A 57,671-nucleotide genomic window follows, 5' to 3' on the forward strand; every position below is an offset into this window, starting at 1 on the left:
CTGGTATAGAGCATTTGCTACCTCAAGCCACACAATCAAATTTAACTGACACAAAGAGCGACGCTCATCGCTTAGCCCTTTATATTGATGATGATAAAGACCGTGCATCTCTTAGTGCTAAAATAACGGATGAATATGTTTTTGAAGAAGGCAATCGATTGGAAGTATATCCGGTTGGATCTAAATGGGCTGGGATTATACCTATCTTAAAGCAGTTAGAAATATCTACAGAAGAAGTAATCGCAATTGGTAATGGTATAAATGATATAGAAATGCTAGAAGCAGCCGGATTAGGGATAGCGATGGGAAATGCACCTGATTACGTTAAAAAGAGAGCAAATTTTATTACTGAAGATAATGATCATCATGGTGTTGTATTGGCATTAGAGAAAATATTTAATTTATAAGCCGTTTATTATAAAAGAAAGTAGTGTACTAAAAGTATACAGCCTCTAATTTAGGAGTGTTAAGATGAAACTTGTAAAAGTTAGAAATTCAGAAGAAATGAGCATTTTTGCAGCAAGCCGAATCATTGAAAAAGTACGGTCTTCCTCTTCATGTTCACTTGGTCTTGCTACTGGAGGTACACCAGTCGGTACTTATGAATATTTAATTGATGACTTTAAGAAAAAACAAACTACCTACAAGCATGTTTATACGTATAATCTGGATGAGTATGTAGGATTAGAATCCGGCGATCCAAACAGCTATCATTATTTCATGTATAATCATTTATTTAATTATATTGATATACCAACCGGAAATGTAAACATACCTAACGGAATGGCATGCAATCTGAAAGAAGAAGCTATAAGTTATGAAGAAAAAATAGAACAAATCCGTGGTGTGGACTTACAACTGTTAGGAATCGGTGAAAACGGACATATTGGTTTCAATGAACCAGGAACAGCGTTTAATAGGCCAACACACGTGTTAGCTCTCACAGAATCCACCCGGCAAGTGAATGCACGTTATTTTTCTAACTACGAAGAAGTACCAACTCATGCAATCACAATGGGGATTTCAACCATTTTAAAAAGTAAAGAAATATTGCTTCTCGCGTCCGGAGAGAGTAAGGCAGAAGCAGTATATCGAATGTTTTCAGAACCTATAAGTAGTGACTATCCAGCTACTGCCCTAAGAACTCATTCAAATGTAGTTGTAGTTGCAGATGAGAAGGCCGTCTCCAAATTAGAAGAATTTAATACCAATTATTCATAAACATAATGTTGATGAAAGTTATTTACTAGATTCTTGTATTTTTTCTTGTAGCCCCCAAAAATAACGACATATTGCCATAATGTCAGTAATAATTGCAAGTTTATTTATTCCAAAGGAGTCAATGAACAATAACAAACAACTATAAATTACCACGATCCAATCAAAAGGACTTTCAATTATGAAGGTCTTTATTTTTTATACAATCCTTTTTAAAAAATAAGGGCTTTCTTTAATAGATGACCCTCAATGACATATTTGAACAAATTCCTACATGACTATTATGGTACAGTCAACTTGAGTGATAGGCATTGATACAAGAAGATGAAATGGAGAAGAGAACCATGGATCGAAAAGCTTTTATCATATTGTCATTTATCATGTTTTTAACGATGACGGGTTATGGAATTGTCCTCCCCAGCTTGCCATATGTAGCCGAACGGTTAGGTCTGTCTTCTTTTCAAATGGGTAGCTTGATCACCGGCTGGGCCCTTGCGCAATTTATATCAACACCAGTATGGGGCAGATTAATCGATCGCTTTGGCCGAAAACCGATCCTGTTTATCGGTCTATTTGGCTTCGGAATTGCCTTCATTCTGATTATCTTTGCGCAAACCTACGGACAATTGTTAGTCGCGCGAATCATTGGCGCCACCCTGTCTGCAGGATCGCTTCCAGCTGCCCTCACCATTGTTGCAGATTCTTCGGATGACGAAAACCGGGGAAACGCAATGGCAAAGATAGGGGCTGTCAACGGCCTGGGTTTTCTATGCGGTCCTGCTTTAGGCGGCGTTTTTGCTCCTTTGGGTGTGAATGCACCATTTATTGCTGCAGGCTCATTGGCGTTTCTCGCTTTACCATTTGTATGGCTATCGATAAAAGAACCGCCCAAGCAGGTGTTAAAGATGGCTGAGCCTTCTTTCATAAGATCGCTTGTACTCGTTACAAAATCCGGTTACCGTGAGCTCTACATACTAACCCTCGGAATATCACTTGCTGCATCCAGTTTATTCGGAATGCTTGGCTACTTCATGATTGACGGTTTTTCAGCAACCCCCGGGGAAGTCAGCATGGCCTTCAGCATATTTGCCGGCGGCTCCGCGTTCGTCCAATTCTTTCTATTAAAATACCTTTATCAAATAAGAACGGAAAACTGGATTGCCAAATTTGGCTTTGTCATCTGTGCGATTGGTTATCTATTAATTGCTGCTTCCATTAATGTCTGGATGGCGGTTCTCGGATGCGGTTTAGTCGGGGTGGGGTCCGCCTGCACTCGCCCGACAATCATTTCGCTGCTTTCCAAACAAGAAAGGATGGGAAGAGGGATCACGATGGGACTGGACCAGGCCATCGACAGCTTCGGAAGAATCCTGGGACCATTAATCGGTGGAGTGTTTTTTGCGCTTCACAGCACTGTCCCTTTCCTCGGGTCTTCCCTGATTTGCGGACTATTATTTTTGGTGGTGTTGATAAATGGCCGGGATTCATTTGGGGTTTGGAGGATGGAGAAAGAAATAAAGGAAAGTAAATCTCAATAAAATAGCCTTTTTAAAAAAATAGCGTGGAATCTGATGAGCATCCTTTAACAGGTTTGGTCATATGTTGTGCTACTATGGTAGGGAATAATGAAGGAAAAGAAAGAGGTGCCGTTATGAAAATCGAGGTATGGTCGGATTTTGTCTGTCCGTTTTGTTATATTGGGAAACGCCGGTTAGAAGAAGCCCTTGGCCAATTCGCTCATAAAGACCAAGTGGAAGTTGAATATAAAAGCTTTGAGCTTGACCCGGATGCGCAGAAGGACACGGATAAGAGTATCCACGAACTACTCGCATCCAAGTATGGGATGAGTGTTGAACAGGCCAAACAATCAAACGAAGGGGTCGGGCAGCAGGCAGCCGCTATGGGACTGACTTACAACTTTGATACGATGAAGTCAACCAATACCTTTGATGCCCATCGCCTTGCAAAGTTTGCTAAGTCGCATGGAAAAGAAGCAGAAATCACGGAAAAATTGCTTTACGCTTATTTTACTGAATCAAAGCATATCGGGGATCATGAAACACTGGCAGAAATCGCGGAAACAGTCGGATTGGACCGTCAAGAAGCATTGAACGTTCTAACTGATGAGGCAGCTTATGAGGCTGATGTGCGTAATGACCAAGCTGTCGCCAGACAATATGGCATCAGTGGGGTCCCGTATTTTGTCATTAACCAAAAATACGCCATCTCAGGTGCTCAGCCGACAGAATCATTCGTGGGCGCGCTCGAGCAAATATGGCAGGAAGAATCTGCTGCACCCAAATTGCAGGATCTTTCCGCAGACGGAGCAGACGACGCAAGCTGTGCGGATGGCAGCTGTGCGGTGCCGAATAAGCAGTAGTAAATGATTGCAATATGAACTTATTTATAAAAGTCTTCTGGTTCGTTGAATTCACATACGAACTAGGAGGCTTTTTCAAAGGGATTCAATCTATAGATAGTTATACCAACGAGGAAAGTAGCAAAAGCAGCTTATCCTTTATAAAATTCCAGAATAATTACAAAAAAGTAAAGAGGAAATGCACACAGCATGATCCTCTTTTTCATTCTGTACCAACGATCCCGTAAGTACTTACTTCATAATCATTATTAGTTTCAACAGTGACAAAAATCTCTTCCTCTTTATTGCCTTTATAATAACCATAAACAATCAGGGAATCTACTCCGCCAACAGAGGGTAAAACTTCTGTACTTTTAGGAATGAATTCCTTTCCTTCTTCAAGCAAGAGAAATTCTGAAGCGACCTTTTTAGATAACGCAGTGGTTTCATCTTCTTTCATTTCATCTCCTCCTTGGCATCCAGACAGGATAAGACATACAGCTGTTATAAAAATCAAACAAAATCGTTGCATCTGTATCGCCTCTTTTTGGAATATTTTATATAATTACAGTATAACGTGAGCGGGGAGGTGTATCAATCATGGAAAACAGGATTGGGGACAAAGAATTTTTGAAATTAAGTCAGCATGCGTATGCTAAAAAGCCTTTAGAGGAGATAAATATTGTCTTAAAGAATGGAACTCAAAAGTGGACATTGGAAAAAATCAAAGGAGTAAAAACACACGATAAACAGACAGGGTTCGATGCGGTGGTATATAAGAAAGGCAATAATGTAGTCATAGCATTCCGCGGCACCCAAGGGGATGATCTGCTCGGAGAAGGATTTGCAGATCTTAAAACGGATATTAAATATATTGCCAATCAAAATGCGGATGTAAAACAGGTAGTTCCAAAAAAATTGAGGTATTATTTTAGTGATTCTGAAATCACGAAAGGAGGATATATAAAAAACCAGTTTACACAAGCGGACGCTCTCGTGAAAAAGGTGAAGGAAAAATACCCGAATGCGCATATTGCCAGCACAGGGCACTCCCTGGGCGGGGGTCAAGCATCCTATGCAGGTGCCATCCATTCGGTAGAAGCAGTCACATTCAGCTCCCCTACCGTTTTACACCTACTTCCGGAAAAGCTGCAGAAGAAAGTCAATAAAGGACATTATGATCAAACCATCGTAAATTTTATACACCCAAGAGATTCGATAGGGGCCGGCGGTATTGCTCCCTATAAACGTCATATTGGTTCCAGTTACTATATTGGGTTAGATTATGAACTTGAAAACAGTGAATGGTTAGACAAACCACTTAAACGGTTATATTTTTCGTTAGCAAAAGATAACTACCATAACATGAAACATTTTGAATTTGATAAATTCGGAAACATAAATAATCCCAATCTAACAAATGCCTTAACAGGGGATGCACTATGGAAATCGCCCAGGCACTTCTCAACTGGAGGGACCTCAGTTGATGTCACACCTTTGGATCTTTTGGATGTCGCAGCAGATTTCAAACAACTTGAATCACGAGTCGATAGCGCATTTGATGAAGCCAAGAGCTATATTAACAGATTGAATGATATTCAGAAAAACGGTCATCTTCAGGATGAAGTATTACGCTCGATAAAAGATTTTCAATCTTGGTTTACGGAAACCACTCACGAGTTGTATAAGAACTTAGAAACAGCTTCAGATTCTTATGTAAGGGCGGATGAGTTGCCATGAATAAATTAGATAAGCTACTGGTCGAATCAGAAGATCTAGAGTTCATGGATAAAAAATTCACAATCCTTATTGATCAGTTGGAAGCGGATTGTGCGTTGATAAAGCAGACCATGGAAAAAGCAGCATCATGGAAGTCTGGACAAGGGAAAGAATCGTTCCTGGATGCTATGGAAAAATACTTCCATACATATTCTCTTAAACTTTCAAAAATGAGAGACCTCAGCAATGATATTAATCGCGCTAGGAAAAATATTAAAGCGGATATACACGATGAATTGATTCTGCCGAAGTGGTAATAATATGTTTACGGAGAACATTTAGAAGCCAAGAGCAAGGATTATTTTCCGTCTTTAATTATAAAGTATGGATGGTAGTTGCGCTCATCTAATATTACAGTTGAAATTGGAAGCGTTTTCATTTATTATAATAATTAACTAATTACATTTTAATTGGTGCATGAATTATTTATTAGATTCAATGATTAAAAGGATAATAGCTTGGGTATTAATTATAAAAAGGGAGGGGAAACCATGAGAGAAAATAAATTAACTGATTTCGCGCAGGAAGATCGCTTTGAATTACATTCATACCTTACATACTTGTTTGAACAACTTGTAGCTAGTGTTCCTAAACAGGAGCAAACGGAGATCAATGAGTGAGGGAAAATAGAATTCCGAAACCAAATTTTAATAAGCAATTAATCTAAACGGTCTTGTTTATTCTGGAGAGAATAGCAAGATCGTTTATTTATGTATATATTTATTGATTAGTCTAGCATGAGATACAAAAACTAAAATGCTTGTTGTGAATCAAATTATTAAGAGTTTTGCGAATCCATAAAGAATCCACCAGCAAATCCCCTGATTGAAGCCTCTATAAAAGGGTATTTAGTAAGTAAGTCATGAAAGGAGCCAATCATCATGGAAAAACGAGTCATAGGTGTTTATGAAAATGAAGAACAGGCACATGCGGCCGTGGAGGATTTAAAAGAGAAAGGTTACAGCATGGACGAAATTTCTCTTGTCGCAAAAAATACCGAAAAATTGGGACCAGAAGCTGAGCAAGTGGAATCGAAGGATATGGATGGATTGATAGCCGGGGCAACAACAGGTGGAGCGATTGGCTTAGCCGGTCTTTTTGTCGGGTTGAGCGCCATTGCCATTCCGGGAATTGGCCCGATTTTAGCAGCAGGGCCGATATTTACCACACTAGGTGGAGCCGCCGCAGGCCTGGCTACCAAATCCGGCAGTTTAACGGAGGCTTTAAAGGATACGGGGCTGACGGAGGAAGAGGCTCGACAATACGAAGACGAAGTGAAACAAGGGAAAATTCTTGTAATGGTAACGGAGTAATTCCGTAATATAGTAACCTTTGCAATCCTTTTTTTGAGCAATAAAATAATAACAACTACTTAAGCAATTAAATGGTCTATTGTTCCATTCGAGTGGAATAATAGGCCATTTTTGAGTACTAGGTGTAGAAAAGGTCCCCAGCAATAACCCGAAAAACGGGGTCGCTTCAATCTTTATTTTCTATATTAATATCAAGACAATGCGGGTTCATAGTGATTAAGTCCCTACTTCCCTGGATATAAACAGTGATACCCTCGAAAAGCCGAACTCCTTTTATTCGCGTATAAGGATATTCATTTAAAAAAACCTATACACCCAAGAAAATTATAAATAATGGTGTTTTTTTGTAAATACTTTTTTCCTATTTCTTTGTAGTGTTAAGGTAATAAACCAAAGGGGGAACATTGTATGCAAAGAGCAAAAAAGGCATCCATGTTTATGCTTGCTTTATTGATGGCCATGCTTATGCTTGCGGGTTGTAATCAAGAATCCAGCAGCGGCAAGACTGAAGAATCCGGCGGAGGAAAAAAGGACGGGAACGGGAAGATCGTAGTCGGATTTTCACAGATTGGAGCAGAGAGCGGCTGGAGAACGGCCGAAACAAAGTCCATTAAAGAAACACTTGGGAATAGTCCGGATTTTGAATTGAAGTTTTCAGATGCACAGCAGAAACAAGAAAATCAAATTAAAGCGATCAGAAACTTTATTGCCCAGAAAGTGGATGTTATTGCCTTGGCTCCTGTTGTAGAAACGGGATGGGAGAGCGTCTTGAAGAAAGCGAAGGATGCCGATATTCCGGTTATCCTGCTCGACAGAGGCATTAAGGTTAATGATGAATCCTTGTATACAAGCTTCATAGGTTCTGATTTCATACTCGAGGGTGAAAACGCTGCTAAAGAACTGATTAAGTTAATCGGCGAAGATAAAGAGGCAAATATTGTTGAACTTCAAGGGACGGTTGGAGCAAGCGCGGCCAATGATCGTAAAAAAGGTTTTGAAAATGGATTAAAGGCTAATCCGAATTTCAAGATAACCAAATCACAGACAGGGGATTTCACAAGGGCAAAAGGCAAGGAAGTAATGGAAGCATTCTTGAAGTCTGACGGTAAAAATATTGATGCCGTTTATGCCCATAATGATGACATGGCGATGGGAGCGATCCAGGCGATAGAAGAGTATGGTTTAAAGCCGGGTGAAGATATTAAGGTCGTTTCCATTGATGGAATTAAAGATGCTTTTGAAGCTGCTGCACAGGGGAAAACGAATATTATCGTAGAATGTAACCCATTGCTCGGGCCGCAACTCGCGCAGGCTGTTAAAGATTTAAAGGCAGGCAAAGAAATAGAAAGGTGGATCAAGACTGACGAATCGGTGTTTGTTGGAAAAGAAGCCGCTGAAGAAGCTTTGCCTACTAGAAAATATTAACGGAAAATAAAAGTTAATAACCAAATGTATACGGGCTGTCTGATAAGTCACTAAAATGACGCAAGTTGAGAAAACGAGCAGTTTTTCTCCACTTGCTTTTTATTTTTCGATTTTTCTCTGAAAGTAGCTGAGGATACCTGCTACTTACAGAAGGAGGTTCCTAGGTAACCTCAAATAATGGCTTTATGTATAGAGAAATTTTCAAAAAAATACTTTTTTATTTAAGATATTGCACAGGTATAATTTATAATAGTTTTGAAGCTTCGAAAATAAGAAAGGATGTGAGCTATGCCTTACAAATGTCGTACTGAATCTGCTGAATTACTCATTCTGGAATTCTTAAATACTCGAATGAGTTTGTCTGATAAAGACAAGCAGCGCTATTTCAATTTAAAAAAAGGTTACGAAGGCGAGAAAAAATTTGATTCATTGTTAGAAAAGCTTCAGTGCGAATGCATGATATTAAATGATTTGCTGCTCAAACTAAATAGCACCTTGTTCCAAATCGACTCACTGATTATTACTTCCGAAACCATTTACTTTTTCGAAGTGAAGAACTATGAAGGGGATTATTATTATGAATCGGATAGATTATACATGGTCTCCGAAACTGAAATTAATAATCCACTAAACCAATTGAAGAGAAGCGAATCTTTATTGCGCCAGCTGCTCCAAAAACATGGATTAAACATGCCCATTCATGGTTCAGTCGTTTTTATCAACCCCGAATTTACTTTATACCAAACCCCTCGCAACAAATCATTTATTTTCCCAACTCAGGTTAATAGATACTTAAAGAACCTGGATAAAATATCTACAAAATTAAATAAAAATCATAAGATGTTAGCTGATAAATTGACTTCACTTCATATTAAAGACTCTCCTTTTAAGTTAATACCGTCATATAATTTTGACCAACTGCGAAAAGGAATTTCTTGTTTCAAGTGCACCTCTTTTTCAATTTCGGTCGAGGAAAGGAAATGTGTTTGTAAAGAATGCGGGCATGAAGAAGTAGTTGCAACTGCGGTAATGCGGAATGTGAATGAGTTTAAGCTTCTTTTTCCAGATCGAAGGATTAATACAAATGTTATTCATCAGTGGTGTAAAGTGGTGACATCTAAAAAGAGGATAAGAAGGATTCTTGAAAAAAATTTAAAAGTAGAAGGGGTTCATCGATGGGCCTTCTACGAATAAAACTTCATAGATCAATCACTGTTTATTTCTTAACTCTATAAAGAGCAGAATTGTCCTTCAACACCTGTCATGAAGGACAATTCCCTGGCCCGCAAGCCCCGTTTTGTCCTTGATGACCTGTATGAAGGACAATTCTCTGACCCGCAAGCCGTCTTTTGTCCTTGATGACCTGTATGAAGGACAATTCCTGCCTCACAAGCCCAGTTTTGTCCTTGATGACCTGTATGAAAGACAATTCCCTGGCCCGCAAGCCCGGTTTTGTCCTTGATGACCTGTATGAAGGACAATTCCCCGGCCCGCAAGCCCCGTTTTGTCCTTGCTGACCTGTATGAAGGACAATTCCCTGGCCCGCAAGCCCCGTTTTGTCCTTGATGACCTGTATGAAGGACAATTCCCTGGCCCGCAAGCCCAGTTTTGTCCTTGATGACCTGTATGAAGGACAATTCCCTGACCCGCAAGCCCGGTTTTGTCCTTGATGACCTTTATGAAGGACAATTCCCTGGCCCGCAAGCCCCGTTTTGTCCTTCAACACCCTAATAAGGGTCTTATCTCTAGCCCACTATTAATATATTATTTCATTTGCTTACGGTGCGGTTCTCCCCGCATATCCCGATAGCGTTTGTGCTTATAAAAAAGAGATGAAAAAAATGTTTACCCAAAAGCCTCTTGATTTATTTGAATTTTCGAAAAATAATTAAGCTATACAACCTAATCTGGAGAAAAAAGACATGAGTGTATTGTCATATTTTAATAATAAAAGTATTGGGTTTAAGCTCTTATTTTATTTTTTTGTCATTATCATTCTCTGCATTTCAACACTGACTTTATTAGGTAGCAGCATTTATAAGAAATCTCTTCAAGAGGAAGCCAATTCATATACTGTGCAAATGATGGAACAGGTCTGGAGTAATATTAAGTCGCTTCTTGATGAAAATGATAATATAATTCACTATCTCTCCATGGAAGAAAACATCCAACAATTTTGGAATGAGGAAAAACCTTCGGCAGAATTGATGGGAAAGATCAATCGGCAGATCGATGTCTATAAAAGCCGTCATACTGAAATGGCAGGAGTCTTACTGGTAAATGAGCACAATCAATTTGCCAGTAATGATATGTTTCCGGTCTCGAGGGATTCCCTTACTAAAGAGTATTGGTATCAGCAGGCTGCCCAGTCCCCGGAAAAGATCCAATTAATAAGTAATCCTGTTGGTAGAAATATCAGGGGAAAGTCGAATTATCAGGTAAACAACCTCTTGTCCGTTGTAAAAGCCATCAAGGACCCTGAAACAGATAAGGTAATTGGTGTTATCCTAATCGATCTAAAGCTGGACTTTATTAAAGAAATCATCGAATCGATAAAGTTAGGGGAAACCGGTTTTATATTTATCCTTAATAAAGCCGGGAATGTTGTTTACTCCCCTGTGAATCCTGTTGTATATAGAATCAACCCTGAATGGTTCTTGAAAAGCAATAATGGCACTATCCATCAAGTGATTGACGAAAATAAGTATCATATTATTTACAATACATACCCATCGATTAATTGGAAAGTGGTCGGCGTCTTTTCTTTAGATGAAACCACGGCTGTTGTGTCCCGCGTACAGCTTTATACCGTTTTCATTGCCGTACTGACTTTGCTTCTAGCTGCTATCGTCTCCTGGTTCTTTACCAGGTCCATCATAAAACCCGTTAATAAACTTAGAAAGCTGATGAAAAATGTGGAAGAGGGCAGATTTGACCTTCAGTTTCATTCTAAGTATGACGACGAAATCGGCCAGCTTGGCAGAAGTTACAACAGGATGATCGAGGAAATTGGCAGACTCATTCAGCTCGTTTACACGGAACAAAAGAATAAGCGTGAAGCCGAATTGAAAATATTGCAGGCACAAATCAAACCGCATTTTCTCTATAACACACTCGATACCATCCAATGGATGGCTTATGAATACAAAGCCAATCGAATAGTGGATATGGTTAAAGCGCTTACAACTCTATTTAGGATTGGTTTGAATAAAGGTAATGAAATCATTTCGGTGCATGAAGAAATACAACATGTCGAAAGTTATTTGATTATCCAAATGACAAGGTATGAATCCAAACTGGAATACGAGATTAACGTGGATGAACACGTAAAAAGCTATAAAGTTCTGAAACTTCTTTTGCAGCCGCTTGTAGAGAACGCGATATATCATGGAATCCGAAATAAGCGCGGGAAAGGAAAAATCTATATTAGTGTGAAACAAGAAGGAGAATCTTTGTTTCTAAGAGTTAAAGATACAGGGATTGGTATTCCAGAAGAACGAGTGCAAGAGCTGAACGCTTTTTTGGATGTTAACCATTTAACCAAGGATCAGCACAATGGATATGGACTTTTCAATGTAAATGAACGGATTCAGCTCGTGTATGGTTCCTATTACGGCCTCTCCATTGAAAGTTTGTATCAAGAATGGACCGTTGTTAGCATACATATTCCTGTTCAGTCATGATCAGGTTCAATTCATTTAATCGGAGGTATCATATGTGGAATTTATTAATTGCAGATGATGAAACCATTATACGAAGAGGATTAAAAGGAGCTGTTGACTGGGAGAAGTTTTCAATCGACATTGTCGGGGAAGCGGAGGATGGCGAGCTTGCCCTGGACATGGCCAAACAATTAAAGCCCGATTTGCTTTTAATTGATATTTGTATGCCTTTTCTAAATGGAATTGATTTAATAAAACAATTGGAAAACAACCTTCCCGACTCTCTTTTCATAATCATCACAGGACACGATGAATTTACGTATGCCAAGCAGGCCGTCAGAATGAAAGTCTTTGATTACTTGCTAAAACCTGTAAATGTTACCGAACTCGAGAGCGTTGTGGAAAGAGCCGTTTCTACTTTGCAAATCAATAGCCAGAACATCAACCGTAATAAGCAACTTGAGAGCAATAAAGATCTGTTGAAAAGTGATTTTCTGCAAAAATGGGTGACAGGATTTATTCCAATTGAAGAGGATGCAGAAGAGTTTCATATATTCGATATTAAATTCGTTGGAGCAGTCGGGGTTTCAGTCATTAAAATCAGGGATGTCGTCGATATTCATGCCGTTGATAAGTTCTGGAGTGATGAATTGCTGCTGTTTTCCTTGAAAAATATCATAAAAGATATTTTGACAGACATACCTTATGCTCAGTTTTTCGATGACCAGCGCGGAAATGTCGTCATTATTGTGCCTGAGGAACAAGCAACAAAGCTTGCGGAAATCAATCTTGCCATTAAGGAAAAAACGGAAACGTTTATAGGCAAGGTGATCATTTACTGTGAAAAGGTTACAGATCACGCAGCGCACATTCCTCTTGTTTATAAAGAACTATACCAGCAACTAAATACTGTTCATCAGATGTCACCGATTGTGATTCTAGCAAAAAATTATATCGATCAACATTATGCGGATACGAGTTTATCGCTGAACGAATTGGCGAATTATGCCCAGGTCAGCCCTACCTATTTGAGCAAGCAATTTAAGACGGAATTAGGCGCATCCTTTATCCAGTACCTAACGAAGGTAAGGATAGACAAAGCACTCTTACTGATGAAAGATCCCTACTTGAAGGTTTATGAAATTTCAGAGAGGGTGGGTTACAGCACACAGCATTATTTCTGCAATGCGTTTAAGAAAGTTGTAGGTAAGTCTCCGAGCTCCTACAGGAGAGGATATATGCAGTGAGAACGAATAAGGTATTCGCCACACTTACAATTCTCTTCTTGGGGTCAGCGCTAGTGGTTGCAGCAGTATTACAAAATGATGCTAAAAATGAAGGTGTCCATTCAAATGGACAGATTAAATACTTGATCGGCGTGTCTCACCCGAATTTGAACGGTTCCTGGCAAATCCAAATGAACAAGGAGATCAAAAAAGAAATTGCACAACATGGGGACGCGAGGGTCATTTTTACAGATGCGGCACAGAATGCCGATCAGCAGGTGGAAGATATCGAGACGATGATTAAATACGGAATCGATCTATTAATCGTGTCGGTTGATGATTCATCCGCATTAACTCCGGTGATAACAGAAGTTTATACAAAAATCCCGGTCATTGTTTTGGGGAGAGGTGTTAAAGGTTATGATTATACGCTATATATCGGATCTGACAACCACTTTAATGGGAAAATGGCGGCAAAGGAGGCAATCAAACTATTAGGGAATAAGCAGGGAGAAATCGTTGAAGTGCGAGGTATGAAGGGTTCCCTTCAAGCCGAGGAACGAAGTAAAGGTTTTAACGAAATGATCGGCAAGGAAACAAATTATACGATAACCGAGACGATATATGCTGACTGGTTAAAGGATAAAGCTGAAGACCAAATGAAAGGGCTGTTAATTTCAGGAATAAAACCAGATTTGATTTATGCTCATAATGATGCCATGGCTTATGGAGCATACAAAGCCCTTAAGGAAGAAAAGCTTAATGGGGTCCGGATCATAGGCAGTGATGGCATAAATGAAGAAAATGGCGGCCTTCAATTGGTCAAAGAAGGGATCATTGACACTACTTTTGTCACACCGACCGGCGGAAGTAAGGCAGCACAGTATGCCATCGACATCTTACATAACGTTCCAGGTTTGCCCAAAAAAATTATTGTCAGAGACCATGAAGTCACCGCAGACAACGTGGACCATTACTTAAATGAAGGTAACGATCAGACTGATCAACTGGTCCTGGAAAAGAAACGAAACATAAAGCTGGGCTTCGCGCAATTGGGCACTGAAAGCGAGTGGCGCCTCGCAAATACCCAATCAGTGATCTCAGCAGCAAAAGAAGCCGGTATCGAGCTTAAGGTAAAAAATGCGGAAAATGATCAAAGCAAACAGATTGATATCATTCGTGAGTTTATAAAACAAGAGGTAGATATAATCGTATTTTCACCAAAAGTGGAGCAAGGATGGGACGCGGTTCTGACTGAAGCAAAGAAGGCGGGGATTCCGGTTATCCTGATGGACCGTGAAATAAATGTCGATGACCAGTCCCTTTGGACATCGTTTATCGGCTCGGATTTTGAGGAGGAAGGAAAACGGGCGGCCAAATGGCTGGTATCAGATTCTAAATCGGCGAAATCCCCGGTACATATTATCGAACTTGAAGGCACCAAAGGTTCAGCGCCAGCAAAAGACCGAAAGAAGGGATTTCAAGAAACAATAAAAGGCAATTTGAAATTTCAGCTTTTAAAGGCATATTCTGGTGACTTTACGATGCTAAAAGGAAGAAAAATGATGGAAAAGGCCTTGAAAGCATATGGGAAAAAGATTGACGTGGTATACGCCCATAATGACGACATGGCTTTGGGTGCGATTCAAGCAATAGAAGAATATAGGCTAAAACCGGGGGAAGATATCAAAATCATTTCTATAGATGCTACCGATAAAGCTTTCCGCGCATTAAGCGTAGGCAAGATGAATTTTACGGTAGAATGTAATCCGTTGCTTGGACCTCAGCTTATGAAGGCGATCAAAGACCTGGCAAGCGGCATTGAAATCCCTAAAAAAATCATCACTTCAGAAGAAACATTTACCCAGAATCAGGCAAAAAAAGAATTGTACCGCAGAGATTATTAATCGTCTTTAATACCATAAAGATAATATTGTTCATCATGACCTTCGCACTGTGCCGAGGGTTATTTTTTAGCAGGAAGGAAAGTATATTTTCCTTCCTGCATAAGTGCAACTACGTCTAATCTCTGCCTTACGGCTCGTCAATCGACGAGTTTTCTTTATAAATTTAATTGAAAATCACAAAAAATGCTATTTTTTTTTAAATACTTCTCCCGACTTATTTCCTATACTTTTACATAACCTCAGCTCTTAAGAGACCAATACGGTACGTTAAATAAACAAAGTAGGTGCTTTTTATGGAGTCTAATATTCTACTGGAGGCTGAAAATATCTCCAAGACCTTTCCTGGGGTCAAAGCTTTAACGCATGTCAATTTCACTCTGCGAAAGGGGGAAATTCATTCGTTAATGGGAGAAAATGGGGCGGGTAAGTCCACCCTGATCAAAGTGCTGACAGGGGTGCATGAAAAGGATGAGGGGCAAATTTTTCTGGCGGGCCAGCCGATAAATCCCGGTTCTACAGAAGAGGCACAGGCACTCGGGATTAGCACGGTATATCAGGAAGTTAATCTTTGTGAAAATTTATCGGTCGCGGAAAATATTTATATTGGCAGAGAGCCGAAGCGATGTGGAAGAATTGACTGGAATGAAATGTACCGGAGAGCTGAAAAACTGCTGGAAGAGAAATTACAGTTAAACATTGATGTCAGGAGAACGTTACTTTCTTATTCAACTGCAATTCAGCAGATGGTTGCCATCGCGAGGGCAGTCGATATTTCAAGCGGGGTTTTAATTTTGGATGAACCTACCTCAAGTTTAGATACAAATGAAGTCGAACAGCTATTTGCGGTTATGAGGAATTTGAAAAGTGAGGGCATGGGGATTGTCTTTGTCAGCCATTTTCTTGACCAGGTTTTTGAAATTACCGACCGGGTAACGGTGCTCCGGAACGGCCAGTGGATTGGGGAATACGAAACGAAACAGCTCACGAAAACGGAGCTTGTCTCGAAAATGATCGGCAAAGAATGGGGGGAAACAGTAGTCAATGAAAAGGTAAGGGCACCGAAAACGGGAGCAGACGAATTCATTCACACCTATGATCTCGAAAAGAAAGGAAGCATCAATCCGATGACGCTTTCATTAAGAAAGGGAGAGGTTTTAGGTCTTGCAGGACTGTTGGGATCGGGACGGACGGAGCTTGCTAAACTGTTATTTGGCATCGACAAATCCGATGATGGCGTTCTTGAGATCGAGAACCAGGAAATTAAATCGATGAATCCAAAGCTTGCGATTGCAAAGGGGATGGGCTTTTGTCCGGAAGATCGCAAGGTTGAAGGAGTCATCGGTGAGTTGACGATTCGCGAGAATATCATCCTCGGACTGCAAGCAAAGCGTGGAGTTTTTCGGTATATTCCCCAAAAAGAACAAAGAGAAATAGCCACTAAATATATCAATCTCCTGCAAATCAAAACGCCGAGCATGGAACAAAGAATCGATAACTTAAGTGGGGGAAACCAGCAAAAAGTAATCCTGGCAAGATGGCTAGCCACGAACCCGAGATTATTGATTTTGGATGAGCCCACAAGGGGGATTGATGTAGGTACGAAGGCGGCAATCCGAAACTTAATTTTGGAGCTTGCAGCGGAAGGAATGACGATTTTGTTCATCTCTGCGGAGCTTGAAGAAATGGTCGGCTGCTGTGATCGGATCCTTGTGTTAAGGGACCGTTATTTAATTGGAGAATTAGAGGGTGCGAGTATGACTGTCTCAAACATTATGGAGATGATTGCGGAAGGAGCTGATTTAGTTGAAGCAAGCCATGGATAGCTTTTTACGGGCAAAGATTTTTTGGCCGCTGGCAGCTCTTGTTCTCCTGCTTTTAATCAATGCAATCATGATTCCTGGCTTCTTCACGATCGAAGTGAAAGATGGCCATTTATTTGGAAGCACCATCGATATTCTCAACCGTGTCACACCGCTGCTTGTCATCGCAATTGGCATGACCCTTGTCATCGCTAAAGAAGGGATCGATATATCTGTCGGCTCGGTCTTGGCGATAGCAGCTGCTGCGTCCGCTGATTTGTTAAACAATAACGCTTCTGTTTCAACGGCAATTATCGCGGCCCTATTGATTGGGGTGGTTTGCGGATTATGGAATGGTGTGTTGGTGGCTTATTTCGAAATCCAGCCGATGATCGCGACACTGATATTAATGACAGTCGGCAGGGGAATCGCACAGTTAATCACAGATGGGCAGATTCTCACCGTTCATAACGAAGCCTTCCAGTATATCGGCAAGGGATTCTTGTTAGGTCTGCCGTTTTCGATCTTTATCGGGTTGACCGTTTTATTTATCATCCTATTTTTGAAGAAGAAAACAGCCTTAGGTTTATTTCTTGAATCCATCGGTGCCAATATGACCGGAAGCATTTATACAGGCATCCAGCCAAAACGGATTATTCTCATCGTCTACATGATTTCCGGAGTTTGCGCGGCCATTGCCGGGCTGATCGTCTGTGCGAATGTCAGTAGTGCCGATGCCAATAATGCCGGGCTTTGGATTGAACTGGATGCAATACTCGCGGTTGTCATCGGTGGGACATCAATGCGTGGAGGAAGATATTATCTGGGTGGAACGCTCGTTGGCGCTTTATTTATCCAGACGCTATCGACGACGATTTATTCGATGGGAATCCGGCCAGAAATCACGATGGTTGTTAAGGCAATAGTGGTTATCATTGTTTGTCTATTGCAATCGCCGGAATTCAGGCAGATGTTCAAACAACCAACAATGAAGAAGAAGGTGAATGCGGCATGAAGCGGCTTGGTCTCCGAATCAATGAAAAAAATATCATCGTGTTTGCAACTCTCTTGCTGATTGCCTTGCTCTATGCCTATGGGACGTTTTCTTTCACTGGGTTCTTTAGCATGCAGGTATTCCTTAATTTGTTCATTGATAACGCATATCTGATCATCGTCGCGACAGGGATGGCTTTTGTTATCATAACCGGCGGCATTGATCTATCTGTTGCATCCCTTGTCGCGTTTATTAGCATGGTTACGGCTTACCTTTTGCAGCAAGGCGTCAACGCATTTTTGGTTATCGGCCTTATATTGTTGATCGGGCTCATCTTTGGAGCGGCCCAGGGATACCTCATCTACAGATTTAATCTCCACCCCTGGATTGTTACGCTTGCGGGAATGTTTTTTGCCAGGGGACTAAGCTATCTGATCGATACAGAAAGCATAGAGATCACGGATCCAATCTTTACAACGCTTTCGGATTTTAAGGTGTATGTATATGGCGAGAATTATCTTTCCCTGGGTGCCTGCATTTCGCTTCTAGTCGTGATTTTCGCGATGTATGCATCGAAATATACAAGGTTTGCCCGCAATGTTTATGCGATTGGCGGAAACGCCGGTTCAGCGACTCTTATGGGGCTTCCGGTCAAGAGGACGACGGTGATCGTTTATACGGTTTCAGGACTTTGCTCCGCACTTGGAGGTTTGGTATTCACGATTTACATGCAATCCGGCTACGCCCTGCATGTAATGGGCATGGAAATGGACGCGATTGCTGCGTGTGTAATCGGAGGTATCCTATTAACTGGCGGCGTAGGGTATTTAATCGGACCTACTTTGGGAGTCATCAGCATGGGGATCATCCAAACGATCATTATGTTCCAGGGCACCTTAAGCTCATGGTGGACGAAAATTGCTGTCGGATTTCTGCTGTTTTTATTTATTATTTTGCAAAGAGTCATCGTCATCCGCAGGGCAAAGAAAAAAGTTATTTCCGCAACCGAACACAGCATCAAGAAGGAAGCCTCACAGCAGCACGCGATATGAATCAATGCAACAGCAAGGAATTAACAGGGAAGTATATCTATCAAAATACAAGAATAGCCAAAAAATTATAAAATGTTGCCGCATATTGTAAATCTTTTTTACGGTCATCTTGTTAAAGTTGGTATTGAATCGAAAAGGATTATACGGAGGTGAGCAGTAAAACTAGTTTTAAAGATTGGGTTTATATTTGCATAGCAGAATAGTAGCTTTGTGTCGAATTGGCAGGACCATTCTATTAGGGGAGGCAAGACAGAACTATGAAAAAATCACTCGTGATCTGTTTTTTAACCTTAACCGTTGCATTCGTACTGGCAATCGGACTTAATGCTGGACCACACACCCTAGCAAAAGCGGAAAATGACGTGCGGCCTCATGGGCTTAAAGGAGAATATTATAAATCAAGCGGACCGGGAAAATTTGATTTTCATGAATTAAAAACAACCATTGTGGATTATGATCTTAATTTTACTGATTTAAATCCAGTGTTTGATCTGTTTACTGGTCAAAATGACAATACGGCTGCTAGATGGACGGGAAAGATCGTTCCTGAACATTCAGAGGATTATACTTTTTACATGATTGGAGACAACGGCTTTAGAGTATGGATCGACGGAAAACTGGCGATAGATTTTTGGCAGGATAAATGGGACATCGAGCAAAAAAGCGCACCGATCTCATTAGAAGCAGGGAAAGAATACGATATCAAAGTTGAGTATTTTGAACACTTTGGAGGCGCTAACCTGAAATTGTTCTGGTCAAGCGATAGTGTGAAGAAACAAATCGTCCCTAGTAGCGCCTTTTACTTACCTGACGGTTATGGAGCGAACGAAACCGTAAAAACCGCACAAGTGTTGAAAGATGGGAAACATGTAGAATTGAAATTCAATCATCCTTTGGCGAAATTGCCTGCTAATCTAAAGGAACACTTAACGATCAATCTCAATGGGAACAGTTGGGAAATCAAAAGCTTCTCGCTAAAGAAAAATGACCCTTCCACTCTCATAATTGAAACGGCTCATCCTATATACGAACGAACAGGCAACCAGGTACTCGTAAAGTATGACGGAAAAGGGGGGATTTTCACTGAGGAAGGTAGCGAAATACCGAATTTCCTTAACCGCGTACAGAATTTTTCCCAGTTTAATATAAAGTCCCCTTGGGCAGATAAAGTGAAAGAAAACAATGTCCTCCCTGAATATCCACGACCACAGATGAAAAGGGACAAATGGCTTAACCTGAATGGAAAATGGGAGTTCCAAGCTGCAACAGAAGGAGAATCAGTCCCGAACGGCAAAAAGTTAAACGAATCGATTCTTGTTCCATTTGCGGTAGAAACCGCCTTGTCCGGGGTGGAAAGATCGGAAAGCCATATGTGGTATAAACGGAATTTTACGATTCCAAAGGACTGGAAAAAAGAAAGAATCAAATTGAACTTCGGAGCCGTCGATTGGAAAACGAATGTATATGTGAACGGGAAAAAAGTAGGGGAGCACATCGGCGGATATGATACATTCAGCTTTGATATTACCGACCATCTGGTTAAGGGCAATAACGAATTGATCGTAGAAGTCTATGACCCGACCAGCGGAGGCCAGGCTAGAGGTAAGCAAACCACGAACCCGGAAGGAATCTGGTATACGCCAACTTCAGGAATCTGGCAAACGGTTTGGCTGGAGCCGGTTTCAGAAGCAAGTATTGAATCCGTTAAAACGGTAACGGATATTCACGAAAACAAAGTGAACCTGACTGTTAAAGGAATAAATGCCGATGGAAAGACAGTTGAGGCTATCGTTTATCAAAAGGGTAAAAAAGTGGGCACACAAACTGGGAAGGCAGGAGAAACATTCGTCGTGTCTGTGCCGAAGCCGCGTCTGTGGACAACGGAGGATCCCTTCTTATATGATGTGAAAATTAATTTGAAGGATGGCAATAACGTAGTTGATACGGTGGAGAGTTACTTTGGTATGAGGGAAATATCGCTCGGAAAAGTAGGTGACAAGCTGCGCCCATTATTGAACGGAGAATTCGTCTTCCAGATCGGACCGCTCGACCAAGGCTACTGGCCGGATGGCGGCTTAACGGCGCCGACGGACGAAGCTCTGAAATTCGATATTGAAAAAACAAAGGATCTAGGGTTCAACATGATCCGCAAGCATATCAAAGTCGAGCCTGAGCGCTGGTATTATTGGGCCGACAAAATGGGGATGATCGTCTGGCAGGATATGCCGAGCATGGAAGGCTCTGGTGCCGGCGCAAGAAAAACTCCAGAGGACCTGAAACAGTTTGAACACGAATTCAAAGAGATGATTCAGGAAAGATACAATCATCCTTCCATTGTGTTATGGACCGTCTTTAATGAAGGTTGGGGCCAGTATGACACAGTCAGAATGACAAACTGGGTCAAGAGTCTGGATCCGACACGCCTCGTTTCAAATGCGAGTGGCTGGACCGATGAAAGAGTAGGGGACGTCCTCGACTGGCACACGTATCCTAACCCAAGATCACCAAGGGTGGAAGAGAACCGGATTGCCGTCATCGGCGAGTACGGCGGCCTAGGTTTGTCGACCCCGGGCCATGAATGGGGCACAAGCGGCTGGAGCTATGCAAACAAGACCAGCAAAGAAGAAGTCACAGATACGTATATCGATTACACGAAATCATTGAAAAGCTTCATCCATAACGAAGGATTGAGCGCAGCGGTCTATACCCAAACGACAGATGTAGAAGGTGAGCTAAATGGATTGCTCACATATGATAGAAAAGTTACTAAAGTATTGACAGATAGAATCAGGGAAGCCAATCAATCGTTAATTAAATCAGCTTCATCCCGTTATGTGTTACTTGAAAAAATACAGGATGCCTCGACTATCGCAAAAAAAGCTAAAGAAGGTACGGATCCAGGAGAATATCCTGAGGCTGCGATTAAGTCCTTTAAGAGAACAATTGGAGAAGCATACTCCGTTTACTCCAATAAGGAATCAACTATAGAGCAGCATTTCAATACCATCGATAAGCTAAATAAAGCGATTGCGGATTTAAAGTACGAAATGAATCCGCCAATTGAAAAAGGTGCGAGCATCGATCATTTTGAGCAAAAGGAATTAGGCAACGGCTGGTCCATTTTCCATGACAATCCTGATAAGTGGAATTTGACGGAAAACCCTGACAGCTTAACCATTACGGCGCAACAAGGGGACTCTCATGAAGGAAACAATTCCATTAAAAATGTATTTTTGCAGGATGCTCCTGCCGGCGACTTTGAAATTACCACGAAGCTGAATGCTTCTGTCGGTGCTAACCATGAACAGACCGGTTTGTATGTGTGGCAGGACGAGGATAATTATATCCGTTTTGGCCATGTATGGGACAATGGTCTAAAACTTGAAACAGCAAAGGAAGAGGGAACTAGGTACAGTAAGGCTCAGAATATAGTCGCTCATCCAGGCGGGGACACTGTCTATCTAAAAATCAAGAAAACTGGTAATGTCTATTCCACTTTCTTCTGGAATGACGGAAATTGGCATAAAGCGAGTGACCCGATCACCTCAGACATATCAAGCAGCAAAATCGGGCTTTATGCCGCCAGCCCGGGCAGTGGAAAAGAGTTTAAAGCAAAATTTGATTATTTTACTTGGCAGGAATAAAACTAATACAATAGTCTATAAGCGACGTCAAATACAGAAAGATATAAGGATATAGACCATATCCTTATATCTTTTATGAATAGGGTAAATAAGTGGCTTATGCTTTTCTACTACCATTCTATAAACATTTATAATTAAATCTTTTAGAGGTTCTTTTCTATGAATAGCAATCCAGAGATGTGGAGTATTATTCACTACTTGTAAGAGAAGATAAATTTATAATGCAACTGTGAGTAAAGAGGCTGTAACATCAAAAGGTCGTTGATCCAAAACTAGTTCGTTTCGGCCTCCTCTTTTTATGCTATTTAGGTGAATCTCCAGTTAAGTTAGAAACTATTCGCATTTTCACTTTAGTTTTGCTTTTTAAAAAAACAAAGTACGTGTAAAACAAAGAGGCTGTCCAAAAAGTAATACTTTTTGGGTCAGCCTCTTTAATATTGTAAATGTGTAGAAGGGAGAGTAATAGTCTTCCATACTCAGCTATTAAAGCAGGGTGTACCAAAAGTAGGTAATCATACTTTTGGTACACCCCTTTTGACATACTTGTCCTTATTTTACATTGAGTATTTAAAAATTACTTATGAGAGAGAAAACATAAATTGAACAGCAATGGGCTATTACTTGGAATTTATATTGATACCCAAGAGTAAAGGTACCTGTTATTATAAGCAATGAAAAGGGATAGTTAGTGAAGGAACTTCCGGAACTGTATTTGCCTCACTTGAATGTGTACCAGAAGTGGACGGGGGCAATTTAAGCATTTTGCATGTGTTCTGTCATCGCCTTTCTAATGAGTGGCATGCAATGGGAGTTACGCGTTCAGCCTAGATGTCGCTTCGCTGGTGTAAGGACACTTTCTCAAATCTTCATACGAAGAGTTTCTTTCCAATGCTCAGACAATGGGAAGTACATTTGAACACCGAAATAAAAAATTAAAGGCGGGTTACAAATTTGGCTACTTTCTTTTTAGTAATCATCTATCTGGCTTTCATCAGCTTAGGTTTACCTGATTCATTGTTGGGAGTGGCATGGCCTGTGATGCAATTGGAATATGGAGCATCCCTTGACACTGCCGGCTTGCTTTTTATGACGATAGCCGGCGGTACAATTATTTCCAGTTTAGCAAGCGGGACTGTACTTAAACGGTTCGGAACAGGCAATGTCACATTTGTCAGTTGCTTAATGACTGCTGGAGCTCTGCTAGGTTTTACTTTTGCCCCATCACTTGTTTGGTTAATTATATGTGCCATACCACTTGGATTAGGTGCAGGATCTATTGATGCAGGATTAAACAGTTATGTTGCAACACATTACAAAGCACATCACATGAGTTGGTTGCATTGTTTCTGGGGAGTTGGGGCTACACTTGGTCCCATCATTATGGCTCCATTTATTTCAGAGCAAAATGCTTGGAGACAGGGTTATCTTGCTATTGCTGGCATTCAGTTTGCATTAGTTGTAATCCTCTTCTTCACGCTTCCTTTATGGAATAGGGTCGCAAGAAACACCCATGTCAATATAAGTGAAGTGCGGGAAGATTCAAAAAGTGCATTTGATGATGAAGATACTGAAAATGTAAAGCCTTTGCGGATGAGCGGAGTTAAGCTAGCTCTGACATCTTTCTTTTTTTATTGTGGTGTTGAAGCAACAATGGGCCTATGGGGGAGTAGCTTTCTGGTAAATGTTAAGGAGTTACCAGTAGCGGTTGCTGCACAATGGGTTTCCCTATATTACGCAGGAATAACAATCGGCAGGTTTATCACAGGCTTTATTACTTTTAAGGTCAGTAACCGTACGCTCATTCGGGTAGGGCAAATAACTGCATTGGCTGGTGCGGCACTTCTATTCTTACCATTGCCGTCCATTTTCTCACTTGCAGGCTTTATCATGATTGGCTTAGGATTAGCACCGATATTTCCATGCATGTTGCAGGAAACACCAGCACGTTTTGGGAAGAAGCATTCCCAGACAATTATGGGCTATCAAATCGCTGTTGCCTATACAGGTATTACGCTTATGCCGCCTCTTCTTGGTTTTATTGCATCTCATTCAACAATAGCAATTTTCCCGTTTTTTATTGTTATTTTTGCTGCAGCAATGCTCATGGGTTCTGAAAGATTAAATGTATTATTGAAAAGGAAGAATCATTCAAAGGGGAAAAATACAAATTCTACAGTACTTTAATCAAATAGAGTTTGAATTGATAACTAAGCTGCTAATTTTTACAATAACGAAAATAAATATAGGAGTTATTTCTGCAGCGACAGTCCGGCAAAAAAGTGGTGGAGGAAGTCTATATACTGACACCTGGAAAAGCTGAGATGAGCTCGGAAAAGAATTTTAACAGCAGTGATTTTCAAAGCACTTATAAAATGGGCGCGTTTTGTTTCGAGCCGGGTGAGAGTTTATCTGACTTTAAGGATTGGCTGAGAAGGATATTTAGTAAGAGTATCAGGTAACTTTCATAGTACTGGGGTTCCTGGTACTTTTTCCTTTTTCTTAAACATCATGTGGGACCTTCGAAGCTCATGCATGATCAGGTCTTCTTCAGCATTATCTTAACTTATAGTATCTAATATTATCTGGTATTCTGGCATTACAGATAATTTTTTAATAGAGCCGAATTACAAGGCGTTATGTATAATCCAGTTATGACTTGTTTGAAAAATTTATCCAGCGGAAAGGAACTTCAATGAGATTAGATACGATAATAACGTTTATTGTAGTTTTTTTGTTTGTATCTATTGGCAGTTCATGGATAAAAGATACAGCAATAGCGACTTATTACCAGCTATAATTGTTGGGATTATAGCTGGTGGATTATTTTATTTCATAGATAAAATTAAAATTTTGAAAGAAATTAAATTCTTCGTGTTTGGCTAACGGGCGCGAGTGTTGAAGAACATTTCATTTTAAACGACTTTCTTGTTATTTTTTTGAGAGAAATGAATTTTAAGATGAAGAAATATAGTAACCATAGCAGTATAAACCAGTAAAATGGTAGATGCTGCTATTTTTTGTGAATAAAAGGTGCCTACAGGCTCTCCAATTCGCATACAAGTTTGACTCTTAATTAAATAACTTTTTCTACACCGCAAAAAAAGGAGAAGCATTGCTAAAAAGCGTATAAAACATTAGATAATATAAAATCCAATAGGGCTAATTTCGCAGATGATATAATTGTCTCGAATTTCTTCGTAATTTTTCAATATATTAATTCCGCATCATATACATAGAGAAAAAGACTTCCAGATTAGTAGTTCCACAGTTAACGGGAAATGGGGATTATTTATGCTGAATACGCGCTTAAAGGCGATTCTCCGGGAACTGATGGCAGCAAAGTCTTACATAACCGGTGAGGATCTGGCAAAGATCATTGATGTGACTTCAAGGACGGTCAGAAACGATATGAAGGAGCTTGAAGAAGTCGTCTCCCGCCATGGGGGAACTATTAAATCGGTCAGGGGCACAGGCTATCAGCTACACATCGGGGACGATCAGCTTTTCCGGCAGTTCCTTCAGGAATTCGTTCAAAAAGGTTCTTCTCAAAACAGTGCGATTCCAGACCTACCGGAAGAACGGGTCCAATATTTGATCACAAGGCTCCTTCTTTCCGATAGGTATCTGAAGCTGGACGATTTAGCGGATGAGTTGTATATCAGCAAATCTACCACACAAAATGATCTGCGGGATGTTCGGAAGATTTTCGGTTTATATGGTATCACGATGGAGAAAAGGCCGAATTATGGCATAAAGTTAAAAGGCGATGAGGTCAAGCTTCGTTACTGCATGTCAGAGTATATCTTTAACCGGAACGAAACACATCCGGATATTCTTAATTTTGGTGTATCGGTTCTTTCAAAGGATGAAATGGATACGATCCGGGCTATCATTGTTGCCCAGATAAAAAGGCATGATATTTGTTTGTCTGATATCGGGTTAAACAATCTAGTCAACCACATTGCTATTTCGTTTAAAAGGATTCAGAACGGCAATTTTGTCACGCTTGGCTCCAAAGAACTGCAGGATTTAATGAAGGAAAAAGAGTATGGGGTTGCCAGTATCATCGTCAGCAAAATAGCGGAACAGTTAGGTGTGATATTTCCGGAGGAAGAAATCGCCTATATATCGATTCATCTTTTAGGGACAAGAATGAAGGCAAATCTTCAACAAACAGGCTCGGATGTTCTTGATATCGAACCAGACATGCATCAGCTGACGCTCAAAATATTGGAGTCGATTGAGAATAAGCTTCTCCTGGGGATTCAAAACGACCAGGATTTGATTGTGGCGCTGGGTTTCCATTTAAAGCCTGCGATCAACCGCTTTAAGTACAACATGAACCTGCGGAATCCGATGCTTTCTGAAATTAAATCCAATTACCCGATTGCTTTTGAGGCAGGAATCATTGCCGGTGTGGTAATTAAGCAGGAAGAAGACATCGAGATTAATGAGCATGAAATGGGTTATCTTGCCCTGCATATCGGCGCAGCCATAGAGCGTCGGAAAATGTCCAATATGCCTAAGAAATGCTTAATTGTCTGCGCCTCCGGAATGGGAAGTGCCAGTTTGTTATCTTATAAGCTTCAATCATACTTTGGGTCCCGAATCGAGATTGTCGGCACCACTGAATATTATAATCTTGTCGACCTACCTATGCAGTCCCTTGACTTTATCATCAGCACGATCCCGATTGCCCGGTCAATGCCTGTTCCAGTAATTGTAGTGAACACCTTTCTCGGCAATCATGATTTTCAAGAAATAAATCAGGTGCTCAACATCAATAAAGGACGGACGCTTGAATACACCAATGAGAATCTGGTATTTTTGCAGCGGAAGTTTGAAACAAGGGAAGAGGTGCTGCAATTTTTTGGAGACGCACTTCTCAGGCAGGGGTATGTGGGAGAGTCTTTCCTCGCTTCGGTATATGATCGGGAAGCATTATCGCCTACCTCGTTTGGCAATCTTGTCGCGATTCCCCATCCGGCAGTTCCGCAGACTGAAACGACATTCTGGGCCGTTTGCACGCTGCAAAAGCCAATCAAATGGGGAGACAAACGGGTTCAGTTGATATGGCAGACTTTTCACTGCTGGACTTCTATGGCGACACAGTAACTCCGGAATATTTTACGAATCTTGACAAACGGATTGAGGATGGCAAGACCGTGGAGATCATGTGCCACCCTGCTTATTTAGATACCCCGGTGTTAACGGGTTCATCATACACCCAGACTCGGTTAACTGAGCTTGATATCTTGACGACATTTCAATTGCCTGCAAACATGACTCTTTTGTAAATATTAGCATTGCAGCGGATCATGTTATCTATCTCTTTTGCAGAGATGTACCATGGCATGTATTTTGGTATGCAGCCTAAAAAAGTGACAGTAGCCTAACCGACTGGAAACACTGTCATGAGTCTGGACAACGCACGAATTCACCATGCAAAAATGCTTGAACCCTTCCTCAAAGAGTTGGGAGGCAGATTGAAAATGATCTTCCTGCCTCCTTACAGCCCTGAGCTCAAGGTGGGAGAGGGGCTTTGCAAATGGTTGAAATCCGAGATCATCAATAACGTTTTCTACCATACCGCAGCTGAAATTCGCAAGAACGTCCAGACTTTTATGAAGAATATAAATCATATGACAGTCATTGACTGGCTGTGTATAAGGATGGAATCAAGTGCAATTCAGGAAAATCTTCACTTCAACTTATATAGATTAAAGGCTGCCCTGAGGTAATGTCTATTATTACCCGAATAATCGAGGTTGAAAAAAGTCCTTTATGCGAGTGTTTTATTGTCCATATCCCGGAATCTGTTTTTATAATCGTTTCAGAAGTTACATTAAAAACGATTCCTTTTGTCAAAACCTCTCGTAGACTCGGGAGGTTTTTACTATGAAAAAATTCAATTTAACACCTGTAAGAAAATTTAAAAAGGAATTTAGATAACATTAGAAGAAATATTTAAAAGATAAAAAGCAAAAATTTAAAACCTGTTAGAAGATGTATCAAATAGTATTAGAATAATTAGAAAATTAAAAAAATGAGAAGAATTTAAAATGAGCATAACAAGATAATGAAACTGCTTCGACATTATTTTTATTAAGATTCAGATAGGAGGAGAATATTTGGCTGAGTTGCTTATTGTCGATAACGATCAACTGGCAAGAAAAGAGATATGTACGATAGTGAACGAAAGTAAATACAATTTTCTATCTGTTTATGAATCTAGTACTGTTCAAAGAGGATTGTTACTTCTTAAGCAAAGTCAGCCAAGCGCACTGATAATCGATTTATCATTGCCAGATATGGATGGTTTTCAGTTCGGCAGGACGGCCCTGCAATTATATCCAACTTTGCCCATTATCATTGTCACCCAGTTGAAGATGTTTGAATTAGTACAAAAAGCTATGAATGCCGGTTTTGCTTCCTTTTTATTGAAACCGCTTTCAAAAAATGAACTGTTGGAAACGTTCGACAGGGTGCTCGCTCCTGAAATCAGCTCCCAGGTTCATTATGGAATCAATAATGTGTCGGGGGAGTTTATTACAGACTTAAAAAACCCGATTGAAAGTGCCATCCAATATATTCAACTAAACTATGGGGAAGCTTTGACTTTGAAGAGTATATCAAACAAGGTTTATCTCAGTCCATCTTATTTCAGCCGTTTATTTAAGGAAGAGACAGGGATGACTTTTGTTGAATATGTAACGTTTGTGAGAGTTCAAAAAGCGAAAGGCATGCTTCGCTTATCGTCCTTGCCGATTGAAGTGATTGCGAATAATACAGGTTTTGCAAATTCAAGCTATTTTGCAACCGCATTCAAAAAATTAGTCGGAAAAACGCCTACAGAGTACCGGGAACAATTTCATTGGGACTCTGGAATAACCGTCACAATCTAACCGGGAGGTGAACGGATGTACGTAATTTTCAAGGAATTGCAAAGATGTCGAGATAATGGTTTAAAAGGCGTGCTTGGAACGATTATCTCTACGGAAGGATCAACCTATCAAAAAACCGGGGCCAAATGCTTTATTACTGAAGATGGAATCTTAACCGGACTGTTAAGCGGCGGATGTGTCGAAGGCGATTTAAAGGAATATGTCCAAGAGATTTTAGCTACTGGTCTTTCAAGGATCGTCCATTATGATTTTCAAGACGATGGTGATATCGTCTGGGGGCTAGGTTTGGGTTGTAACGGCAAGATGAATGTTTATTTGGAGCCATATCTTCCTGGTGATCGCAACAGAAACGCAGCAATCATCGATACCTTTTTTTCAGCAGCTCAGTCGAAACCCATCCACAGAATCACTATCGTAGCTACAAAAGATGAATCGTTACTGGGAACAACCTGGCTGGTCGAGCCTTCATCAAGAGAAACTCCCAATATTCCGTTTCAAGAAATCTTACAAGATTATAACAGAAAAAATGATTTACAAAAGAATGGCCTTTCCTCTATCGGGGGACAATCCGACCTTCTAGTCTTCTATGAATTTACTGAACCACCCCCTGAACTCATCATTTTTGGTGCCGGACCTGACGCCATTCCATTAGTACAAATCGCGAAAATGTTAAATTGGCATACTACCGTATTGGATTATCGAACTGCTTTTGTTACTCAGGAAAATTTTCCAAACGCTGACCAGTTAATTGTCTATCCCGCCGGAACGGTTCCGGATATAGCCATTCATCACAATTCATATGTGATTTTAATGACACACAACTTTATCCAAGACCAAATCATTCTCGAGAACGTTCTAAAAATGTCACCATCCTACTTAGGTGTACTGGGGCCAAGAAAAAGAACGGATCAATTAATAGGAACAAGTGAAGTTCTTTGTGCTAACCCAATGCTACATCATATCCATAGCCCAATCGGATTAGATCTCGGTTCGAAAACTCCTGAAGAAATCGCGTTGAGTATCGTGGCCGAGATCATGCTTGCTTATCGTGGTGGAACTGGCTCCAGATTAAGCGAGGGAGAAGGGAAACCAACTATAAGAATAGAGAAGGAGCGTGAGGTTGTATTGAAACCATGAACAACAAGGTCTGGGGAATTATTCTGGCTGCAGGCTTTTCAAGAAGAATGGGAACTGCCAAGTTATTGTTGCCCTTTAAAGGAAAATCGATATTGCACCATGTGATCGAACAGAGCTTACGCTCCAATTTATCAGGGATTACCGTAGTGGTTAATCCTGAAGTTCCAGACCTTTTCACGCAGGCTTCTGTACCGGGAATAGATAAATTGATCTTAAATGAAAAGGCCGCTCAAGGCATGTCTACTTCCATTAAGTCAGGGTTAGTTTCTGTGCCAGCAGATACATCGGCGGCGGTGTTTTTGCTCGGCGATATGCCGTTAATAACCCATCGGGAAATCAATAGAGTAATCCAGGATTACCTTACACAGGACGAATCACCGTTGATTGTTCAATCAAACTATAAAAATCAAAATGGGCATCCTGTTTTATTTGATCGACGCTTGTTTTCTGAATTGTACCAAGTATGCGGCGATGAAGGCGGCAGGTCGGTCATTAAAAAGTATAAACACCATATTTATCATTCAAGTATGGGAACAAATATGGCTTTTGATATAGATACAAAAAAGGATTACCAAAAATTACTTCGGGAGGAGGTCTGTTAGATGACTGATGTTATTGGCAGCTCGTTGACACGCGTTGAAGATGCTAGATTGCTGACCGGACAAGGGAAGTATATCGATGATATCGGCATCCCCCCAAATACAGCCCATGCGGCGATTGTCCGAAGCTCCTATCCACATGCCATCATAAAGTCAATCGATGTTACAGAGGCGTTATTAGTGCCGGGTGTAAAAGGTATTATTACAGGTAAAGAAGTAGCGGCTTATTTAAATCCTTTTAGTGTCGGGGTGAGTGCACCTGTCCATTATTATCCGATTGCTATAGATAAAGTAAGGTATGTCGGGGAGCCTGTCGCAGTCGTGATTGCAAAAAACAGGTATGTCGCTGAAGATGCCGCTGAACTCGTAAAGGTAAAATACGAAAGTCTGAAAGCAATCGTCGATATTGAAAAGTCCATGGTAGCAGATGCCCCATTGCTTCACGAAAATGTAGGGTCAAACATAGCAAACCATCGAACGTTTCATTATGGAGATGTGGACGAGGCGTTCAATGAGGCAGACCGCATCATTAAGCATAAGTTCCATTTTCCAAAGTATTCAGCTACGCCTGTCGAAACCTATGGAATCATTGCACAATACGAAAACAGCTCAGACCAATATACGATTCATGCTAACTTTCACGGGCCATTCATCATTCAAGCGGTCATGGCAGGAGCGTTAAAAATTCCGAGTAACAGACTTAGAATCATCGTTCCAAAAGATATCGGCGGAAGCTATGGAATCAAGGCGGGCACTTTTCCGTACATGGTGCTTCTCGCCGTCGCGAGTCGGATCGTTGGCTGCCCGGTGAAGTGGATCGAAGACAGGCAGGAACATCTGTCCGCAAGCTCCAGTGGAACGGATAGGGTAACCTATATCGAAGCTGCCGTGAAAGAAGATGGAAAGGTACTTGGCCTGAAAATGAAAATGATGGATAATGTCGGCGCCTATATCCGTGCACCAGAACCAGCTTGTCTCTACCGTACCCATGCTAATACCACGGGGGCATATGATGTCCCAAACCTGCAGATTGATGGGTATGTTGTGATGACAAACAAATTACCAACAGGGTTAATAAGGGGATACGGCGGCCAGGAACTTTATTTTCCCTTGGAACGGGTCATGCAAATGATTGCCTTCAAACTGGATTTAGATCCTGCAGAGGTCATCCAAAGGAATTTAATTAAATCCGATCAATTTCCTTACCAGACTGCATCCGGGGGAATCTATGACAGCGGGGATTACGAAAGGGCGTTTCAACTTGCGTTAGATACCGGACAGTACAAGGAGTTCAGGCAGAAGCAGTCTGAAGCCAGAAGAAAGGGGAAGGTTTTTGGTGTTGGACTCGCTTGTATCGTAGAACCTTCAGGATCGAATATGGGGTACATCACCATTGCCCTGACCCCTGAAGAAAGAGCCGCTTCCTTACCAAAATCCGGGTGTACAGAAGCAGCGACCGTTTCAATGGATCCAATGGGCTTTGTAAATGTCAGAATCAGTACTGCACCGACAGGCCAGGGCCATGAGACGGTTTCCGCTCAAATAGTGGCGGATGTGCTCCAGATCCCGGTAAATCAAATTAACGTGGTGGCGGAACTGGATACTGCAACGAGCCCATGGTCAATAGCTTCCGGAAGTTATTCCAGCCGGTTTGCATCTTTAGGTTCAAGTGCCGTGTATCTTGCCGCCCAGAAAGTAAAGAAAAAATTATTGCAGATCGGCGCCAACCATCTCCAGGTGCCTGAAGAAGATCTGATAATAGAGAACTCCACCATTCTATCCAAAAATGATTCCTCTGTAAGATGGTCAGTAAAGCGGGCAGCGGGATCGGCGCATTGGAACCCATTGTCACTTCCGGAAGGCATGGAGCCTGGAATCTATGAAACTTATTTTTATACAGCTAAAATCGCTGAACCACCGGATGAAAATGATTTAATCAATTCCTCGATCACATATGGATTTGTAGCGGATCTGGTTACAGTTGAAATCGATCCGGAGACCGGTGAAGTTAACATTCTCGACTATATTACGATACATGATGCCGGTAAACTGTTAAATCCGTTGATCGTCGATGGGCAGATATACGGGGGGCTGGTCCATGGACTGGGCGGGGCGTTATATGAGGAACTTGCCTATGATGATAAAGGCCAATTCCTGACAGGTTCCTTCATGGATTATCTCTGTCCGACTGCACCGGAAGTACCAAATATAACGATTAAGCATATTGAAACTCCATCACCGGTCACTCCGCTTGGAGCGAAAGGGCTCGGAGAAGGAAATACAATGAGTGCCCCGGTAGCGATTGCGAATGCGGTAAGCGACGCATTGAAACCATTTGGGGTCGCAATTGATTCTCTACCTTTAAGTCCAAATAAAATTTGGAAATTATTTTCTGAACAAAAGGTTACCAACAAGTAAAAGAGGTGGCAGGAAATGAATGGACAAGGAACTTTAAAATTGGAAGCGGGCATCGATCAGTCATGGGAAGTGCTATTGGATCCTAATGTCTTGGAAAAATGCATCATGGGCTGCGAAAAACTGGAACAGGAAGCTGAAAATAAATACAATGCCGAACTTTCGGTCGGGATTGCAGCGGTGAAAGGAAAATATGAATCTACCATCGAGATTGCTGATATAGAAAGGCCGACACATTACAAGATTATTGTCAAAGGTGAAGGCGGTCCGGGCAATGTCGAAGCTACTGGAATCATCGATCTAAGCCCAATTGATGAGAACACCACTGAACTCGCCTATAAATATGAGGCGGAAGTGGGAGGAAAGGTGGCGATGATTGGCCAACGGATGTTGGGTGGAGTGGCCAAATTGATCATCCAGGATTTTTTCAAAAAGCTTGCCAAAGAACTAAAGAGAATTGAGTCGAATGCGTAGGTATGAAGGGAGGTTAAAAGCTTGAAACCGGCAAAGTTTGACTATTATTGTCCCAAATCAGTGGAAACTACTCTCACATTGCTTGATGAATCCGGGTATGATGGAAAAATCATCGCTGGAGGGCAAAGCCTGGTCCCAATCATGAATATGAGGTTATCTGCCCCCGAATGTCTGATTGATATCAATCATTTAACTGACCTCGATTTTATCGAATTTGATGATGATAGAGTCAAGATAGGTACATTAACGCGGCAAAGTAGGGTGGAATCCTCTTCAATGATAAAGGAAAAAAGCGGCTTGTTGAGTGAGGCAGTTCCGTTTATTGGCCATGTTCAAACAAGGAATAGAGGCACCTTTGGTGGCAGCCTGGTCCATGCCGATCCGAGTGCAGAAATTCCGCTTTCCCTAATGGCTTCTGGAGGTTCCGTGTTTATCGCTTCCAGCGAGGGGACAAGGGAAGTGGAAGTAGAGGATTTTTTCGTTACCTACTTAACGACAGATCTTTCGCCCACTGAACTTTTAACGGAGGTCCACATACCGATTTGGGAAGGCAGGATCGGTTATTCCTTTCATGAAATATCGCGCAGGCATGGTGATTTTGCTTTGGTAGCTTCAGCTTGCCAGTTGACCTTGGATGACCAGGATAGAATATCAAAAGTCAGGCTTGCCCTTGGCGGGGTCGAAGCTGTACCGCTATTAGTGGAAGACATCAATCAAATTATGATAGGGGAGAAGCTCTCTGAATCGTTGTTGGGCAAGGTTGCGGACATTGTTGCAACATCGGTCGATCCTGAGTCGGATCTGCATGCTTCAGCGGATTACCGGAGACATCTGGCGACAGTGCTCGCCAAACGAACCCTGCAATCAGCATACACGAGGGCTAGGAGGTGAACAGATTGGGACTACATCAAGTAAGGCTTACGATCAATGGAAAAACGGTCGTGGAAGAAGTTGAACCAAGAATGCTATTAAGTGATTTCATTCGTGAAAATTGTGGACTTACAGGAACACATGTAGGGTGTGAACATGGCGTATGCGGTTCATGTACTGTCATCGTGAATGGGTCAGCCGTCCGAAGCTGTTTAATGTTTGCCGTACAGGCAAAAGGTCTCGAGATTCAAACGGTAGAAGGACTTAGCCAAAATGGAGAGCTGAACAGTTTGCAACAAAATTTCAAAGAATGCCATGGACTTCAATGTGGTTTTTGTACGCCGGGCATCTTAATGTCAACCAGCGACTACTTATCGAAAAATCCGAAGCCTTCCACCAAAGAAATTAAAGAAATGCTTTCTGGACATCTTTGCAGGTGCACGGGTTATGACGGAATTCTGAAGGCTATTCAAAAAACAGTTGAAGAAAACAAAGAGACAGTCTCGTAGAAGGGAGTTGAACCTATGGATCTATCAATCATGTTTGAATTTGCGGTGGAACGATTTCCAAGCCGGTTGGCTCTGGTAGAAGGCGAAAAAAGATACACATATAACCACTTAAATAAGGAAATTACCAAGGTGGCCGCATCCCTACAACGAATGGGAATCAAACAGCATGACCGTGTTGTCATTGTCTTGAAAAATAGACTTGAAAACATCGTAATCTACTGGGCGATTCAAAAGCTTGGCGCTGTGTACACCCCAATAAATCATAGGCTGTCCGCTAAAGAAGTCGAGTATTGTGTAAATGATGCAGAATCAAAAGCAGTCGTCTATGAAGGATCGAGCCAGGATGCAGTGCTTAAAGCAACCTTTGAAGGAAATCCGATCCTAATCGGGCTTGGCGATGTCGAAGGTGCGGATATTTATTACGAAGAACTTGTTGATAGAAGTCCAGAAAGCTTTAATAAACCTGTGATCCATGAAGATGATATTGCATTGATGCTGTACACATCTGGAACAACAGGCCTCCCAAAAGGAGTGCCAAGGAGCCATAAAAATGAGTACTCAGCAGCTATTGCCCATATCATCCAAAATCAATATACAGACGGGGAAAGTACATTGGGTACCATGCCTTTATACCATACGATGGGGATGCGTTCCTTGCTATCCATTGCTTTCCTGAACGGAAAGTATGTGGTTCTTCCGGATTTTGATGCAAAGGATGCTCTTGAATTATTAAGCAGCGAAGAAATCACATCCCTCTATTTAGTTCCCACACTTTACCACGATATTTTAAGCTATGAGACTTTTGGTAGCTACCGTTTAGATAAACTGGAAAAAATCGGGTATGCAGGAGCATCGATGACAACAGCTCTTACGGAAAAGTGTGTGGATTTATTAAAGCCTAAAGTCTTTGTGAATCATTATGGAAGCACTGAAATATACACCTTTACAATATGTCCCAATGTCCAGCAAAAACCAGGGTGTGCCGGTAAACCTGGTCTCCATCAAAATGTCCGCCTTGTTAAGGCCGATGCCGAAGGAAATTCACTGCCACACGACTTAATCGGAAAAGGAGAAGTTGGCGAAATCATCATTAATCTTAATTCGAATGAGGCATTTAAGGGCTATTGGAATAAACCGGCGGCAACCCAAAAGGCAATACGGGAAGGCTGGTACTTTACAGGTGATCTAGGGATTATCGATGATGATAGTGATTTATTTGTGGTCGGAAGGGTTGATGACATGATCATCTCAGGAGGAGAGAATATCCATCCGCTTGAGGTGGAAGATGTTATTTCCAAACATCCAAAGGTTTCAGAGGTTGCCGTAGTTGGTGAAGATGATGATCGATGGGGGCAAATCGTATCTGCATTTATCGTCCCGTTGAACTCAACCATCACTGTGCAGGAACTTGATGAATTTTGTAAAAGCGATCCAAAGCTATCCAATTTTAAACGGCCGCGTAATTATGTGTTCTTAAAACAGATTCCGAAAAGCCCGGTAGGCAAAATTCTTCGTCGTAAGATAAGGGATGGAGAAGTCGAGTTATATTTTGATGACAATAAAGTAGTAGGGTAAACGAAAGGGGAAATTTAAATGGAAACGACAACAAAATATGATCATATTAGAGTTGAAAAAAACAATGAAAAGCAAATCGCTACTATTATTTTTGACCGTCCGGAAAAAATGAACTATATCAGTATGACTGCGCGCGGACAATTCTCAGAGATTTTCGATCAGTTAAATAAGGATGAAAATGTAAGGGTTATCATAATCAAAGGGGAAGGGGATAAAGCTTTCAGCGCAGGTGGAAGTATCCCGCAATTCATGGAAACTCATCCGGAGGAGCTTTCACGCTTAAGAATCAATGTTGCCGCACCGGAACGTTCACCTAAACCTGTGATTGCACAGCTTCAGGGTTTTACCTTTGGAGTTGGTTTTGAGATCGCCATGGCCTGTGATTTCCGAATCGCTGCGGACGATACACTTCTGGGCCTCCCGGAAATGAATCTGGGAATGATACCTGGAAGCGGCGGTACCCAACGTGTAGTGAAAGCAGTCGGTCTGACAAGGGCTAAAGATATGATCATGAGGGCAAGAAGAATTCCCGCAGAGGAAGGATATCAATGGGGACTGCTGACAAAAGTCGTTGCCAAGGATGAATTGGAAACAGAAGTTCTCCAATTAGCCGAAGAATTGACAAGATTTTCACCGCTAGCCCAACGTGTATGTAAAGAGGTATTAAACGCAGCGGAAGAAGGCCCCCTCAGCACTGGTTTGGAAATCGAGGGCCGGGCTTATGGAATGCTGAGATGCACCGATGATTTTAAAGAGGGTGTAGATGCCTTTGTAGAAAAGCGGAAACCTAATTTTACAGGGAAATAAAAAACTTAATTCATGTGATCCTCACAGAAAGACTGTGGGGATTATCTCCTCAAATTAACGCTAATGTCGCATTTTTAAAAAACAGAAAATTATGAAAATAATAGATTAATTTTAGTTTAAGTCAGGTTAGATATAAAAAAATAATTAATAGGGGGGCATATTTTATGTCAAATTCAACACAAAAGGTTGTTTCAAACCCGCCTGAAAAGCAGGGCAATAATCGTCAATTAGTCTCGGCGACTATGGCATCACTTTTAGGATGGTCTTTCGATCTTTATGATCTGTTTATTCTTCTGTATGTGACACCTACAATTGGAGCATTATTTTTTCCAAGCAGCAACCCGACCCTATCCCTGGCTGCCGTTTACGCTTCATTTGCTGTAACATTGCTTATGCGTCCGCTCGGATCAGCCATCTTTGGATCCTATGCCGATAAAAACGGCAGAAAGAAAGCGATGACGGTTGCTATAGTTGGAGTTGGATTGAGTACAGCTGTCTTTGGGCTTTTGCCGACGGTACCGCAAATAGGTATATTTGCCACAGTAATCTTCTTGCTGCTGCGCCTAGTACAAGGGATATTTGTTGGTGGTGTTGTGGCCTCCACACATACGATCGGAACTGAATCTGCGCCACCTAAATTAAGAGGGTTAATGTCCGGCCTTATTGGCGGAGGTGGAGCAGGTCTAGGAGCTCTATTTGCTTCAATCGCATTCACAATTGTATCCGCTTTATTTCCAGGTGAAGCATTCAGTGAATGGGGATGGAGAGTCATGTTTTTCACGGGTCTTATCGGATCCGTCGCTGGTCTCTTTGTTTTCCGGACCCTTGATGAGTCACCATTATGGAAAGAGCTTCAAAAAGAGAAAAAAGAAAAGAAGCAGCCCCAAACGATTGAGCAAAAGCCGGTTAAGACCGTATTTACCACCTATTTACGAGTATTGCTGGTCAATCTCATGATCGTTATTGGCGGTGGTTCCGGTTATTATCTCACTGCAGGCTTTATCCCTACCTTCTTGGATATCATTAACGGCGTATCACCGGCGACTAAATCAGGAATTCTCATCGCTTCAAGTTTCGTAACGATTATTTCGGCACTCATTGTGGGCCATTTAAGTGAAATAATCGGAAGAAAAAAGACTTTCCTTGGTGTCGGCTTGATAAATATCATCGGCCTTCCATTCTTCTACCTTTCATTAGCTGATGCAACAACCACTTCTTCGATTTATTTCTATACCATCTGCGTAGTGTTTCTCGGGAATGCTGCCTATGCTCCTGTATTGATATTTCTAAATGAACGTTTTCCAACTTCAATCCGCTCTACCGGCACCGGGCTTTCCTGGAACATGGGATTTGCCGTGGGAGGCATGATGCCAACGTTTGTGACATTAGCTAGCGGCTCAGTGCAAAACATTCCACATACTCTGATGTTTTTCTTCATCGGTATTTATCTGGTTTACATTCTTGGAAGCCTGATTATACCGGAGACCAGAGGAAATTTGAAATAGAAATTCTATCTTAGGAAGGGGGAAAACTCTTTCCCCTTCCTCTACTAGTTTGGGAGGAAAAAAATGACAACAGCAGTAGATAAGAAAACACCGGTCTATTACAACTATATTGGTGGAGAATGGACTGAATCTGCGTCAAAAGAAATGATTGAATCGTACAATCCTGCAACGGGTGAATTGGTTAGCTATTCTCAAAAGTCCAATTTGGACGATGTGAAGGCAACTATCGATTCAGTGGAGCAAACGTATCTGCAGAGTGATTGGTCAGTAAATCCAAAGCGCCGTTATGAAGCACTGCTTGGTTTAGCGCAGAAAATGACAGGTAAAATGGAAGATTTGTCTCGGATCTTGACATTGGAACAAGGTAAAACCATTCGCGAATCAAGGATAGAGATTTCCGGCTGTATCGATACGCTTAAATATTTTGCTGGTGCCGCCCGCACAATTCTTGGACGTTCCATTCAACTGGAACCAAATAATCTTGGAGTAATCGTAAAGGAACCGATTGGTGTTGTGGGCATCATTTCGCCTTGGAACTGGCCGGCTCTTCTGATGGTACGTGAACTGGCTCCTGCTCTTGCCGCCGGCAATGGCGTCATCGTAAAGCCTGCCAGTTTGACCCCATCCATTTCTGTGGAGATCTTTAAATTGATAGACGAGGTACCTGAGTTTCCCAAAGGGATTGTCAGCATCATTACCGGACCTGGAAGCTCAATCGGAGCCTATATGGCAACAAGCAACAAGATTGATATGATCAGCTTCACTGGTGATACTTCAACTGGAAAAGCAATTATGGAAATGGGTGCAAGCAATATTAAAAAGCTGGCGTTGGAGCTGGGAGGAAAATCACCAAATGTTGTGTTTGCTGATGCGAACCTGGATAAAGCGATTCCTATCATTGGGAAGTCGATTTTCATCTCGGCAGGACAAATCTGTATGGCAGGATCAAGATTACTAATACATGATTCGATAAAAGATGAAGTCGTAGCCCGATTAAAGAATTATGCAGAAGGGCTGCGGGTCGAAAACGGGTTATCTGAAAATGCGGATATGGGTCCGCTCGTGTCGCAGAGCCAGCTTGATATCGTCCAGAAGTATTGTGAAATCGGCAAACAAGAAGGCAAGATCATTACCGGCGGTTATCCATTGACTGGTGGCGATTATGATAAAGGATATTATTTCAGCCCGACTATTATCGATGAACTTCCAGCCAAATGCCGGGTTGTCCAAGAAGAGATTTTTGGCCCTGTTCTTGCTGTGCAATCCTTCTCCAACGATGAAGAAGCACTTGAAATAGCGAATGACAGCGACTTCGGTTTGTCCGCCGGCGTATGGACTACGGACCTAAACCGGGCCGTGAAGATGTCAAAGGGTATCAAAGCGGGAACCGTCTGGATTAATTCGTACAACAAGAATTTCCCGGAAGCGGAATTTGGGGGCTACAAGCAAAGTGGTTTAGGACGCACCAGAGGAATAGACGGATTGATGGAGTACTGCGAAACAAAACACATTCATATTGAAACTGATTAAGAAGGGAGGCTATTGAATGAGTAAGGTCGGTATGTTTAAAGGAATTGATTTTGAATTTTCGTTTCATCTCCCTACCTTGATTGAATTTGGGTTCGGCAAAGCTGCGCTTCTTGGAGAGAAGCTTGAACAATTGGGCGTGAAGAATGTTTTTTTCGTTAGCGATAAAGGAGTGGAAGCTGCCGGGCTGCTTCAGAATTTGGAAAAATCCTTGCAGACCTCAAATATACAATATGAAACATATTTGGAGGTTGAACCTGATCCCGGGCTTGAGACTATAAATAAAGGTGCTGAAGCATTCACATCTCTTTCCTTTGATTGTATTGTGGCTGTCGGGGGAGGTAGTGCCATTGATACGGCAAAAGGAATCAGGGTGATAGCGAGCAATGGCGGAAGCATAGAAGACTATGCAGGTGTTAATAAAATAGGCATCGCTCCAACTATTCCTTTGGTTGCCATACCTACCACTTCCGGGACCGGCAGTGAAGTAACCATTTTTGGTGTGTACTCTGATTGGGTGAAAAATGTCAAGGTGACAGTTACCAGTCAGTATATGGCGCCAACCATTGCTCTTGTCGACCCGCAGCTAACGATGAATTTACCGAAAACAATGACAGCCGCCTCAGGTATAGATGCCCTGGCTCACGGGATTGAATCTTATTTCTCACTGAGATCCAGCCCTTCATCTGCAGCTCTGGCTTTGGAAGCAATTGATATAGTCGGTTCCCACCTTCGCCAATCGGTAAGCAATGGAGAAGATGAACAGGCAAGGAATGGAATGTCCCATGGAAGTCTGCTTGCTGGAATGGCTTTTAACAATAGTTTTCTTGGCCTAACCCATGCAATTGGAAGTGCTCTTTCAGGACATTGCCACATTCCACATGGGGTAGCCATAGGATTATTGCTGCCGAAAGTAGTGGAATTTAATTCATTTGCCCGTCCTGATAAAGCTGCCAAAATAGCAGAGCTTTTAGGCGAAAAGGCAGATAATGAAGATCAGCTGGCGAAGCTGGCAACACATGCTGTCGCAAATTTTGTAAAAGAAATTGGACTTCCAACTCGACTAAGGGACGTGAATGTGCTAGAAGCAAAGCTAACTGACGTTGCAAGGGATTCTTTTAAAAGCGGGATGATGAAGTTTAATCCGCGCCAGCCGAATGAATCAGAAGTGCTAGAGCTATTAAAAAGTATATATTAATTTCTAAATTTGGAGGGATTGAATATGACTGAAGAATTAATTCCCGGTCTCGATAAAAGTACGAGCGAAGTTGCATGGAATCTATATCGAAAGGCAATCCGATTTGGGACATGGGACCCTGAGGCTATTGATCTAAGCCAGGATAAAAAGGATTTCGAATCCCTTGATCAGGACTTGCGAGATTATCTCATCCATTTTTGTACAGGGTTTCTCGACGCTGAAGAAAATGTTGCATTAAAGTTCTGTCCCTGGATTATGCTAGGATCCACTACGGAAGAGCAGGCATTTCTAAGCACACAATTATTGGAGGAATTTAAACATACGCAGTTTTTTATGCGCTATTTCAGTGAAGTTCTGGGGCGCGAACGTATCTCAGGAGTAAAAAATCTCGTCCAGCAGAAGCTGGACGACCGTGCAAGGCAAATGCTTGACGCCCTGGAAGCAGGTCCCGAAGAGCGTGAAGCAGCCCTTGTTGAAGGATTGACCCATTATCAAGGCATCATCGAAGGGGTTCAGGCGATGTCTGGATATGATGTATATGAAGCTGTATACGGAAGCAAAGGATTGTTCCCGGGGCTTAAAGAAGGGTTTGCAAGAATTAAAGAAGATGAAGGCCGGCATGTTGGGTTCGGCCTGCGCATGCTCAAGCTTTTAGCACGAAATCCAAAGCATGCAGAGCGAATCCGGGCCATTTATGATGAATATCTTCCGTATATTCTTATCCGTTATGACCAGCAAGTAATCGTCGAAGGACGTGAAGTGCCAACACCGCCTGAAGTACAAGGCCGCGAGCGGTTGACGAAATTATTTGACAGACGGTTGAAAGATATATTCGGCAACTTGGTGAACAATTAGGAGGTCCCTTTATGAGAGCAAAGTCGCTTCGCACCTGGCTAGAGTACCTGCAAAGCACCGACAGGGTAGCAGTCATAGATAGAGAAGTCAGCCTGCAGTTCGAAGTCGCAGCACTTACGAAAAAGCTGGATGGCAAAAAAGCAACCTATTTCACTAATGTAGAAGACTTTGAGATTCCGATCGTTTCTGGCATTTGTGCAACACGGGAACAATTTGCGGAAGCACTGGAAACCGACCAGTATCAATTATTATCAAAATTTACTGAAGCGGTCACTTCTCCGGTTGAATGCCGACATGTAAAAAAAGTGGATGCTCCGGTTAAAGAAAACATCATTTTGGATAATATTGATTTAGATGCATTTCCGATACCGGTCCACCATGAGAAGGATTCAGGCAAGTATATTACAGCCGGGCTCTTTATCGTACGTGATCCGGTTACGAGAAAACAAAATGTTTCGATACACCGCCTGCAGATCTCGGGGAAGGACAGACTGGGTGTACTTCTCTTGCCCCGACATACTTATCATTTATTTAAACAGGCTGAAGATGCAGGAAGGCCGCTTGAATGTGCCATTGCCATTGGCGTGGATCCTGTCACTCTTCTTGCTTCCCAAGCCAGTACTCCTTTCGGTGTTGATGAACTTGAAATTGCAAGTGCGCTGTTAAGGGAACCACTTGAAGTGGTCCGATGTGAAACGGTGGACATTGATGTGCCGGCTTATGCCGAGATTGTGCTAGAGGGCAAAATTCTGCCTAAAGTACGGGAACCGGAAGGACCATTTGGTGAATTTCCAAAATATTATGGTCCGAAAGGTGATAAGGAAGTTGTCCAACTAACCGGGATTACGCACCGCAACAATCCCATTTTTTATACGATTGTACCCGCTGGTTACGAACATTTACTATTAGGGGGTATACCAAGAGAAGCTAGCCTGATTCAAAGTATACGGCAAACTGTTCCTTCAGTGAAGGCGGTACATATGAGCCCTGGAGGAACATGCCGGTATCATGCAGTCATTTCCATCAAAAAGCGAAATGAAGGCGAGGGAAAAAATGCAATTATTGCAGCTTTTGCCAATAGCTTTGACATTAAGCACGTAGTCGTAGTCGATGAAGAGGTCGACGTATTTAATATGGAAGAAGTCGAGTGGGCCATTGCCACACGTTTTCAAGCAGAAAAAGATTTAGTGGTAATAAAAGGTACACAAGGGTCAAAATTGGATCCGTCTACTGACGAGGGCTTTGGATCCAAAATGGGGTTTGATTGCACGATTCCTTTAGGAAGCGAACCTATGAGATATAAACGAATTCATATTCCGGGTTATGAAGCAATGGACATTAATGACTATATCAACGAAAATTCGTCGGGATTACGTGCACAACATCTTGAAAAGAAATTATAGGATTGCATGTTATTTCATTAATGATTGGGGGATATGAATGAAAGTCGTTGTAGGTATATCTGGAGCGAGCGGAGCTATTTATGGGATTCGTATACTGGAAGCATTAAAGGCAGTAAAAGTAGAAAGTCATCTCATCCTTAGCGAAACAGCAAGAACCACCATTGAATACGAGACAGAATACAAGGTAGAGGATGTAAAACAGTTAGCCACTAAAGTTTACGATAATAAGAATCTCGGTGCCGCTATATCCAGCGGATCATTCAAGGTTGATGGAATGGTTATTGCACCTTGCTCGATTAAAACTCTTTCCGGAATCGCAAACAGTTTAATGTTGACCTCATGACCAGGGCAGCCGATGTCAGTTTAAAAGAAAGAAGAAAATTAGTATTAATGGTCCGGGAGACCCCGCTTCACCTTGGTCATCTAAACCATATGACGACGGTCACGCAAATAGGCGGGATTATTCTCCCACCTGTACCATCTTTTTATCACCTTCCAAAAACAGTTGATGACATCATAGACCAAAGTGTACAAAAAGCTTTGGATCAATTTGGCATAGAGGCAAATCTTTTTAATAGATGGGTAGGAATTTAGTATTAAGTTTGAGTTATTAACCGTGATATGGACCTGTTTTAGCAGAAGGGCCGATAGCAATGGGCTGATTCGTAATAGGATAAGAAGAATTCCGATTAAGATACGAGTGGGAGTGTACCAATAAATAAGGAAAACCCTTTTTATTATTACAGGAATTTATGAAGAAGTGGACCGTCAACAGACGGTCTATTTCGCATTCTACATCTTAGATAAATCACCAAAGTAACATGACGATTATGACCGCATAAGATAAAGGCATTAAATGATATGTTTCTTGGGCAGAAGCTTTAATGCGTTAGAGAGATTCAAAAATACATCACGTTCATCTGTGGCTGAAACTTTATTCTCATCTGGAACCTGATTATAAAACTGTTGGGCTCCCATTTCTAACAAATTACCGTATTCCTTAGCGAAATGTGCAAAAGTCTTGTCATATTCATCCGAATTAGGAAGTAATTCGATAATGGCCATAAGGTGCAGAGAACAGGCCATTGCGATCGGACCTAACACCTGGGGAATATCAAATTGATTCACTGTTTCTTTTACAGTAGTGCCTGCCGCTTTTTCAAGTTCTAATAATTTGTTATGTTGTGTTTTAATCACTCCGGGGTCGCCTTCTTTTTTAGTTTGTGAATATGCTACATACTGGCGCCTAATATCCACGCACCTGTCAATAAGCTCCTCGATTACCCCGTGATCAATGTCTGTATTGAGCAGTTTTCCTATTTCGTCGACTGAGCTTTTAATAAGCTTTTTATAATCAATGTCCATTCCAAAATGTCTTTTCATGAAATGAGCATATTCCAAGCCAGGACTGCTTGCCGTTAGGCCTTCTGCTTCTTTCGCAAAGAACCATTTCCACGTATAGTCTTCAAATACTTCCTTTTGGATCTCGCTGGTCTGGTGCTGGTTTGTATTTGAGCGATTTTCCATGTTGTCATCCTCCTTGGATTGGTAGCAGATAAGTGATTATTCGATTTAAAAAAGCAGTATTATTAGATCTAATGAACGAACAACGGTATAGGATCAATTGAAAACGATGTTCTTATATTAACCAAAAAACAGAAATTAATTTTAACATTTCAGGTATTCATGGCAATTATGGCCGGCTTTAGCATGAAGAACGATTCATCAAGTTAAACCGCAATACTGAAATTTGTACTTAATGAACATTGCCTTTTTGTTGGGTTAAGTGCTGAAGGCATTCTGGCATTAGGTACTGTATGTGCAAGGGTATTCGCCTAAGGGATGCTCTAATTAATAACGTGCATTACAAACTTGAGTTATTCAGAAGCCCTGATGATAAAAGTATAAGAACTTTTTACCCTGTTTATTTACTTTCTTAAGCTTTTTAAGTATAAGTCCATTATCATCAGAAAATAATAATATTCTGTCTGGTCTTTACCTAATAATTAAGCATTCATTATTGAAACAGTTTGATTTCATAACCTATAAAAGATTGAGGTGTTTTTATGACTTATCCCTTTAGGAATCTTGTATTTGAAGGCGGGGGAGTTAAAGGAATTGGATTTGTTGGGGCATTAAAAGTATTAGAAAAGAAGCACACACTCGAGAATGTTAAAAGATTCGGAGGTACTTCTGCGGGTGCAATTACGGCACTTATTCTAGGATTAGGCTATTCAATCTCCGAATTGGAAAACATATTAAGCGTCTTAGACTTTAGGAAGTTTAAGGATGATACTATAGGTCCTGTTAGAGATGCTATTCGATTATCTCATGGTTATGGATGGTTTAAAGGTGACCATTTTGAAAATTGGATAGAAGCTATCGTTGAGGAAAAGACAGGAGACAAAGCTACTACTTTTAAAGACATCCATGATCGAATGGAAAGCGATCATTTTAAGGAGATTTATTTTCAAGGGACAAATATCTCGACACATCTTGTTGAGACATTCTCATTTGAAAAGAGCCCAGACATGCCTGTTGCTAAGGCTGTCCGAATTTCAATGTCCATTCCATTCTTTTTTGAGGCAGTGAAATGGAATGATGACATTTATGTAGATGGGGGAATTCTAGATAATTACCCTATCAGATCATTCGATTGGGAAAGGTACGTTAAAAAGGAAGAGCATTATTCGATACCGAATTATTATGCAGCTACCAATAATGCTTTGTCAGGAGACGGGCCACATGATACACGTGTTTATAATAAAGAAACACTGGGAATTCGTTTAGAATCTAAAGATGATATAAATGCTTATATGCATAATACTTCACCAAAGAGACACGAAATAAAGGACTTATCTGATTTTACATGGCACTTAATGAGGTCTATCATGAGGAGTCAAAGAAATATGCATTTGAACGAAAATGATTCAGCACGTACCATTTATATCGATTCACTTGATGTTTCGGCAGTTGATTTTGATATTCTTCCTGAAACAAAGCTAAAACTGATTGAGTCAGGAAGAATTTGTGCAGAGAATTACTTTACAAGTTATAGTAACCCCGAATAACCAGAAAACAAATCGTCCTTTATACGATTTGTGCGAAAAGTTCCATCCTAAAAATGGAGTATTTTAAAGTAAATTTGTATGGGTCATAAATAAAATCCCCCATCATTCTATCTATCATCCCCATACAGAATATCCGATGTCAAAAAGGCGCCAACAGGAGGCAAAGCATCACTGCTAATAGGAGCTCCTGTTAAAGGTCTATCGGTTGTAGCAACCCAGGTGCCATATTCGCCTGCCTGTAAGGAGGGTGGTTTCATTATAAGCCGTCCACTTAACATATAATGTCGAACTCTAATCGCAGGATCATCAAATATTGACAAGTTTCCGGAATACGTGGCATAAGGTGAATCGAAACTTATTTGCCTGGTGTTTTCATTCCAATTTCCGTTGATAGGAATAGCTGTACCGCGAAAATTAATCGTACCAATTACCCTGTTATCCGTAATAGAATTAATGATCATTGTACCCCAAACAATCGGTCTGCCAGCTATATCAGCGTGGATACCCCATTGTGATGGGGATGGAATACTAACCATGGTTTGCTGACGAGTTTGCAAAGTGGATCTCTCCTTACTAAAATACATGAATTTCGAATTGAATAATTTATAGTCAAAAGTCACTCACTACGATATTTTTGTTTACTACCCTGTTGAAGGGAACAATAAAGTATATGCTCAGAATTCATATTGGGAACAAAAGGCCTCGATGATTTAGGGAGAGAATAATGGGGGTTTTGTTATTATATTATTAACCAGATGAAGGTTTACTTTTTATAAATGAAAAAAACGCAGATTTTACTCTGCGTTTCATCTTCTAATGGCGTTATTCCGATACCACCGATTGTATAACATAAGAAAAACTGATGTGAAATCATTTCATAACAGATTAATAAATGCCTTCCTGCTCCAAAATAGAAAGTGCGATCTTGGCAGCGGAGCTTCCGCCAGCCTGCTCTTCACCTTGAATATGGACGGCAAAGAAAAACGTATTATCTACAGTTTCTACATATCCCACAAACCAACCAGCCACATTTTCCTCGTTTATAACTGCAGTTCCCGTTTTTCCTGATAATAGATTACCATTGGATTCTTCTAAAAGTAACGAGTCTTTCACAGTTTCAATATGGGATTGTTCAAAAGCGAATTCATTATTATAAAACTTCTTCATTAAATCTACCTGTTCAACAGGAGAAATTTTTAGAGAGTCTTCATCTAGCCAATAATTAGTTAGATTGCCCGATAAATCAACATTCCCATAATTTATCTGTTTAAAGTAATTCAGCAATTTCTTTTTACCCATCTGTTGATCAAGATTTTGGAAATACCATGTGGTGGAGTTTTCCATGGCAGAGAATAAATCTTGATCTTGATTCCATTCCTCATACGGATGCAAGGTACCATCCCAAGTCATTTGAGAATTTCCCCTTGTAATAATCCCGGATTCCAGCCCAAACAATCCACTGAATATCTTATATGTGGAAGCAGGCGGGAATCTCGTAGTGCTTTCATCCTTATTGTATATCGTATACTGTTGCATTTTAGAATCATACAGTACAGCACTCCCTGAAAGTTCATCAAAAAAGCTGCTGTAATCTTTGTAGGCAACATTGGCATGAGACAAGGGATGTGTTTCTATGACACTTACATTGGTATCGGAAAAAGGATGTGTTTCTTTGTTCACAGCCAATGCGGATATAGAAGGAATACTAGTCAAAATGATCGCAAGAAGAATGATGAAGGCCAGAGCACTTTTCATCTTTAACCGATATGATTCTTCTTGAAAATTTCCGATTGTCACAATACGCCTTTTTACTTGTTTAAATGAGCTGCTGATTTCCGAGACAGCTAACAAAGGTGATGTTCTCTGCGAAAGAGAAGCAAATTTCAGAATAACCTCGCCATATTTAAGGTGTGACTCCTTATCCAGCGTTTTTAAAACTGCATAATCGCAAGAAATCTCCATCTCTGTTTTCATTTCCCGTAAGAAATACCATATGAGAGGATTAAACCAATAAACCGTTCTGGACAGACACATGAAATAGTTTACGAGCATATCTCTGCGTTTACAGTGGTACAACTCGTGAAGTAATACATATTTCATCTCGTCGTTAGAAAGCATGGAAATATCTTTTGGTATAACGATATATGGCTTGATAATCCCAAAGGTAATGGGTGATTTTATCAATGAGGAATATCCTAAAACAACCTTTTTATTAAGATGTATTTCCTCTTTACTTTTATAGAAAAGTGTTGATAACTCCGTGTTTTCAACTATTTGCAGGGTTTTTTTAATTTTGTCGATTTTTAGATTGCTATATAAAGTAGCAATAAGCATAACAATCATTCCTGATATCCACACTATGAAAAAGACATAATCCATCATTCCAAGAGACGATTGCTCAATTGACATAGAAAAATCTTGCAGCCAATTTCCATTTTGAGAAATTGTTTCTGTCGTTTTACCTGCAGAATCAATCTCAGATAATTTTGTGTGACCTGGTCCCAAGTTGATCATCCAGTCAAAAACAGAGTTTAGTTTTAGTAAATGTAAGGGGAGAAAAGGAGCAATCAATGTCAAAAGAGAAATCACACTCACATAGTATTGGGTGTTTGCAGTTATTTGGATCTTTATTAGTTTTTTTATAAAAATAATGATGCAAAAAATCACGGACAATATGATATTACTGACAATAAAGAGACTAAAGAAAGAGCTGTCCATATTATTCCTTCTTTCTGTTCTTACGTTCTTCTAAAATTTGATACAACTCATTAATTTCATCATCGGACAGCTGATCTTTTTCCAAAAAATTTAATACCATCGAATTAAGAGCCCCATTATAAAAACGATTTAAAAAACTGCGACTCTCAATTTCTACATAGTCACTTTCAGCTACATTCGGTGTATAAACAAATACACGACCTTCCTTATAATGGCTCAGTGCATCTTTTTTGATTAGCCGCAACAACATGGTTTGAATGGTCTTAGGGCTCCATGTACTACTTTTGGATAACTTCTCAATAACCTGATTTGTATTGATATTAGGGTGTTTCCAGATTATTTTCATCACTTCTAATTCAGCTTCTGATATTTGAGGTAATTTTTTCATAAGAACCATCCTTAAACTTACGTTTGTAATATTTTAATTATATTGTTCGTATTTTAAGAAGTCAATAAAACAAAACATTGATCACAAATATTACGTATGTAAGATTTAAGGTGATACATTTCTGTAAATTGAATGAAAAAGAGTAGGAGAAACAAAAAAGTATTTGGAAAGAGATTCTGCTAGTATACTACTCTTTCGTCCATAAAACCTACAATCGTAATAGTTAAATTATAAGCTATTACTTTACGACTAAAAGTATTGACTTGAAATCTTACATATGTAATACTTACAAAAATTACAGATGTAAGATTTATGGTTTGAAAATCAAAATTGCAATTCAGGAAGAGGGATAACAATGAAGAAAGTAACCATATTGCTGCTGGTTGTGGCATTGACAGCTGGAAGCCTGCTTCTGTGGCGTTACGTTAATGCGAATCAGGCAACCCCGGAAGAAGTTTTTAATGAATATGTCAGCCAATTTTCTGAACAGAACTATCAGGAAATGCTGAAGCATATTTCAGAGGGGGAATTGGAAACCTTCGATTATACGAAACAGAGTTTGACAGATAAATATGGGGCGATTTTTTCAGGCATTGAGTCTTCTTCAATCGACGTTTTATCCAAGGAGCTGCTTTACGACGAGGATAATGAAACGTATGAGGGACGCTTCAAGGTAAAAATACATACTTTTCTTGGAGAGATAACAGCGTTCTATCAAACTTCTTTTATAGAAGAAGAGTCGTCTGACGGGAAGGTATGGAAGGTGAAATGGAATCCGTCTTTGATCTTCGCCGGGATGGAAAAAGGAGATAAAGTCAGCGCGCAGTCCTTTTTGCCGGAGCGGGGTGCGATCCTTGACCGTAACGGAAACCCGCTCGCATTGGATATGGATGTGTATGAAATAGGGATCATCCCAGGGAAGCTTGGAGAGTCCAAGGAAGCTGGTATAAAAATACTGAGCACTTATTTCAAGATTCCGGAAGAAACCTTTCAAAAGGCACTTGATCAGAAATGGGTGACCGATGATATCTTCGTTCCGATTGCTGCTATGCCTGCAGATTTTCATCCGGAAAGTATCGTTGAGGCTCTGCCCGGAGTCGCTTTCCAGACAAAAAGAATGAGGTATTATCCTGAAAAAGAAAGCAGTGCCCATCTGGTTGGCTATGTGAAGCAAGTAACGCGTGAAGACCTCGAAAAGGGCGCCGACCATGAATACACGTCAGATGATTATATCGGAAAGTCTGGACTAGAACAAGTGTATGAAAAGCAATTGAGAGGAAAGAAGGGCGGCATCATTCAAATAAAGAACGAGGAGGGCGAACAGAAAAGCATTCTTAAAAAAGTGGATACCATTGATGGTAAAGATATAAACCTGAGGATTGATGCTGCACTGCAGAGTCATATATATGAAGCGATGAAGCAAGATGCCGGCGCGGTGTCGGCGATACATCCGGTGACCGGGGAAATGTTGGCGCTCGTCAGCTATCCGTCCTTTGATCCGAATCTAATGGTGAGCGGGATGACGGAGAAGCAGTGGAAAGCATTCAGTGAAAATCCAAAACTTCCATTCTTGAACCGTTTCTCCAGCCTGTATGCACCAGGGTCAACCTTCAAGGCAATTACTGCCGCTTCCGGACTCACCGCTGGGACGACATTCCCGGAGAAGAAACGGGACATATCCGGCTTGCAGTGGAAGAAGGACAAAAGCTGGGGAGGCTATTATGTCACCCGCGTTAAGGCAGCAAATCCGGTGGACATGGTGGATGCGCTGGCCTATTCCGATAATATCTATTTCGCCCAGGAAGCCCTTGAAATGGGAGCTGTTCAGTTTGAGAAGAATGCATCGTCATTTGGGTTCCAGGAGGATTTTCAGCTACCAATTCATTTGAAAAAGAGCCAGCTGTCCAATGATGGAATCGACAATGAAGTATTGCTCGCTGATTCTGCTTATGGACAGGGTGAAGTTCTGATGTCAACGGTCCATTTAGGGACTGCGTTCACACCGTTTGTAAATGACGGAAATATGGTGATGCCTGTTTTGGTTGCGGATGAAAAGGAGTCTGTCCGCAAATCGGTCATTTCCAGTGACGTTGCCTCAGCTGTCCAAAAGGCTTTGATTCAGGTAGTGGAGCGTGAAGACGGGACTGCCCATAATCTTAAGACGGCAAAAGAGGTTCTTGCGGCAAAGACGGGGACCGCAGAGCTGAAGAGCAAGAAGGGCGAAGACGGGACGGAGAATGGTTTTGTTGTCGTGTTTGATACAAAGAGTCCATCCATCTTGCTGACAGCCGTTGTGGAGGATGTAAAAAATCGCGGTGGAAGCCATTATGTGACAGCGAAAGTAAAACCTGTGCTGGATCAGTATTTCGCTGAGAATGAATAATCGGAACTTCCGTCAGTGGGATTTATCTTCATCCGCTGATTGTAGAAATACTAAAAGAAAAGGGGTTGTGTAAGGTGAGTAAGCGGAGAGACAGAATGAGCGCCATCCGTGTTGTGCCGGTGATTATTAGCACGATGATCTACACTATTTTCCCACAACCTCTTACACTCGGATTGTTCTGCATCGTCGGCATTGCTTGTGTCAGCCTGACGACGAGAAAAGAAAAAATCTGAAAAAGAACGGGGGGACAGGAAGTGGAGGAGGAGCAGAAGGCTAAAAAGAAAAAGCGGGCGGCATCGGCCCGTCTGAAATTTATCCCGGCATTTGTGTTTGTGTTGTTTACCGTTCTGATCTTCAGACTGGCCTATGTGCAGCTCTACGAAGGAGAAATGTACGAGCAGAAAGTGAATGCCACCAATGTGAAGGAAGTGAGATATCCCCTTCCGCGAGGAAAAATATTCGACAGGAACAATCAAGTGATCGTCGATAATGAAGCGTCAAACATCATTGTTTATATAAAAAGGGAAGATGAAACGGATCAGGACCTGTTGGAAGTGGCTAAGAAACTCTCAACATATATATCGATCAAAACAGATAAGATTACAAAACGGGACATGAAGGATTACTGGATTGAGACCCGTCCAAATAAAGCGTTGAAGAAGCTGACAGACCAGGAACTGCAGAGCCAAGAACTGACAGATAAGGAACGTTATCAAATGCAACTGGACCGGATTGGAGAATCCGATTTAAAAGAAATCAAAAATAACGAAAAGAAGGTTCTCGCCATTTTTAGAGAAATGAAGAAAGGTTATGCCTTTAACCCTAAGCCTATCAAGGATGAACATGTGACAAATCAGGAAGTGGCACGAGTGAGTGAGGCACTGGATGAAATGCCTGGAGTGGATATTATAACCGATTGGGAAAGGACATATCGGTATGGGGAATTATTCCGTTCCGTATTGGGAAGCACGACATCCCGGGAGGAAGGAATTCCGAAGGAAAAGCTGGACAATTACTTATCAAAAGATTACAGCAGGAATGACCGGGTTGGAAAAAGCCAACTGGAATTTCAATATGAAGATGTCCTCAGGGGCATGAAATCCGTGACGGAAATTGAAACCAACAGAAAAGGAGACATTGTGAAAACTCACAAAGTCTCTGCGGGTGAATCGGGTAAGAATCTTATGCTGACGATTGATATAGATCTACAGAAGAAGGTGGAAGAGATACTTACCGCTGAACTGATTGATGCAAGGAGGAACGGCGGGGGAGCATTTCTGGATAAGGCCTTTGTAGTGATGATGAATCCGGTAACGGGAGAAGTGCTGGCGATGGCCGGGAAACAGATTGAAGCAATCAACGGAAAGTGGGAGGCGGTCGATTATGCCCTCGGCAGCGTCAACTCATCGTTTGAAATGGGATCATCCGTTAAGGGGGCGACGGTACTTTCCGGCTATGAGAGCGGAGCCATCCAGCCGGGCCAGTCTTTCCTGGATGAGCCGATCTATCTGTTGGGTACCCCGGTCAAGAAGTCGGTATGGACGATGGGGATGGTCACTGACCAGACTGCATTGAAGCAATCCTCCAATGTCTATATGTTCAAGACGGCTATGAGCATGCTTGGGAAGACCTATCATCGAAACATGAAACTTCCGCTTGATTCGAAAGCATTTGAAACATTTCGCTATTATTTCCAACAATTCGGATTAGGGGTAAAGACGGGAATCGACCTACCGAATGAAGCGAACGGATATCGCGGCCAAGGAGAATCACCTGGCTTTTTGCTCGATTTCACAATCGGCCAATATGATACGTACACGCCGATGCAATTGACACAATACATATCAACCCTTGCTAATGGAGGGTATCGGGTGCAGCCTCACTTGCTTAAGGAGATCCGCGAACCGGAAATGGAAGGCCAGGATCCTGTCGTTTTCCGAAGTGTTCCTCCGGTTTATCTGAATCGGATCGACATGGATAAACATGAGGTTGAACGTGTGCAGGAAGGATTTCGCAAGGTATTTCACGAACAAGGCGGAACGGCTGCCTCCTATTTCAATAAACCGCCATACAAAAGCTACAAAATAGCCGGTAAAACGGGAACAGCAGAATCCTTTTACTATGACCCCGAATTACGGAAGACGTATACAGATAAACCGACGAACAACCTGACACTGGTAGGATATGCTCCCTACGACTATCCTGAAGTCGCTTTTTCAGTCGTCGTTCCAAATGCCAGAACAAACTCCCATCCAATCAGCCAGAAGATTGGACAGGGAATTATGAAAGCATACTTCGAAGATAAAGACCAGCACGAATGATGAGTATATGGAAAAGCGGGCTGCGGATGGCAGCCCCTTTTGTGTTTTTTATTCGTTGTAATTCGAAAAATCTTTCAACGTTTTCGAAATTATGGGCACTAATTTACTACTAATTATGGCTAATAGCCATGAGTAAACATTGTGGATTTTATATGGTGTTTGATTAATAGTTTAGAAATAATGGTAGAATATAGATGGACAAATGTATTTAAGTGGAGCCTTTTCTGATTTGATTAGGGGGAGAATGATGGGTTTTATTATTAGCTTTTTAAGTATATGGTTATGCAGTTTTTTGATAGCAAGGATTTTAAGTCCTTTTTCAAAGACATACTGGAAAAATGATTTTATGATCACATCAGCCCAATCATTAATCATCACGCTTATGCTTGTATATTTCTTTTGAAGGTAGACATCGTTCATAAGGTATAATGCTAACCCATGTGAATCAATAATTTTTCTAATCTATTAATACATTTCTCTTTTACTACTCTATTCTTTTTGCTAAAATAGAATAGTTGAATTGATTTTTGTATTTTTAATAACTTAATAGCTTTTCCCGTAAAGGGGAGTAGCGTCAGGTATAACCTGAAATAAAGTCGTCATTACGTGGGATTTCTCCACCGGCTTTATTGGCCTAAGCTTTTGTTTAGTGCTCAGCGAGACCTTTGCCGTCAAAGGCAAGGGTCTCTTTATTTTTGGGATGAAAGGGAGGAATTAGATTGGAAATATTATCAGGTGAATTTCTAGCGGCGCTCTTGTCTATCATAATGATAGATCTGGTACTTGCCGGAGATAACGCTATACTTATAGGGCTTGCAGCACGGAAGCTTCCTAAAGAGAAGCAAAAGAAAGTAATTCTATGGGGGTCTATAGGCGCCATTGTCATAAGGAGTATTTTGACGCTGCTGGTTGTATACTTATTGGATGTACCTGGCTTGCATTTAGTAGGCGGCGTACTGCTCGTATGGATCGCTTATAAGCTGTTGCTGGAGGAAGAAGAACATGAGGTGAAAGCGGCTGATTCCATGTGGGCAGCCATCCGCACCATCATTATTGCGGACGCCTTAATGGGATTGGACAATGTTTTGGCTGTAGCCGGAGCTTCACACGGAAACATGCTGCTCGTTGTTATTGGACTGTTGGTTTCGATTCCGGTCGTCATGTTCGGCAGCACATTAATCCTTAAGCTAATCGAACGTTTTCCGTTTATTATTACAATCGGTGCTGCGATCCTTGGATGGACCGCTGCCAAGATGATTGTCGCTGAACCGTTCATGCATGATTACTTTACGAATTCATTTGTAAAATACGGATTCGAAGCAGTCGTCGTGCTCGGTATTATCCTAGCAGGAAATTACAAGCAACAAAAAGTAGAACACGAAGACGATGATAAAGAAAAAATGCAACTAAAAGAAAAAATGCATTAATATAATGAAACTCGCCAATCGGCGGGTTTTTTTCTTTGTTTTCCTTTTCTTACTTCATAAAGCTGTTAGTGGAAGTTCGTACTATATCATTAATATTTAAGAAATAAATTCCATGAAATGATAATATTAATGGAAGAATGAGTAATCGTAGGAGGGATATAGTGAGTTCAATCCAAACAAATCAGGCTCATGGCCAGGGTCTGGTTATTTTTCAACCTTTTAAAAAATCGCGCTATTTCACTGCCTTATTTTTTGGCCAGCTCTTTTCCATACTGGGAAGTTCGATCACGATGGTCATCTTGCCGATCGTGGTATTTGAACTGACGAATTCGACAGCGATGATGGGAACCGTGATGGCTTTATATATGCTTCCTAATGTGGTCATGCTTCCGATTGCAGGCATACTAGTCGATAAGCTGAACAGAGTACATATCATGTTAACCGTTGATATCATTCGGTTTATTATTATGGGTGTCCTTTCTATATTAGCGTTCACGGACCAGCTCAATATGACCTATCTTTTTATCTTGATTTTCCTTATGGGCTTGATGGATGGGTTTTTCCTTCCGGCGTATTCGTCTGTTCGGGCAAAGGTATTCACTAAAGATATTCGTAACGCGGCCAATTCTTTAACACAGGTAAGCCAGCAAGGAATCAGATTATTTGGTCCAGTGCTAGGTGGAGTGATCGTAACTTCTTTTTCGGCAGGCTGGGGCTTTGGGTTAGATGCGCTTACATATATTGTGTCTTTGTTCTTTATAATCAGTCTTCGTTCTTTATCTTTTCAGCAAACTACGGTAAATCCACAAGAGAAAAATTCAATAAAACAAGATTTCATAGAAGGGATTGATGTCATCAAACAACAATCCTGGCTCTGGATCACAATTCTCGCATTTTCATTTATTAATATTTGTGCAGGAGGGGTCACCCAGGTATTGCTGCCGTGGATGATTAATATCCATCATGAATTCGAACCTGTAGTGTACGGACTTGTTCTGTCTTCTGCAGGGGCGGGAGCCATCGTTTCGGGGATTATTTTTGGACTAAGGAAAGAATGGAGAAAGAGGGGAATACTGGCCTATGCCGGCGTGGCCGCAAGCGGGCTGGCACTGCTTCTGACGCCATTCGTATCGAGCGTTCCATTATTAATGCTGTTGATGTTTATTGATGGAGCGGGGATCATGCTGTTTGGACTGATCTGGGAAA

46 protein-coding genes and 2 pseudogenes (2 of these 48 cut by a window edge) are annotated in these 57,671 nt (G+C 41.3%); 42 read left to right on the forward strand and 6 right to left on the reverse strand.

Going from position 1 to position 57,671, the window contains the following annotated elements:
• From LQ216_RS00530 to LQ216_RS00545, 4 genes are all read left to right on the forward strand, one after another.
• Positions 1-407, forward strand: partial view of a Cof-type HAD-IIB family hydrolase gene (locus LQ216_RS00530; RefSeq protein WP_230126179.1) — the 3' portion only. It extends 343 nt beyond the left edge of the window; the window shows 407 of its 750 coding nt (coding positions 344-750); the start codon falls outside the window, past its left edge; it ends in the stop codon at positions 405-407.
• A gap of 64 nt (positions 408-471) precedes the next feature.
• Positions 472-1,221, forward strand: coding sequence for a glucosamine-6-phosphate deaminase (gene nagB, locus LQ216_RS00535; RefSeq protein ID WP_230126180.1), 750 nt, complete (start codon positions 472-474; stop codon positions 1,219-1,221).
• 326 nt (positions 1,222-1,547) lie between these two features.
• A complete protein-coding gene (locus LQ216_RS00540; RefSeq protein WP_290369209.1) occupies positions 1,548-2,756 on the forward strand; it encodes an MFS transporter in 1,209 nt (402 codons plus the stop codon).
• A 113-nt stretch (positions 2,757-2,869) separates the two neighbouring features.
• Positions 2,870-3,598, forward strand: a complete 729-nt coding sequence (locus tag LQ216_RS00545; RefSeq protein ID WP_230126182.1) for a DsbA family oxidoreductase — start codon at positions 2,870-2,872, stop codon at positions 3,596-3,598.
• A 202-nt stretch (positions 3,599-3,800) separates the two neighbouring features.
• On the opposite strand, the gene LQ216_RS00550 is transcribed toward LQ216_RS00545, so the two are convergent.
• Positions 3,801-4,037: a hypothetical protein gene (locus LQ216_RS00550; protein ID WP_230126183.1), complete on the reverse strand. Its 237-nt coding sequence runs from the start codon at positions 4,035-4,037 to the stop codon at positions 3,801-3,803.
• 140 nt (positions 4,038-4,177) lie between these two features.
• On the opposite strand from LQ216_RS00550, the gene LQ216_RS00555 reads away from it, so the two are divergent.
• The 6 genes from LQ216_RS00555 (at position 4,178) to LQ216_RS00575 (ending at position 9,288) form a co-directional block, all read left to right on the forward strand.
• A complete protein-coding gene (locus LQ216_RS00555; RefSeq protein ID WP_230126184.1) occupies positions 4,178-5,317 on the forward strand; it encodes a hypothetical protein in 1,140 nt (379 codons plus the stop codon).
• On the forward strand, positions 5,314-5,613 hold the full coding sequence (locus LQ216_RS00560) for a hypothetical protein (protein WP_230126185.1): 300 nt from the start codon (positions 5,314-5,316) through the stop codon (positions 5,611-5,613). Before LQ216_RS00555 ends, LQ216_RS00560 begins: the two co-directional genes overlap by 4 nt.
• Before the next feature lie 234 nt (positions 5,614-5,847).
• The gene (locus tag LQ216_RS20290) at positions 5,848-5,976 is read left to right on the forward strand and encodes a hypothetical protein (protein ID WP_290369202.1); all 129 of its coding nucleotides are present in this window, start codon (positions 5,848-5,850) and stop codon (positions 5,974-5,976) included.
• A 261-nt stretch (positions 5,977-6,237) separates the two neighbouring features.
• On the forward strand, positions 6,238-6,669 hold the full coding sequence (locus tag LQ216_RS00565) for a general stress protein (protein ID WP_230126186.1): 432 nt from the start codon (positions 6,238-6,240) through the stop codon (positions 6,667-6,669).
• 408 nt (positions 6,670-7,077) lie between these two features.
• Complete coding sequence (locus LQ216_RS00570) at positions 7,078-8,094, forward strand: ABC transporter substrate-binding protein (RefSeq protein ID WP_230126187.1); 1,017 nt, start codon at positions 7,078-7,080, stop codon at positions 8,092-8,094.
• A 288-nt stretch (positions 8,095-8,382) separates the two neighbouring features.
• On the forward strand, positions 8,383-9,288 hold the full coding sequence (locus LQ216_RS00575) for a nuclease-related domain-containing protein (RefSeq protein ID WP_230126188.1): 906 nt from the start codon (positions 8,383-8,385) through the stop codon (positions 9,286-9,288).
• A 67-nt stretch (positions 9,289-9,355) separates the two neighbouring features.
• On the opposite strand, the gene LQ216_RS00580 is transcribed toward LQ216_RS00575, so the two are convergent.
• Entirely contained in the window at positions 9,356-9,817 is a 462-nt protein-coding gene (locus LQ216_RS00580) for a hypothetical protein (protein WP_230126189.1), read from the reverse strand.
• A 199-nt stretch (positions 9,818-10,016) separates the two neighbouring features.
• Here LQ216_RS00580 and LQ216_RS00585 point away from each other — a divergent pair, with 199 nt between their 5' ends.
• The 26 genes and pseudogenes from LQ216_RS00585 to LQ216_RS00710 all read left to right on the forward strand — a co-directional run bounded on the left by LQ216_RS00585 (position 10,017) and on the right by LQ216_RS00710 (position 44,751).
• Positions 10,017-11,777, forward strand: a complete 1,761-nt coding sequence (locus tag LQ216_RS00585) for a sensor histidine kinase (RefSeq protein ID WP_230126190.1) — start codon at positions 10,017-10,019, stop codon at positions 11,775-11,777.
• A gap of 32 nt (positions 11,778-11,809) precedes the next feature.
• Positions 11,810-13,003 (forward strand): response regulator, encoded by a 1,194-nt coding sequence (locus LQ216_RS00590; protein WP_230126191.1) that lies wholly within the window; start codon positions 11,810-11,812, stop codon positions 13,001-13,003.
• Entirely contained in the window at positions 13,000-14,889 is a 1,890-nt protein-coding gene (locus tag LQ216_RS00595) for a substrate-binding domain-containing protein (RefSeq protein ID WP_230126192.1), read from the forward strand. The genes LQ216_RS00590 and LQ216_RS00595 overlap by 4 nt, the downstream gene beginning before the upstream one ends.
• Before the next feature lie 293 nt (positions 14,890-15,182).
• Complete coding sequence (locus LQ216_RS00600) at positions 15,183-16,712, forward strand: sugar ABC transporter ATP-binding protein (RefSeq protein ID WP_230126193.1); 1,530 nt, start codon at positions 15,183-15,185, stop codon at positions 16,710-16,712.
• Positions 16,693-17,703: an ABC transporter permease gene (locus LQ216_RS00605; protein ID WP_230126194.1), complete on the forward strand. Its 1,011-nt coding sequence runs from the start codon at positions 16,693-16,695 to the stop codon at positions 17,701-17,703. Before LQ216_RS00600 ends, LQ216_RS00605 begins: the two co-directional genes overlap by 20 nt.
• Complete coding sequence (gene yjfF, locus LQ216_RS00610) at positions 17,628-18,734, forward strand: galactofuranose ABC transporter, permease protein YjfF (protein WP_230126195.1); 1,107 nt, start codon at positions 17,628-17,630, stop codon at positions 18,732-18,734. Before LQ216_RS00605 ends, yjfF begins: the two co-directional genes overlap by 76 nt.
• Before the next feature lie 257 nt (positions 18,735-18,991).
• Positions 18,992-22,378: a PA14 domain-containing protein gene (locus LQ216_RS00615; RefSeq protein WP_230126196.1), complete on the forward strand. Its 3,387-nt coding sequence runs from the start codon at positions 18,992-18,994 to the stop codon at positions 22,376-22,378.
• 951 nt (positions 22,379-23,329) lie between these two features.
• Positions 23,330-24,562, forward strand: coding sequence for an MFS transporter (locus LQ216_RS00620; protein WP_230126197.1), 1,233 nt, complete (start codon positions 23,330-23,332; stop codon positions 24,560-24,562).
• 1,107 nt (positions 24,563-25,669) lie between these two features.
• Complete coding sequence (locus tag LQ216_RS00625; protein ID WP_230126198.1) at positions 25,670-27,493, forward strand: BglG family transcription antiterminator; 1,824 nt, start codon at positions 25,670-25,672, stop codon at positions 27,491-27,493.
• Positions 27,451-27,675 (forward strand): hypothetical protein, encoded by a 225-nt coding sequence (locus LQ216_RS00630; RefSeq protein ID WP_230126199.1) that lies wholly within the window; start codon positions 27,451-27,453, stop codon positions 27,673-27,675. The genes LQ216_RS00625 and LQ216_RS00630 overlap by 43 nt, the downstream gene beginning before the upstream one ends.
• Positions 27,676-27,774: 99 nt before the next feature.
• Positions 27,775-28,053 (forward strand): annotated as a pseudogene (locus tag LQ216_RS00635) (transposase); the annotation flags it as partial.
• 456 nt (positions 28,054-28,509) lie between these two features.
• Entirely contained in the window at positions 28,510-29,283 is a 774-nt protein-coding gene (locus LQ216_RS00640) for a helix-turn-helix domain-containing protein (protein WP_230126200.1), read from the forward strand.
• 15 nt (positions 29,284-29,298) lie between these two features.
• Entirely contained in the window at positions 29,299-30,420 is a 1,122-nt protein-coding gene (locus LQ216_RS00645) for an XdhC/CoxI family protein (protein WP_230126201.1), read from the forward strand.
• Positions 30,417-31,022 carry a nucleotidyltransferase family protein gene (locus LQ216_RS00650; protein WP_230126202.1) on the forward strand — a complete coding sequence of 202 codons (606 nt, stop codon included), beginning with the start codon at positions 30,417-30,419 and terminating at the stop codon, positions 31,020-31,022. Before LQ216_RS00645 ends, LQ216_RS00650 begins: the two co-directional genes overlap by 4 nt.
• Entirely contained in the window at positions 31,023-33,437 is a 2,415-nt protein-coding gene (locus LQ216_RS00655; RefSeq protein WP_230126203.1) for a xanthine dehydrogenase family protein molybdopterin-binding subunit, read from the forward strand.
• Between the two features lie 15 nt (positions 33,438-33,452).
• Positions 33,453-33,908 carry a carbon monoxide dehydrogenase subunit G gene (locus LQ216_RS00660; RefSeq protein ID WP_230126204.1) on the forward strand — a complete coding sequence of 152 codons (456 nt, stop codon included), beginning with the start codon at positions 33,453-33,455 and terminating at the stop codon, positions 33,906-33,908.
• A gap of 21 nt (positions 33,909-33,929) precedes the next feature.
• Positions 33,930-34,799, forward strand: a complete 870-nt coding sequence (locus LQ216_RS00665) for a xanthine dehydrogenase family protein subunit M (protein WP_230126205.1) — start codon at positions 33,930-33,932, stop codon at positions 34,797-34,799.
• A 5-nt stretch (positions 34,800-34,804) separates the two neighbouring features.
• Positions 34,805-35,287 carry a (2Fe-2S)-binding protein gene (locus LQ216_RS00670; RefSeq protein WP_230126206.1) on the forward strand — a complete coding sequence of 161 codons (483 nt, stop codon included), beginning with the start codon at positions 34,805-34,807 and terminating at the stop codon, positions 35,285-35,287.
• A gap of 15 nt (positions 35,288-35,302) precedes the next feature.
• A complete protein-coding gene (locus LQ216_RS00675; RefSeq protein WP_230126207.1) occupies positions 35,303-36,862 on the forward strand; it encodes an AMP-binding protein in 1,560 nt (519 codons plus the stop codon).
• Positions 36,863-36,880: 18 nt separating this feature from the next.
• Positions 36,881-37,669 (forward strand): enoyl-CoA hydratase-related protein, encoded by a 789-nt coding sequence (locus LQ216_RS00680; protein ID WP_230126208.1) that lies wholly within the window; start codon positions 36,881-36,883, stop codon positions 37,667-37,669.
• Between the two features lie 164 nt (positions 37,670-37,833).
• Positions 37,834-39,174, forward strand: a complete 1,341-nt coding sequence (locus LQ216_RS00685) for an MFS transporter (RefSeq protein ID WP_230126209.1) — start codon at positions 37,834-37,836, stop codon at positions 39,172-39,174.
• A gap of 63 nt (positions 39,175-39,237) precedes the next feature.
• On the forward strand, positions 39,238-40,704 hold the full coding sequence (locus LQ216_RS00690; protein WP_230126210.1) for an aldehyde dehydrogenase family protein: 1,467 nt from the start codon (positions 39,238-39,240) through the stop codon (positions 40,702-40,704).
• Between the two features lie 16 nt (positions 40,705-40,720).
• The gene (locus tag LQ216_RS00695) at positions 40,721-41,899 is read left to right on the forward strand and encodes an iron-containing alcohol dehydrogenase (protein ID WP_230126211.1); all 1,179 of its coding nucleotides are present in this window, start codon (positions 40,721-40,723) and stop codon (positions 41,897-41,899) included.
• A 24-nt stretch (positions 41,900-41,923) separates the two neighbouring features.
• Positions 41,924-42,754, forward strand: coding sequence for a R2-like ligand-binding oxidase (locus LQ216_RS00700; protein WP_230126212.1), 831 nt, complete (start codon positions 41,924-41,926; stop codon positions 42,752-42,754).
• 11 nt (positions 42,755-42,765) lie between these two features.
• Positions 42,766-44,157: a UbiD family decarboxylase gene (locus LQ216_RS00705; protein ID WP_230126213.1), complete on the forward strand. Its 1,392-nt coding sequence runs from the start codon at positions 42,766-42,768 to the stop codon at positions 44,155-44,157.
• 37 nt (positions 44,158-44,194) lie between these two features.
• Positions 44,195-44,751 (forward strand): annotated as a pseudogene (locus LQ216_RS00710) (UbiX family flavin prenyltransferase).
• Positions 44,752-45,009: 258 nt separating this feature from the next.
• Here the strand turns inward: LQ216_RS00710 and LQ216_RS00715 are convergent.
• On the reverse strand, positions 45,010-45,684 hold the full coding sequence (locus LQ216_RS00715; protein ID WP_230126214.1) for a hypothetical protein: 675 nt from the start codon (positions 45,682-45,684) through the stop codon (positions 45,010-45,012).
• A gap of 539 nt (positions 45,685-46,223) precedes the next feature.
• On the opposite strand from LQ216_RS00715, the gene LQ216_RS00720 reads away from it, so the two are divergent.
• Positions 46,224-47,228, forward strand: a complete 1,005-nt coding sequence (locus tag LQ216_RS00720) for a patatin-like phospholipase family protein (protein ID WP_230126215.1) — start codon at positions 46,224-46,226, stop codon at positions 47,226-47,228.
• Between the two features lie 107 nt (positions 47,229-47,335).
• Here the strand turns inward: LQ216_RS00720 and LQ216_RS00725 are convergent, their stop codons facing one another.
• From LQ216_RS00725 to LQ216_RS00735, 3 genes are all read right to left on the reverse strand, one after another.
• Positions 47,336-47,785 (reverse strand): hypothetical protein, encoded by a 450-nt coding sequence (locus LQ216_RS00725; RefSeq protein WP_230126216.1) that lies wholly within the window; start codon positions 47,783-47,785, stop codon positions 47,336-47,338.
• A gap of 328 nt (positions 47,786-48,113) precedes the next feature.
• Positions 48,114-49,946: a BlaR1 family beta-lactam sensor/signal transducer gene (locus tag LQ216_RS00730; protein WP_230126217.1), complete on the reverse strand. Its 1,833-nt coding sequence runs from the start codon at positions 49,944-49,946 to the stop codon at positions 48,114-48,116.
• A 1-nt stretch (position 49,947) separates the two neighbouring features.
• Positions 49,948-50,334 (reverse strand): BlaI/MecI/CopY family transcriptional regulator, encoded by a 387-nt coding sequence (locus tag LQ216_RS00735; protein ID WP_230126218.1) that lies wholly within the window; start codon positions 50,332-50,334, stop codon positions 49,948-49,950.
• A gap of 355 nt (positions 50,335-50,689) precedes the next feature.
• Between LQ216_RS00735 and LQ216_RS00740 the strand changes: the two genes are divergently transcribed.
• The 5 genes from LQ216_RS00740 to LQ216_RS00760 all read left to right on the forward strand — a co-directional run.
• Positions 50,690-52,717, forward strand: a complete 2,028-nt coding sequence (locus tag LQ216_RS00740; protein ID WP_230126219.1) for a penicillin-binding transpeptidase domain-containing protein — start codon at positions 50,690-50,692, stop codon at positions 52,715-52,717.
• A 74-nt stretch (positions 52,718-52,791) separates the two neighbouring features.
• Complete coding sequence (locus LQ216_RS00745) at positions 52,792-52,950, forward strand: hypothetical protein (protein ID WP_230126220.1); 159 nt, start codon at positions 52,792-52,794, stop codon at positions 52,948-52,950.
• 21 nt (positions 52,951-52,971) lie between these two features.
• Positions 52,972-55,038 (forward strand): penicillin-binding protein 2, encoded by a 2,067-nt coding sequence (locus LQ216_RS00750; RefSeq protein WP_230126221.1) that lies wholly within the window; start codon positions 52,972-52,974, stop codon positions 55,036-55,038.
• Between the two features lie 719 nt (positions 55,039-55,757).
• Positions 55,758-56,465: a TerC family protein gene (locus LQ216_RS00755; RefSeq protein WP_230126222.1), complete on the forward strand. Its 708-nt coding sequence runs from the start codon at positions 55,758-55,760 to the stop codon at positions 56,463-56,465.
• A 161-nt stretch (positions 56,466-56,626) separates the two neighbouring features.
• A protein-coding gene (locus tag LQ216_RS00760) for an MFS transporter (protein ID WP_230126223.1) crosses the window boundary here: on the forward strand, positions 56,627-57,671 show its 5' portion. It continues 215 nt past the right edge of the window; only the first 1,045 of its 1,260 coding nucleotides appear in the window; the start codon lies at positions 56,627-56,629; its stop codon lies beyond the right edge, outside the window.

The sequence above is a fragment of the Bacillus sp. CECT 9360 genome (assembly GCF_918741275.1).
Taxonomy (GTDB): Bacteria; Bacillota; Bacilli; order Bacillales; family DSM-1321; genus Peribacillus.

Excerpts from the sequence above, each read along its gene's own strand:
- LQ216_RS00700 (WP_230126212.1), top strand. The coding sequence starts at position 41,924 with ATGACTGAAGAATTAATTCCCGGTCTCGATAAAAGTACGAGCGAAGTT.
- LQ216_RS00600 (WP_230126193.1), top strand. The coding sequence starts at position 15,183 with ATGGAGTCTAATATTCTACTGGAGGCTGAAAATATCTCCAAGACCTTT.
- LQ216_RS00690 (WP_230126210.1), top strand. The coding sequence starts at position 39,238 with ATGACAACAGCAGTAGATAAGAAAACACCGGTCTATTACAACTATATT.
- LQ216_RS00560 (WP_230126185.1), top strand. The coding sequence starts at position 5,314 with ATGAATAAATTAGATAAGCTACTGGTCGAATCAGAAGATCTAGAGTTC.
- LQ216_RS00655 (WP_230126203.1), top strand. The coding sequence starts at position 31,023 with ATGACTGATGTTATTGGCAGCTCGTTGACACGCGTTGAAGATGCTAGA.
- LQ216_RS00585 (WP_230126190.1), top strand. The coding sequence starts at position 10,017 with ATGAGTGTATTGTCATATTTTAATAATAAAAGTATTGGGTTTAAGCTC.
- nagB (WP_230126180.1), top strand. The coding sequence starts at position 472 with ATGAAACTTGTAAAAGTTAGAAATTCAGAAGAAATGAGCATTTTTGCA.
- LQ216_RS00730 (WP_230126217.1), bottom strand. The coding sequence starts at position 49,946 with ATGGACAGCTCTTTCTTTAGTCTCTTTATTGTCAGTAATATCATATTG.
- LQ216_RS00550 (WP_230126183.1), bottom strand. The coding sequence starts at position 4,037 with ATGAAAGAAGATGAAACCACTGCGTTATCTAAAAAGGTCGCTTCAGAA.
- LQ216_RS00740 (WP_230126219.1), top strand. The coding sequence starts at position 50,690 with ATGAAGAAAGTAACCATATTGCTGCTGGTTGTGGCATTGACAGCTGGA.
- LQ216_RS00645 (WP_230126201.1), top strand. The coding sequence starts at position 29,299 with ATGTACGTAATTTTCAAGGAATTGCAAAGATGTCGAGATAATGGTTTA.
- LQ216_RS00685 (WP_230126209.1), top strand. The coding sequence starts at position 37,834 with ATGTCAAATTCAACACAAAAGGTTGTTTCAAACCCGCCTGAAAAGCAG.
- LQ216_RS00545 (WP_230126182.1), top strand. The coding sequence starts at position 2,870 with ATGAAAATCGAGGTATGGTCGGATTTTGTCTGTCCGTTTTGTTATATT.
- LQ216_RS20290 (WP_290369202.1), top strand. The coding sequence starts at position 5,848 with ATGAGAGAAAATAAATTAACTGATTTCGCGCAGGAAGATCGCTTTGAA.
- LQ216_RS00675 (WP_230126207.1), top strand. The coding sequence starts at position 35,303 with ATGGATCTATCAATCATGTTTGAATTTGCGGTGGAACGATTTCCAAGC.
- LQ216_RS00705 (WP_230126213.1), top strand. The coding sequence starts at position 42,766 with ATGAGAGCAAAGTCGCTTCGCACCTGGCTAGAGTACCTGCAAAGCACC.
- LQ216_RS00575 (WP_230126188.1), top strand. The coding sequence starts at position 8,383 with ATGCCTTACAAATGTCGTACTGAATCTGCTGAATTACTCATTCTGGAA.
- LQ216_RS00715 (WP_230126214.1), bottom strand. The coding sequence starts at position 45,684 with ATGGAAAATCGCTCAAATACAAACCAGCACCAGACCAGCGAGATCCAA.
- LQ216_RS00695 (WP_230126211.1), top strand. The coding sequence starts at position 40,721 with ATGAGTAAGGTCGGTATGTTTAAAGGAATTGATTTTGAATTTTCGTTT.
- LQ216_RS00555 (WP_230126184.1), top strand. The coding sequence starts at position 4,178 with ATGGAAAACAGGATTGGGGACAAAGAATTTTTGAAATTAAGTCAGCAT.
- LQ216_RS00630 (WP_230126199.1), top strand. The coding sequence starts at position 27,451 with ATGGCAGACTTTTCACTGCTGGACTTCTATGGCGACACAGTAACTCCG.
- LQ216_RS00540 (WP_290369209.1), top strand. The coding sequence starts at position 1,548 with ATGGAGAAGAGAACCATGGATCGAAAAGCTTTTATCATATTGTCATTT.
- LQ216_RS00625 (WP_230126198.1), top strand. The coding sequence starts at position 25,670 with ATGCTGAATACGCGCTTAAAGGCGATTCTCCGGGAACTGATGGCAGCA.
- LQ216_RS00615 (WP_230126196.1), top strand. The coding sequence starts at position 18,992 with ATGAAAAAATCACTCGTGATCTGTTTTTTAACCTTAACCGTTGCATTC.
- LQ216_RS00720 (WP_230126215.1), top strand. The coding sequence starts at position 46,224 with ATGACTTATCCCTTTAGGAATCTTGTATTTGAAGGCGGGGGAGTTAAA.
- LQ216_RS00570 (WP_230126187.1), top strand. The coding sequence starts at position 7,078 with ATGCAAAGAGCAAAAAAGGCATCCATGTTTATGCTTGCTTTATTGATG.
- LQ216_RS00660 (WP_230126204.1), top strand. The coding sequence starts at position 33,453 with ATGAATGGACAAGGAACTTTAAAATTGGAAGCGGGCATCGATCAGTCA.
- LQ216_RS00735 (WP_230126218.1), bottom strand. The coding sequence starts at position 50,334 with ATGAAAAAATTACCTCAAATATCAGAAGCTGAATTAGAAGTGATGAAA.
- LQ216_RS00650 (WP_230126202.1), top strand. The coding sequence starts at position 30,417 with ATGAACAACAAGGTCTGGGGAATTATTCTGGCTGCAGGCTTTTCAAGA.
- LQ216_RS00680 (WP_230126208.1), top strand. The coding sequence starts at position 36,881 with ATGGAAACGACAACAAAATATGATCATATTAGAGTTGAAAAAAACAAT.
- LQ216_RS00590 (WP_230126191.1), top strand. The coding sequence starts at position 11,810 with ATGTGGAATTTATTAATTGCAGATGATGAAACCATTATACGAAGAGGA.
- LQ216_RS00565 (WP_230126186.1), top strand. The coding sequence starts at position 6,238 with ATGGAAAAACGAGTCATAGGTGTTTATGAAAATGAAGAACAGGCACAT.